This is a genomic window from Allobosea sp. GW822-FHT05A11, assembly GCF_058800455.1.
The window spans coordinates 1-55,863 of sequence record NZ_JBXAMI010000009.1; the positions used below are offsets into that span (position 1 = coordinate 1).

General features: G+C 64.7%; 54 protein-coding genes, 1 tRNA gene and 3 pseudogenes. 20 read left to right on the plus strand and 38 right to left on the minus strand.

The window, feature by feature from the left end; genetic code table 11:
* A pseudogene (locus tag AC1RLU_RS25040) lies at positions 1–90 on the plus strand (ABC transporter permease); the annotation flags it as partial.
* A 389-nt stretch (positions 91–479) separates the two neighbouring features.
* On the opposite strand, the gene AC1RLU_RS25045 reads toward AC1RLU_RS25040, so the two are convergent.
* Genes AC1RLU_RS25045 through AC1RLU_RS25080 form a run of 8 tightly spaced genes read right to left on the minus strand, consistent with a single transcriptional unit; the run spans position 480 to position 8,427 of the window.
* The gene (locus tag AC1RLU_RS25045; protein ID WP_492798799.1) at positions 480–1,622 is read right to left on the minus strand and encodes an extracellular solute-binding protein; all 1,143 of its coding nucleotides are present in this window, start codon (positions 1,620–1,622) and stop codon (positions 480–482) included.
* Between the two features lie 17 nt (positions 1,623–1,639).
* Positions 1,640–2,800 carry an ABC transporter substrate-binding protein gene (locus AC1RLU_RS25050; RefSeq protein WP_492798800.1) on the minus strand — a complete coding sequence of 387 codons (1,161 nt, stop codon included), beginning with the start codon at positions 2,798–2,800 and terminating at the stop codon, positions 1,640–1,642.
* A complete protein-coding gene (locus tag AC1RLU_RS25055) occupies positions 2,797–3,579 on the minus strand; it encodes an enoyl-CoA hydratase/isomerase family protein (RefSeq protein ID WP_492798801.1) in 783 nt (260 codons plus the stop codon). The genes AC1RLU_RS25050 and AC1RLU_RS25055 overlap by 4 nt, the downstream gene beginning before the upstream one ends.
* The gene (locus AC1RLU_RS25060; protein ID WP_492798802.1) at positions 3,576–4,799 is read right to left on the minus strand and encodes a CaiB/BaiF CoA transferase family protein; all 1,224 of its coding nucleotides are present in this window, start codon (positions 4,797–4,799) and stop codon (positions 3,576–3,578) included. The genes AC1RLU_RS25055 and AC1RLU_RS25060 overlap by 4 nt, the downstream gene beginning before the upstream one ends.
* Positions 4,796–5,602, minus strand: a complete 807-nt coding sequence (locus AC1RLU_RS25065; protein WP_492798803.1) for an IclR family transcriptional regulator — start codon at positions 5,600–5,602, stop codon at positions 4,796–4,798. The genes AC1RLU_RS25060 and AC1RLU_RS25065 overlap by 4 nt, the downstream gene beginning before the upstream one ends.
* Positions 5,603–5,654: 52 nt before the next feature.
* A complete protein-coding gene (locus tag AC1RLU_RS25070) occupies positions 5,655–6,647 on the minus strand; it encodes a TRAP transporter substrate-binding protein (protein ID WP_492798804.1) in 993 nt (330 codons plus the stop codon).
* 41 nt (positions 6,648–6,688) lie between these two features.
* A complete protein-coding gene (locus AC1RLU_RS25075) occupies positions 6,689–7,960 on the minus strand; it encodes a TRAP transporter large permease (protein ID WP_492798805.1) in 1,272 nt (423 codons plus the stop codon).
* Positions 7,957–8,427: a TRAP transporter small permease gene (locus AC1RLU_RS25080; RefSeq protein ID WP_492798806.1), complete on the minus strand. Its 471-nt coding sequence runs from the start codon at positions 8,425–8,427 to the stop codon at positions 7,957–7,959. The genes AC1RLU_RS25075 and AC1RLU_RS25080 overlap by 4 nt, the downstream gene beginning before the upstream one ends.
* 469 nt (positions 8,428–8,896) lie before the next feature.
* Between AC1RLU_RS25080 and AC1RLU_RS25085 the strand changes: the two genes are divergently transcribed.
* From AC1RLU_RS25085 to AC1RLU_RS25110, 6 genes and pseudogenes are all read left to right on the plus strand, one after another.
* Complete coding sequence (locus AC1RLU_RS25085) at positions 8,897–9,988, plus strand: alpha/beta hydrolase (RefSeq protein ID WP_492798807.1); 1,092 nt, start codon at positions 8,897–8,899, stop codon at positions 9,986–9,988.
* A gap of 170 nt (positions 9,989–10,158) precedes the next feature.
* Complete coding sequence (locus AC1RLU_RS25090; protein ID WP_492798808.1) at positions 10,159–11,169, plus strand: alpha/beta hydrolase; 1,011 nt, start codon at positions 10,159–10,161, stop codon at positions 11,167–11,169.
* A 115-nt stretch (positions 11,170–11,284) separates the two neighbouring features.
* A complete protein-coding gene (locus tag AC1RLU_RS25095) occupies positions 11,285–11,716 on the plus strand; it encodes a carboxymuconolactone decarboxylase family protein (RefSeq protein WP_492798809.1) in 432 nt (143 codons plus the stop codon).
* Between the two features lie 38 nt (positions 11,717–11,754).
* Positions 11,755–12,195: a (R)-mandelonitrile lyase gene (locus AC1RLU_RS25100; protein WP_492798939.1), complete on the plus strand. Its 441-nt coding sequence runs from the start codon at positions 11,755–11,757 to the stop codon at positions 12,193–12,195.
* A 13-nt stretch (positions 12,196–12,208) separates the two neighbouring features.
* Entirely contained in the window at positions 12,209–12,691 is a 483-nt protein-coding gene (locus AC1RLU_RS25105; RefSeq protein ID WP_492798810.1) for a cytochrome P460 family protein, read from the plus strand.
* Positions 12,692–12,823: 132 nt separating this feature from the next.
* Positions 12,824–13,084, plus strand: a pseudogene (locus AC1RLU_RS25110) (DUF4405 domain-containing protein); the annotation flags it as partial.
* 265 nt (positions 13,085–13,349) lie between these two features.
* Here the strand turns inward: AC1RLU_RS25110 and AC1RLU_RS25115 are convergent.
* The 3 genes from AC1RLU_RS25115 to dapB form a co-directional block, all read right to left on the minus strand.
* Positions 13,350–14,243: a LysR family transcriptional regulator gene (locus tag AC1RLU_RS25115; protein ID WP_492798811.1), complete on the minus strand. Its 894-nt coding sequence runs from the start codon at positions 14,241–14,243 to the stop codon at positions 13,350–13,352.
* Between the two features lie 110 nt (positions 14,244–14,353).
* The gene (locus AC1RLU_RS25120; RefSeq protein WP_492798812.1) at positions 14,354–14,575 is read right to left on the minus strand and encodes a hypothetical protein; all 222 of its coding nucleotides are present in this window, start codon (positions 14,573–14,575) and stop codon (positions 14,354–14,356) included.
* A 341-nt stretch (positions 14,576–14,916) separates the two neighbouring features.
* A complete protein-coding gene (gene dapB / locus AC1RLU_RS25125) occupies positions 14,917–15,720 on the minus strand; it encodes a 4-hydroxy-tetrahydrodipicolinate reductase (RefSeq protein WP_492798813.1) in 804 nt (267 codons plus the stop codon).
* Between the two features lie 453 nt (positions 15,721–16,173).
* On the opposite strand from dapB, the gene AC1RLU_RS25130 reads away from it, so the two are divergent.
* The 6 genes from AC1RLU_RS25130 (at position 16,174) to AC1RLU_RS25155 (ending at position 23,241) form a co-directional block, all read left to right on the plus strand.
* On the plus strand, positions 16,174–17,127 hold the full coding sequence (locus AC1RLU_RS25130) for a membrane dipeptidase (RefSeq protein ID WP_492798814.1): 954 nt from the start codon (positions 16,174–16,176) through the stop codon (positions 17,125–17,127).
* A 39-nt stretch (positions 17,128–17,166) separates the two neighbouring features.
* Positions 17,167–18,411, plus strand: coding sequence for an ABC transporter substrate-binding protein (locus tag AC1RLU_RS25135; protein ID WP_492798815.1), 1,245 nt, complete (start codon positions 17,167–17,169; stop codon positions 18,409–18,411).
* Between the two features lie 73 nt (positions 18,412–18,484).
* The gene (locus tag AC1RLU_RS25140; protein ID WP_492798816.1) at positions 18,485–19,429 is read left to right on the plus strand and encodes a branched-chain amino acid ABC transporter permease; all 945 of its coding nucleotides are present in this window, start codon (positions 18,485–18,487) and stop codon (positions 19,427–19,429) included.
* A 29-nt stretch (positions 19,430–19,458) separates the two neighbouring features.
* Positions 19,459–21,195 carry a branched-chain amino acid ABC transporter ATP-binding protein/permease gene (locus AC1RLU_RS25145; protein ID WP_492798817.1) on the plus strand — a complete coding sequence of 579 codons (1,737 nt, stop codon included), beginning with the start codon at positions 19,459–19,461 and terminating at the stop codon, positions 21,193–21,195.
* Positions 21,125–21,889 carry an ABC transporter ATP-binding protein gene (locus AC1RLU_RS25150; RefSeq protein ID WP_492798818.1) on the plus strand — a complete coding sequence of 255 codons (765 nt, stop codon included), beginning with the start codon at positions 21,125–21,127 and terminating at the stop codon, positions 21,887–21,889. The genes AC1RLU_RS25145 and AC1RLU_RS25150 overlap by 71 nt, the downstream gene beginning before the upstream one ends.
* 80 nt (positions 21,890–21,969) lie before the next feature.
* Entirely contained in the window at positions 21,970–23,241 is a 1,272-nt protein-coding gene (locus tag AC1RLU_RS25155; protein WP_492798819.1) for an NAD(P)/FAD-dependent oxidoreductase, read from the plus strand.
* Between the two features lie 127 nt (positions 23,242–23,368).
* Here the strand turns inward: AC1RLU_RS25155 and AC1RLU_RS25160 are convergent, their stop codons facing one another.
* A complete protein-coding gene (locus AC1RLU_RS25160) occupies positions 23,369–24,022 on the minus strand; it encodes a helix-turn-helix domain-containing protein (protein ID WP_492798820.1) in 654 nt (217 codons plus the stop codon).
* Positions 24,023–24,348: 326 nt separating this feature from the next.
* Here AC1RLU_RS25160 and AC1RLU_RS25165 point away from each other — a divergent pair, with 326 nt between their 5' ends.
* Positions 24,349–25,092 carry an aspartate/glutamate racemase family protein gene (locus tag AC1RLU_RS25165; RefSeq protein ID WP_492798821.1) on the plus strand — a complete coding sequence of 248 codons (744 nt, stop codon included), beginning with the start codon at positions 24,349–24,351 and terminating at the stop codon, positions 25,090–25,092.
* 457 nt (positions 25,093–25,549) lie between these two features.
* Here the strand turns inward: AC1RLU_RS25165 and AC1RLU_RS25170 are convergent, their stop codons facing one another.
* The 6 genes from AC1RLU_RS25170 to AC1RLU_RS25195 all read right to left on the minus strand — a co-directional run bounded on the left by AC1RLU_RS25170 (position 25,550) and on the right by AC1RLU_RS25195 (position 30,830).
* Positions 25,550–26,737, minus strand: a complete 1,188-nt coding sequence (locus AC1RLU_RS25170) for a patatin-like phospholipase family protein (RefSeq protein ID WP_492798822.1) — start codon at positions 26,735–26,737, stop codon at positions 25,550–25,552.
* 292 nt (positions 26,738–27,029) lie between these two features.
* Complete coding sequence (locus AC1RLU_RS25175) at positions 27,030–27,983, minus strand: zinc-binding dehydrogenase (RefSeq protein WP_492798823.1); 954 nt, start codon at positions 27,981–27,983, stop codon at positions 27,030–27,032.
* Positions 27,984–27,997: 14 nt separating this feature from the next.
* The gene (locus AC1RLU_RS25180) at positions 27,998–28,297 is read right to left on the minus strand and encodes an ester cyclase (RefSeq protein WP_492798824.1); all 300 of its coding nucleotides are present in this window, start codon (positions 28,295–28,297) and stop codon (positions 27,998–28,000) included.
* Positions 28,298–28,460: 163 nt separating this feature from the next.
* A complete protein-coding gene (locus AC1RLU_RS25185) occupies positions 28,461–29,234 on the minus strand; it encodes an SDR family NAD(P)-dependent oxidoreductase (RefSeq protein WP_492798825.1) in 774 nt (257 codons plus the stop codon).
* Positions 29,235–29,329: 95 nt separating this feature from the next.
* Positions 29,330–29,929: an NAD(P)H:quinone oxidoreductase gene (gene wrbA, locus AC1RLU_RS25190; RefSeq protein WP_492798826.1), complete on the minus strand. Its 600-nt coding sequence runs from the start codon at positions 29,927–29,929 to the stop codon at positions 29,330–29,332.
* Between the two features lie 130 nt (positions 29,930–30,059).
* Positions 30,060–30,830 (minus strand): SDR family oxidoreductase, encoded by a 771-nt coding sequence (locus tag AC1RLU_RS25195; RefSeq protein WP_492798827.1) that lies wholly within the window; start codon positions 30,828–30,830, stop codon positions 30,060–30,062.
* Positions 30,831–31,063: 233 nt separating this feature from the next.
* On the opposite strand from AC1RLU_RS25195, the gene AC1RLU_RS25200 reads away from it, so the two are divergent.
* Positions 31,064–31,987 carry a LysR family transcriptional regulator gene (locus tag AC1RLU_RS25200; protein WP_492798940.1) on the plus strand — a complete coding sequence of 308 codons (924 nt, stop codon included), beginning with the start codon at positions 31,064–31,066 and terminating at the stop codon, positions 31,985–31,987.
* Between the two features lie 54 nt (positions 31,988–32,041).
* On the opposite strand, the gene AC1RLU_RS25205 is transcribed toward AC1RLU_RS25200, so the two are convergent.
* From AC1RLU_RS25205 to AC1RLU_RS25240, 8 genes and pseudogenes are all read right to left on the minus strand, one after another.
* Positions 32,042–32,593, minus strand: coding sequence for a flavin reductase family protein (locus AC1RLU_RS25205; protein ID WP_492798828.1), 552 nt, complete (start codon positions 32,591–32,593; stop codon positions 32,042–32,044).
* Positions 32,594–32,785: 192 nt separating this feature from the next.
* Complete coding sequence (locus tag AC1RLU_RS25210) at positions 32,786–33,715, minus strand: helix-turn-helix domain-containing protein (protein WP_492798829.1); 930 nt, start codon at positions 33,713–33,715, stop codon at positions 32,786–32,788.
* A gap of 23 nt (positions 33,716–33,738) precedes the next feature.
* Positions 33,739–34,029: an Atu4866 domain-containing protein gene (locus tag AC1RLU_RS25215; protein WP_492798830.1), complete on the minus strand. Its 291-nt coding sequence runs from the start codon at positions 34,027–34,029 to the stop codon at positions 33,739–33,741.
* Between the two features lie 89 nt (positions 34,030–34,118).
* Positions 34,119–34,547, minus strand: coding sequence for a carboxymuconolactone decarboxylase family protein (locus AC1RLU_RS25220; protein ID WP_492798941.1), 429 nt, complete (start codon positions 34,545–34,547; stop codon positions 34,119–34,121).
* A gap of 57 nt (positions 34,548–34,604) precedes the next feature.
* Positions 34,605–35,333 carry an SDR family oxidoreductase gene (locus AC1RLU_RS25225; RefSeq protein ID WP_492798831.1) on the minus strand — a complete coding sequence of 243 codons (729 nt, stop codon included), beginning with the start codon at positions 35,331–35,333 and terminating at the stop codon, positions 34,605–34,607.
* An 86-nt stretch (positions 35,334–35,419) separates the two neighbouring features.
* Complete coding sequence (locus tag AC1RLU_RS25230) at positions 35,420–36,256, minus strand: oxidoreductase (protein WP_492798832.1); 837 nt, start codon at positions 36,254–36,256, stop codon at positions 35,420–35,422.
* Positions 36,257–36,460: 204 nt separating this feature from the next.
* Positions 36,461–38,002: pseudogene (locus AC1RLU_RS25235) on the minus strand (cation:proton antiporter).
* Between the two features lie 205 nt (positions 38,003–38,207).
* On the minus strand, positions 38,208–38,534 hold the full coding sequence (locus tag AC1RLU_RS25240; RefSeq protein ID WP_492798833.1) for a putative quinol monooxygenase: 327 nt from the start codon (positions 38,532–38,534) through the stop codon (positions 38,208–38,210).
* A 190-nt stretch (positions 38,535–38,724) separates the two neighbouring features.
* Here AC1RLU_RS25240 and AC1RLU_RS25245 point away from each other — a divergent pair, with 190 nt between their 5' ends.
* From AC1RLU_RS25245 to AC1RLU_RS25255, 3 genes are all read left to right on the plus strand, one after another.
* Positions 38,725–39,336 (plus strand): TetR/AcrR family transcriptional regulator, encoded by a 612-nt coding sequence (locus tag AC1RLU_RS25245; protein ID WP_492798942.1) that lies wholly within the window; start codon positions 38,725–38,727, stop codon positions 39,334–39,336.
* A 179-nt stretch (positions 39,337–39,515) separates the two neighbouring features.
* Entirely contained in the window at positions 39,516–40,277 is a 762-nt protein-coding gene (locus AC1RLU_RS25250; RefSeq protein ID WP_492798834.1) for an SDR family NAD(P)-dependent oxidoreductase, read from the plus strand.
* A gap of 201 nt (positions 40,278–40,478) precedes the next feature.
* Positions 40,479–40,949 carry an ester cyclase gene (locus tag AC1RLU_RS25255; protein ID WP_492798835.1) on the plus strand — a complete coding sequence of 157 codons (471 nt, stop codon included), beginning with the start codon at positions 40,479–40,481 and terminating at the stop codon, positions 40,947–40,949.
* 34 nt (positions 40,950–40,983) lie between these two features.
* Here the strand turns inward: AC1RLU_RS25255 and AC1RLU_RS25260 are convergent, their stop codons facing one another.
* The 12 genes from AC1RLU_RS25260 to AC1RLU_RS25315 all read right to left on the minus strand — a co-directional run bounded on the left by AC1RLU_RS25260 (position 40,984) and on the right by AC1RLU_RS25315 (position 54,539).
* Positions 40,984–41,916 carry a LysR family transcriptional regulator gene (locus AC1RLU_RS25260; protein WP_492798836.1) on the minus strand — a complete coding sequence of 311 codons (933 nt, stop codon included), beginning with the start codon at positions 41,914–41,916 and terminating at the stop codon, positions 40,984–40,986.
* Positions 41,913–42,878, minus strand: coding sequence for a LysR family transcriptional regulator (locus AC1RLU_RS25265; RefSeq protein WP_492798837.1), 966 nt, complete (start codon positions 42,876–42,878; stop codon positions 41,913–41,915). The genes AC1RLU_RS25260 and AC1RLU_RS25265 overlap by 4 nt, the downstream gene beginning before the upstream one ends.
* 476 nt (positions 42,879–43,354) lie before the next feature.
* Entirely contained in the window at positions 43,355–44,470 is a 1,116-nt protein-coding gene (locus AC1RLU_RS25270) for an acetate/propionate family kinase (RefSeq protein ID WP_492798838.1), read from the minus strand.
* Entirely contained in the window at positions 44,467–45,414 is a 948-nt protein-coding gene (locus AC1RLU_RS25275) for a bifunctional enoyl-CoA hydratase/phosphate acetyltransferase (protein ID WP_492798839.1), read from the minus strand. Before AC1RLU_RS25275 ends, AC1RLU_RS25270 begins: the two co-directional genes overlap by 4 nt.
* 9 nt (positions 45,415–45,423) lie before the next feature.
* The gene (locus AC1RLU_RS25280; RefSeq protein WP_492798840.1) at positions 45,424–46,545 is read right to left on the minus strand and encodes an alpha/beta fold hydrolase; all 1,122 of its coding nucleotides are present in this window, start codon (positions 46,543–46,545) and stop codon (positions 45,424–45,426) included.
* A gap of 82 nt (positions 46,546–46,627) precedes the next feature.
* Positions 46,628–48,520: a heavy metal translocating P-type ATPase gene (locus tag AC1RLU_RS25285; protein ID WP_492798841.1), complete on the minus strand. Its 1,893-nt coding sequence runs from the start codon at positions 48,518–48,520 to the stop codon at positions 46,628–46,630.
* Positions 48,521–48,556: 36 nt separating this feature from the next.
* Positions 48,557–49,690 carry an ABC transporter permease gene (locus tag AC1RLU_RS25290; RefSeq protein ID WP_091862365.1) on the minus strand — a complete coding sequence of 378 codons (1,134 nt, stop codon included), beginning with the start codon at positions 49,688–49,690 and terminating at the stop codon, positions 48,557–48,559.
* A 1-nt stretch (position 49,691) separates the two neighbouring features.
* Positions 49,692–52,424 carry a ribosome-associated ATPase/putative transporter RbbA gene (rbbA, locus tag AC1RLU_RS25295; RefSeq protein ID WP_492798842.1) on the minus strand — a complete coding sequence of 911 codons (2,733 nt, stop codon included), beginning with the start codon at positions 52,422–52,424 and terminating at the stop codon, positions 49,692–49,694.
* Complete coding sequence (locus AC1RLU_RS25300; protein ID WP_492798843.1) at positions 52,421–53,425, minus strand: HlyD family secretion protein; 1,005 nt, start codon at positions 53,423–53,425, stop codon at positions 52,421–52,423. The genes rbbA and AC1RLU_RS25300 overlap by 4 nt, the downstream gene beginning before the upstream one ends.
* A gap of 100 nt (positions 53,426–53,525) precedes the next feature.
* Positions 53,526–53,921 carry a DUF6538 domain-containing protein gene (locus AC1RLU_RS25305; RefSeq protein ID WP_492798844.1) on the minus strand — a complete coding sequence of 132 codons (396 nt, stop codon included), beginning with the start codon at positions 53,919–53,921 and terminating at the stop codon, positions 53,526–53,528.
* A gap of 70 nt (positions 53,922–53,991) precedes the next feature.
* Positions 53,992–54,068: transfer RNA gene (locus AC1RLU_RS25310), tRNA-Arg, on the minus strand.
* 261 nt (positions 54,069–54,329) lie between these two features.
* The gene (locus AC1RLU_RS25315) at positions 54,330–54,539 is read right to left on the minus strand and encodes a hypothetical protein (protein WP_091860376.1); all 210 of its coding nucleotides are present in this window, start codon (positions 54,537–54,539) and stop codon (positions 54,330–54,332) included.
* Between the two features lie 244 nt (positions 54,540–54,783).
* Between AC1RLU_RS25315 and ykgO the strand changes: the two genes are divergently transcribed.
* On the plus strand, positions 54,784–54,909 hold the full coding sequence (ykgO, locus tag AC1RLU_RS25320; protein WP_038363015.1) for a type B 50S ribosomal protein L36: 126 nt from the start codon (positions 54,784–54,786) through the stop codon (positions 54,907–54,909).
* A gap of 140 nt (positions 54,910–55,049) precedes the next feature.
* On the plus strand, positions 55,050–55,703 hold the full coding sequence (locus AC1RLU_RS25325; protein ID WP_492798845.1) for a tetratricopeptide repeat protein: 654 nt from the start codon (positions 55,050–55,052) through the stop codon (positions 55,701–55,703).
* Positions 55,704–55,863 lie beyond the last annotated feature (160 nt).

A 55,863-nucleotide genomic window follows, 5' to 3' on the forward strand; every position in this document is an offset into this window, starting at 1 on the left:
GTGATCTACATGGTCACCACCCTGATCTGGCTCGTCATCGCCCTGCGTTTCGTCAATCCCACGCAGATCGTCGCCAGAGCGAAACGATGAACGGGAGGATTTGAATATTCATAATTCTAGGCCGACAGTCTTCTTGCGATCGCAATCTGATCAAGCAATCGTGCCGAGCTCGCATAGGGAGCGGCTGCTACCAGGGCTTCAGCTCCAAGCTCTGCACCATAATCGGCTCTGAGAACATCCGTATCGCCGTGGTGCACATTCTGCCAAACATGTTGAGATGACCCTGAATTGCCCGTGAAGAATAGTCCTTCGTGAAGTGAGCTGCGTCGCGCCAATAGCGGAATCCGGCTCGCTAGCTGAAAACGGACATTTGCGTTCTATGAGATGCTAGACCAACTGCGACAGATTTACTGGCGCGCCATCGCATCGGCGATGATGCGTCTTGTCATCCGGGCTAACGCGACGTGGACGCACGGTAATCAAGGCTTCCTCTTCAAAATCGTCTCGCGCGCCACGCGATTGATGTCTTCGACAAGACCCTTCGCGGGTGCTTTGGCGAGAAGTCCTTCCGTGATGAGTTGCGCGACCTTGACTTGAAAGGCGATGTAGCCATCGTGCCGCGGCCTCAAAATCGCGCCTTCGAGCGTCGCACGCGTCCGGTTGTAGAAGCCGTTGGCGGCCTGATCGACTGCAGTGTCCAACCAGGCCGCTCCATGCCCCGGCTGGCCGCCGGCGGCGGCATAGGGCCCACGCTGGACCTCGCCCGATGTGACCCAGTAGGCGAATTTCAGAGCCGCCTCGTGCTGCGCGGAACGGGCGGAGACCGCAAGGCCCGTCCCGCCGAGAACCGAGCCCAACGGCCCGCTCGACCCAAGGCAGGGGATGTCGGCGAAGGCGAGCCGGTTTGCCCGGAAGCCGACATGCGCGTAGCTGACGTATCCGTAAACCAGCGGGCAGCAAGCGAGATCGTCACGATCTGCCATCAGGTCAAGGGCTGCGATCGGATCGAACGAGAAACAGCGCTTGTCGAGATGGCCGGCAAGCTCGGTAAGCTGCCCGATCGCGGCTTCTCCGACGGCTCGCGGCATGAAGTCTTCGCCATTGTCTCCGGGCTGCCAACCAAGATTGGCCGCGAGCGTCATCACACACATCAACGAATGGGGCGCGCGCAGGGGCAGGACCACCTTGCCGGCGCGGGCCAATGCGATGACGTCCCCCCATGTTTCGGGCGCGCTGTCGAGCATGTCGGGCCGCCAGGCCTGTACCTGCGTCGCCGCGTCCAGCGGCAGCGCCCAAAGCCGGCCGTCGAAGACATAGCTCCGGTAGGACAGACCGACCGAACCAGCGAGCATGGCGCGCCGCTCGGCCGAGAAGCCCGGCTGGTCGAGCGGATAGAGGCAGCCTTCACGGGCCACCTGTCCGGCATGGGGATGGTCAATGACGATCAGATCGTAGCGCCGCGCCAGTTCCTCGACCGGGAAGGACTCGAAGTCCTGGAGCGAACGCTTCTCCCAGGTGATCTCGACGCCGTTGCGATCCTTGTAGAGGGCTGAGCAGGCAACGAGAGGGTCGTAGCCGCGTGGGTGGTCCCAGGTCATTCCGCGCAGGCGGATACCAGTCATTCTTTTCGGTCCTCTTGTCAGGCGTTCTTGAGGGCGTCGGCAAAGGCGGCATTGAACCAGTTGACGAGGCTTTCGGCGCTGCCTTCGCCGCGCAGGAAAGCGTTGGTCTTTATGCCGCCTTCCTCGAAGAACGGAACGTAGCCGGCAAATCGGGGTCGCAGATAGGCTGATCCGAGCGTGCGCAGCGTGCCGGAGAAAAAGCCGAGGCTCTGCGCATCGCAGTTCGGGTCGGTCCAGGCCTGGATCATGCCGGGCTGGCCGCCATCGGCGAAGTAATGCGTGCGCTGATAATCCGGCGCGCAGAGCCAGAGCCCGTAGCGCACCGCCTCGGCGACATCGCGGCAGCGGCTGGTGACGCCGAAGCCGGCGCCGCCGAGCAATGTGCCCTGACAGGCGCGATCTCCCGCCGCCACGATGTCAGTGAAACGCAGCGGCTTCTCGGCTTCCTCGCGACAGTAATTGGTGTAGCCGAAGGTGTATGGAATATAGGCGACCTCATCGCTGCCGGCTGCCAGATCCAACATCTGGATCGGGTTCATACGCACCGATTCCGGATGGCTCAGCCCGACCAGGGCCTTAAGCCGCTCCAGCATGCCAATGCCGAACCCCTGTTCGAGGAAGATTAAATTCTCCGTCGTTACCGGGCGCCCCAGATTGGCGGCAAGTGTCAGCACCATGCAAACCGCGTCGATCGGACAGGCCGGCACGCCGACCCAACGCCCGTGCTCGCGCAGCTCCCGCGCCAGCCGCAGCAACTGGTCGAAGGTCGCCGGCGGATGGCGGCCGGCCTTGGCCATCAGGTCGGGCCGATAGGCGGCAACCTGCGCGGCGGCATCAATAGGCAGGCCGTAGATCGCGCCCTGCCAGTGATAGGAGCGCCAGGACGGGCCTACCGCGCCGGCATCGAGCCACGCCATCGCCTCCGCCGGAATATGCGGCGTCAGGTCGACGAGCAGACCCCGCTTTGCGGCCTGGCCGACGAAGGGGTGATCGAACACGATGAGGTCGAAACGCTCGGCCAGCTCTTCCAGCGGCAATTCGCCGAAGTCGCGCAGGCTGCGCGCGCGCCAGGAGATCGCGACGCCAGGCCGCTCGGCGCGATAGCGGGCAATGCTCTTTTCGAGGGGCACGCGTCCGCGCGGGTGGTCCCAGGTGATGCCTTCGAGAGTGGTGCTCACGCCTTGGCTCCTTCGGCCTTCTTGCGTTCGGAGCGGGCGACGAAATCGCGGATGCGCTGCATGCCGTCGCCGGTGAGGAAAAGCGCGCAGACCGCGTCGCGCTCGGCATCGAGCCCGGCATCGAGTCCGGTCTGCCAGGCTGCGAGGTTCAGCCGCTTCAGATCGGCGAGCGCGCCGGCGGGATGGCGCGCCATCTGCTCAGCCAGCGTCAGCGCCTCGCCGAGTGCGTCCTCGGCAATGCGGTTGACGACGCCCCAATCCGCCATCTCCTGCGCGCTGGCGAAACGGCCGGTCATCAGCAGTTCGGCGGCCCGATTGGGACCGAGTTTGCGGGCGAGGCGCTGCGTGCCGCCGCCGCCCGGGACCAGACCGAGCTTGACCTCGGGCAGGCCCAGCTTGGCCTCGGCATGCGCGACGATCAGATCGGCCGAAAGCGCGATCTCGAAGCCGCCGCCGAGCGCATAGCCTTCGACCGCCGCGATCACGGGCTTCGGCAGCGCTTCGAGCGCGCCATAGATGCGCCCGGCGCTCTCCTGGAAATCGCGGAAGGCCTCGGCCGACTGCGTCGCATAGGCCTTGACGTCCGCGCCGGCCATGAAGTTGCCGCCGGCGCCGCGCAGCACGAGCGCGCGGACAGCGGGGTGACCCGCCGCTTGGGCGATCGCGGCCAGGATCCCCTCGACCATAGCGCCGCTCATAGCGTTGAGTTGGTCGGGGCGCGAGAAGGTCAGCAGCGCGACCGGGCCGCGCCGCTCAAACGCGATGAGAGCGTTCGTCATGCCGCGACCGTATCCGCTTTCGGATGAACCCAGACGGCGCCGGAGCTCCGCAGCACCGCGATGCGCTCGTCATCGAAGCCGAGCTCGGCGAGAATCTCGACCGTATGCTCGCCGACCATCGGCGCGTGCCGCTCGATCTTGCCGGGCGTTTCAGAGAGCGTTATCGGCACGTTGACCGTCTGCACCTCGCCGATCACCGGATGCTGGTAGGAGGTGAAGGCGTTCATGTGCTTCACCTGCGGGTCCTCCGGCACCTCCTCCTGACGCAGCACCTCGCCGCACCAGAGATCGAAGGAGAGCAGTCGTTCCATCCAGGCTGCGGTCGTGCGCGTCTGTGTCACCGCCTCGATCGCGGCATGGGCCTCGTCGCGTCGATCGAACAGCGCCTCGGCGTCGTCGAAACGAGCGAGTTCCGGCGCCTCCAGCGCCTCGACCAGCTTGGCGAAGGGATTCATCGCGATGTTCAGGAAGCCGTCCTTCGTGCGGTAGACGCCGAAGGGCGCCGGCATGCCGGGATGGGCGATGCCCGAATCCGGGCGCTCGAAGACGCGGCCGGTGTTGAGCGTCGTCACGAACTCCTGGGTCTGGTGTGCGATCAGCGCGCGGAACAGATCGACCTCGATCTTCTGGCCGCGGCCGGTCTTCTCGCGATGATAGAGCGCCGCGAGGATGCCGTAGACCATGTGGTAGGAGCCGAGCTGGTCGGCGATGGCGACCCCGAGCGGTGTCGGCGACACGCCGGAGCGTCCGGTGACGGACATGATGCCGGACAATCCCTGCAACAGCAGATCCTGACCGGGTCTTTCCAGATAGGGGCCGCTTTCGCCGTAGCCGGAGCCGGAGCAGTAGATCAGGCGCGGGTTGAGGCGCGAGAGCTCCTCGTAACCGAAGCCGAGCCGGTCGAGCACGCCCGGCCGGAAGTTCTGGACGAAGACGTCGGCTGTGGCGGCGATGTCCAGCAGCAGCTTCTTGCCTTCGGGGTTCTTCAAATCGACTGCGAGCGAACGCTTGTTGCGGTTCCAGGCGAGGAAGCTCGGATTCTCGAAATCGCCGACCTTGCGGTTGAAGAAGGGCGGCAGGTCCCGGTAGAGGTCGCCGCTGACCGGTCGCTCGACCTTGATCACGTCGGCGCCGAGATCGCCCAGCATCTGCGTGGCGAAGGGGCCGAACAGCAGGTGGCTGAAATCGAGCACGCGCAGCCCTGAGAGCGCTCCGCTCATGCGGCTTCTCCTTCATTGTCGGCGGCCTGGCGCGGATCGCGCCAGCCGAGCGCGGCCGAGATTCCGGCCGCCGTGGCGATGACGGCCCGCTCCGCCGCGTCGACATCGACGTCGAGGCCCTTCTGGGCGAGGAACGGGATGGTGAGGCAGGCGGCAATCACGCCGCGATGGTCGAAGACAGGCTGGCTGAGATTGGTCACGCCGGAGACGACGAGGCTTTCGCGGCGCTCGCCGCCTTCGGCGAGCACCTTCTCGGCGCGCTCCGGCAAGGTCTCGGCCAGTTCGGGGAAAGAAGCGACGCTGGCATCGAGCAGCGCCTGCCGGTGGTGCTCCGGCTGATAGGCGAAGAGCACCGCGCCGGAGCTCGTCTCAGCCAGCGGGAATTGCGCGCCCAGGCGGACCGCATAATGCATCGCGCGCGGCGCATCGACCTGGGCGACGATCAGGACGCGCGCGCCGCTGAGGACCGCGAGGTGGCAGGATTGCTGGGCGTCGGCGGCCAGCTTCTCCATCTGGGGCAACGCGACCGAGAGCAGCCGATTGGTCGGCGGATTTTCATGCGACAGCTCGAAGAGCTTGAGCGTCAGCGCGTATTGGTCGGAATCGACCTCGCGCCGGATATAGCCGCGCGCTTCGAGCGCAAGCGCGATCCGGTAGATCTCGCCCATCGAGCGGCCGAGCGTGCCGGCGATCGTGGTCAGCGACATGCCGCTCGCCGAGCTCGCGAGGAGTTCGATGATATCGAGCCCCTTTTCCAGCGCGGGCGCGCGATAGCGATTGGAAGCGTCGTTCTCGTCACTCACGGTTCCGACTCCCTGCGGAGCCGGGTGAAACCCGGCTCCAACTGCATTCTCATCAACGGCCGAGCTGCTTGCGGACATCCGCGACCAGATTCGGCGACCAGTCCGGGAACGCCTTCTGGATCGAGTCCGCCGCCTTCTCGAAGGCCGCGCGGTCGACATCAGAGACGATCGTCATGCCATGCTTCTGAAGCTCGGCGACCGAGCTGTCATAGACCTTGTCGGATTCGGCCGTCATCCAGTCGCAGGCCTCGTTCGCGGAGGCTTCTAGGGCCGTCTTCTGGTCGGCGTTGAGCGCGTTGAACGCCTTCAGGCTCATCACGACCATGGCGGCGTCGAGGATGTGGTTGGTCTTCATGTAGAACTTCGCTGCCTCGAAATGCTTCTGGTCGACGATCGCGTTCGGCGGCGCCTCGGCGGCATCGATGACGCCCTGCGAGAGCGCGCTATAGACCTCGGGCCAGGGCATAGGGGTCGCCTGGCCGCCCATCGACTTGACGAGCTCCGTATAGATCGCCACCGGCTGCACGCGGATCTTCAGCCCGGCGGCGTCGGCCGGCGTCCTGACCGCCTTGTTGCGCGTGTAGAGATCGCGCGTGCCGAAATTGAAGAAGCACAGCGGCTTGATGTTGTATTTGACGAGGTCTTTCTCCCAGCCCTTCACCAGCGGGGAATTCGCGACCTTCTTCACTTCGTCCCAGTTCTTGAACAGGAACGGATGCACCATCACCGAATAGTTCGGGACGTATTGGGCGATGGTGCCCGGGCCGACCTGGGTGATGATGTTGGAGCCGAGCGTGAGCTGCTCCAGAACCGCCGAGTTCTCGCCGAGCTGCGCGCTCGGGAACATGTCGATCTGGACTGGTCCTCCCGATGCTTTCTCCATCGCCGCCTTCAGGCGCTGCCCGCCGAGATTGACGATATGCGTCGGCGAATTCATGTGGCCGAAGCGCAGGACGGGGGTCTTCTGCTGTGCCTGTGCGGCCGGTGCCGTCGCCAGCAGCGCCAGAGCGAGTCCCGCCGAAGCGGAAAAAGTTCTGATCATCATGTTTCTTCTCCCAGTTGTGCCGTTCTTGTCGTCGGTTGCCGTCAGAGATAGCCGAGCCAAGTCGCGGTGCCCGGGACGGCCGCGATCAGCGCCGCGATGCCGAGGAGCATGGCGAGCCAGGGCAGCGATTCCCGGATGAAGTCCTGGAGCGGCACACGCGCGATGGTGCAGGTCGTGAACATGACCGTGCCGACGGGCGGGGTGATGCCGCCGAGATGGATCATGTAGACGAAGAAGATGCCGAAATGGATCGGATCGACGCCGAGCTTTACCGCCGCGGGGGCGAACATCGGCGCGAGGATCAGGATCAGAGCGGTGCCTTCGACGAACATGCCGGCGATCAGCAGCAGCACTGCGACGATCAGGAAGAGCATGAACTTGTTGGCCGCCGTGTCGACGAGCATCTCTGCCACCTTCTGCGGCAATTGCTCGAAGGACAGGGCCCAGCTCAGCGCAGTCGAAGCGGCCAGGATGATCATGATCACGCTGGTCGTCGTGGCCGTGGAGGCGAGCGACTCGGCGATGTCGCGCCAGCTGCACTCGCGATAGACGGCGCAGAAGAGCAGCGCATAGATGACGGCGACGGCACCGGCTTCGGAAGCGGTGAAGATGCCGATGCGGATGCCGATCACGATGATCGCCGGCATCAGCATCGCCGGGACAGCGCCCCAGAAGGTCTGGAGCAGGCGCGCAGGGCTCGCCCGCTCCGTGCTGCGCTCGTAGCTGCGCCGCTTGGCCACCCAATGCGACATGACCATCATGCCCGCGGTCATGATCAGTCCAGGCACGATGCCGGCCATGAACAGCTTGCCGATCGAGAGGTCGGTGACGAAGCCGTAGAGGATGAGACCGATGCCCGGCGGGATCATCGGGGCGATCAGTGCCGAGGCTGCGGTGACGATCGCAGCATAGGCCGGGCTGTAGCCGCGGCGGACCATCTCGGGGTTGAGGGTCTTTGCATGCATCGCGGCTTCGGCATTGGCGGAGCCGGTCATGCCGGCCTGCAACATCGACAGCACGATGTTCACCTGCGCGAGGCCGCCGATCATGTGCGCCGTCAGTGCCGAGGCGAAATCCATCAGCCGGCGCGTGATCCCGGAGATGTTCATCAATTCGCCCGCCAGGATGAACAGCGGGATCGCGATCAGCGGGAAGGACTGCGTCCCGACGATGATGTTCTGGATATAGGCGACATCGAGGATGTCCGGGTCCGACAGTGTCACGGCGATGCCGGTGCCTAGCAGGACGAACGCGATCGGCAGGCCGATGACGGTGAGCGACAGGAAGACCCCGAACAGGGCGGCGGGGCTCATTGTACATGCCTCCCGATCGGCCGGCCCATGGCGCTGCAGGCCAGCGACCAGATTTCATAGGCGGCGAAGACAGCGAAGCCGACCGGCATCGCCATGTAGACCCAGATCATCGAGATGCGCATGGAGGCGATTTCCATCCGCGTCCGCATCGCGAGGTCCCAAGAATGGCGGATGAGGAAAAGCGCTATCGCTATCATCAGCAGCCGCACGAGCATGGCGAGGGCCTTGGCGACCCCCGTTGGCAGCATGCTGGTGAACAGGTCCACCGCCATGTGCGAGCCCTCATGGGCCGCAGGCGCCAGACCGAGGAAGACGAGCCAAACGAAGAGGATGGTGGCGAGGTCGAAGCTGAAGATCAGCGGCGTGTTGAGGACGTAGCGAAAGACGACGGCGATCGCGACGATCGCGACGATCAGCACCACGAGCGCGATGAGCAGCCCACGATAGGCGGCAGCGAGGATATGCAAGGGCGCCTCCCATTGGGGCGCCATTCTCGTCGGGCGCCTCTCGCAAATATGAAATCAGTTTTCATATGCGAAATCAAGATGCCGTTTCCTCGATTCGAGATGACTTTGTTACCCATCAGTGGCATCAGGCGCCTGCCTTGCGCCAACCGGCTGCGAACAGGGGCAAGGCAGGCTCTGTCATGGGAGTAGGAGCGGACAAGGCTCTCGATATAGGCTTGCTCGAACAGAGGGCTGGGCATAGTCGCCTCCGATCGCGGGGATCCGCCGTGCGCCACGATCGCCTGGCGCGTGTCCGGGAAAATGCGTCAATAACTGACCTTGGCGCTTTGCCAGGAAGCGGACATTCAGCATCAAGGTCGTGGTCGTATTAATTAGCAAGGCTTATCAGACCTATTGAATCCAGATGGCTAATCGAAGAGTGGGTCTGTGACTAGGTTCCTCGCAAGCTGATGCAGCGAACGAGGGGCAAATGCCTTCCATCGACACCAAATTCCTTATTCCGCCCTTCCTTCTGGCGGCCGGCCTGATCGGCTCGACACCCGCGCTCGCTCAACAGCAGGCAGCCAACCCCGTGCCTCTGACGATCCAGGAGCAGGGCAGCTTCGCCGTCGGTGGGGCGGTGGCGAAGACCGCAGGCACCTACGATAACAACAAGCCGACGGCTGCAGGCCAAAGCCTGCACGGCGACCATCTCTACGCCTTCTATCAGGTTCCGCAGAACCCGAAGGCGTTGCCGATCGTGATGCTGCACGGCGCTTTCCAGTCGGCGCGGAGCTGGGAGACGACCTCCGACGGGCGCGAAGGCTTCCAGACCCTGTTCCTGCGCCGCGGTTTCCCCGTTTATCTGGTGGATCAGCCGCGGCGCGGGCGGGCTGGCAACAGCACCGTCGCGACGACGATCGAGCCCACCCCTTACGATCAACTCTTCTTCGATCAGTTCCGGCTCGGCAAATGGCCGGACTACTTCGACAATGTCCAGTTCGACCGCAAGCCCGAGACGCTGGACCAGTTCTTCCGTTCGGTGACGCCGAACACTGGACCCTACGATGCCGGCGTGATCTCCAACGCGATGGCGGCGCTGTTCGCCAAGACCGGCCCTGCAATCCTGTTCACGCATTCCCAGGGCGGGGCCCCGGGCTGGCTGACGGCGATCAGGAGCGCGAACGTTAAAGGCATCGTCGCCTTCGAACCGGGCAGCGGCTTCATCTTTCCAGAGGGCGAACTGCCCCCGGTTATGCCGAGTGCGGCCGGGGCCTTGTCGCCCGAGGCTGTGCCGACGGCGGATTTCCAGAAGCTCACCCGCATCCCGATCGTCATCTATTATGGCGACAATTTTCCGGTCGAGCCGACCGCGGAGCGGGGGCAGGACAACTGGCGCGTGCGGCTCGCCATGGCCAAGCTCTGGGTCGCAGCCGTCAACAAGCATGGTGGTGACGCGCGCCTCGTGCATCTCCCCGAGATCGGCATCAAGGGCAACACGCATTTCCCGATGTCCGACCTCAACAATGTCGCGATCGCCGATCTGGTCTCGAAATTCCTGGCCGAGAAGAAGCTCGACTGAACCGCTTGCGCGACAGCCGGCGCGACAACCGGCGCGACGCGGGCAGCGCTCTCCCTTCGGATCACGGATCGGAGGTCGAAATGACCACGACAGCCATCAACACGAGCAGACGCGAATTCCTGGGGACCTCCGCGCTTGTGCTCTCCGCTACAGTTCCAGGAGTTTCAGCAATGGCCAATCCCACCACCGGCGCAGCCGACCACAAGCAGAATCCGTTCGGCTTGGTCTATGGCGGCGCGATCACGAGTAACGAGCCGGGCAAGGTCAACATCCACCCGGCCACCTACACGTTCAACGGGCTGGACATCGTCGCCAATGTCTACACCCCGGCGAACTACGATCAGAGCCGGAAATATCCCGCCATCGTCGTCGCGCACCCGAATGGCGGCATCAAGGAACAGGTCGCTGGCCTCTATGCCCAGCGCCTGGCGGAACAGGGTTACATCACGATCACGATGGACGCGGCCTATCAGGGCGGCAGCGGCGGCCAGCCGCGCAGCGTGGACAAGCCCCAGTTCCGCATCGAGGACATCCATGGCGCAGCGGACTTCATCACCCGCTATGCGGGCGTCGATGCCGAGCGTCTCGGCCTGCTCGGCATCTGCGGTGGTGGCGGCTACGCATTATCGGCGGCGAAGGCCGACAAGCGGTTCAAGACCATCGCGACGCTGAGCATGTTCAACTCGGGACGGGTTCGTCGCAACGGCTTCGCGGATTCGCAACTGAACACGATTCAGGACCGCCTGAAGCAGGTTTCGCAGGCTCGTGCCCAGGAGATGGCCCGGGGAGAAATCCTCTATGCGGGCGACGCCAACCTGACCGACGCGCAGATCGCCAAGCTTCCCTTCGAAATGTACCGGCAGGGTTACGAGTACTACTGGAAGACGCACGCGCATCCGAATTCGACCTTCAAGTACACGATGAGCAGCCTGCTCGACCTGATGCGCTGGGATGCCACCGACCAGATCGAACTGATCGACCAGCCGCTGCTGATGATCGCCGGCAGCAAGGCCGACAGCCTCTACATGACCGAGGACGCGTTCCCGAAGGCTGTCGGCACCAAGGACAAGGAACTGTTCAAGATCGAGGGCGCGACGCATATCGAGACCTATTGGGTCCCCAAATATGTCGACGCCGCGCTGGGCAAGCTGACGCCGTTCTTCGCCCGGACCCTCGTCTGACCGTTCAGAACCCGCAGACCCATCGCTTGGGCCATCCCGAGAAAGCTTTCAGCAGCGTGACGTCCCGGTTCCATTCCGGGCCGTCATGGTCTTGCCCCCGAGGAGCCGTGCACCCGTGAAGAAGCTCACCCGAAATCTGTTCGTCGCAGCCGGCCTGCTGCTCTCCGGAGGACTGTCCACCATGGTGATCGCCCAGAGCCAGCCACCCGCCGCATCCAGTACGACTCCCGCCAAGCCGCCCTCCCGGGCCCAGCAACTGATGGGCGACATCGCGCCCAAGATGGCGGAGCTCACCGACAATGTGCTGTTCGGCGACATCTGGGAGCGCCCGGGCCTCGCCAAGCGCGACCGTAGCCTGGTCACCGTCAGCGCGCTGATCGCACTGAACCGTCCCGATCAGCTCCGCTCGCATCTCGCGCTCGCGCGGCAGAACGGTGTCAAGGAGGAGGAGCTCGTCGAGGCGATCACCCAACTCGCCTTCTACACCGGTTGGCCCAACGCCATCACGGCGATCGGGGTCGCCCGCGACGTCTTCAAGCCGAAATGATGGCCGGGATGTTCGCGCCAGGACTCGCACTCATCGCGATGCTGCTGCCCATCGTCTCTGCCCTGGCCCAAACCAGTCAGGAGATCGTCGTCCAGCGCGCCGGCTCCCTGAAACCGAGCGTCGGCCCCGCCCAGAACTTCACCGGAGCTGTCCGTGTCGACGGCCGCTTCCAGGGCAGCGCGCCGGCGCGGGTCAGCGGCGGCACGGTGACCTTCGAACCGGGAGCGCGCACCGCCTGGCATACGCACCCGCTCGGCCAGACGCTCATCGTCGCGGCCGGCACGGGACTGGTGCAGCACTGGGGCGGCGCGATCCAGGAGATCCGTCCCGGCGACGTCGTCTGGATCCCGCCGGGCGTGAAGCATTGGCACGGCGCAGCTCCGGCCACCGGCATGACGCATATCGCCATCTCCGAGGCACAGGACGGCAAGACCGTCGACTGGCTGGAGCACGTCACCGACGAGCAGTACCGGCGCTAGAAACGAGACGAAGATGAAAATCCCTGCATTCCAGATCGCTCTGGCGGGCTTGTCCATGGCGGCCGTTCTCGCCGTCGGCTGGCAAGTCCATGCCGAGGCCAACAAGGTCACCTTCCCGCAGCTCGACAAACTCGTGCACTACACCACCGTGCGCCGCGGCAACGTCATGGAGCACATCATGACGACGCCCGAGGCGATCCAGGCGATCAAGGATCGCCAGCCCGTGCCCGCTGGCACGCATTTCGTGCTCGTCGACCATCGCGACGGCAAGCTCTTCCGCTATTTCGTCATGGAAAAGGGCCAGGGCTGGGGCGCGGATTACGACGAGCGCCGCCGTACCGGCGACTGGCAGTTCCAGTGGTTCTGGCCGGACAAGACCATCAACAACGCGGAGAACACTGCGCGCTGCCAGTCCTGCCACAGCAGCCAGTCGGGGGCGGAATATCTGTTCACCGGTTCCCGGATTCCCCGCTTCAACGGCACGCCGATCGAATAGTCGGGAAATCGCGAGGTGAACCGTCTTTTTCTCACCCGTTTGTGGCTCGATGGCCTGACCGCGGCGCTGCTGCTGCTCGGCTTCGCCTATTGGTGGCTGGGCAACGCTGTCCATGAGCTGGCGGGAACGGCGATGTTCCTGCTCCTCATCACCCATAACGTCTTCAACCGGCGCTGGTGGGGTGGGATTGCGCGGACACGGCGCGAGCCCCGCAGGCTGTTCAATGTCGCGGTGACTTTCGCGCTGCTGATCGCCATGCTGGCGTTGCTCCTCACCAGCGTGCTGATTTCGAACGCGCTGGCGCCATACCTGCCGCCCTGGGGTGGCTTCACCGTGCGGCAGATCCACACGCTCGCCGCCTATTGGATCCTGCTTATCGTCGCGATCCATCTCGGCCTGCGCTGGCCGATGCTGATGGGGGTGGCGCGCAACCTGTTCGGGACCAAACGAACGAACCCGCTGCGAACACTCATGCTGCGAGCGGTCGCGGGGACGATCGCGATCCACGGCGTCTGGAGCTTCGTCCAGCTCGGTCTGGGTACGAAACTCTCCATGCGGATGACGCTGGATTGGTGGAACTTCGAGGAAGCGGTCGCGGGCTTCTTCATCCATTGCACGGCCGTTGCCGGGCTGGTGATGGTCATCACCTATTACGGGTTCAACCGCGATAGCGCAGGACGTCGACGAGCACCGACAGGGCCGGCGAGAAATGCCGCCGGCTCGGATAGTAGAGATGGTAGCCGGGGAAGGGCGGGCACCAATCCTCAAGCACCCGTATGAGTTTGCCGGCGCGAATATGCGGGATCGTCTGATCCTCGGGGAGGTAGGCCAGCCCGAGGCCGTCGAGTGCCGAATTCAGGCGCAGCGCGAGGCTATTGAACACGAGTTGCCCATCGCCCCGCACCTTGACCTCGCGGCCATCCTTTTCGAGGCCCCAGGGAAACAGCCCGCCATAGGTGGGAAGGCGTGATGCGATGCAGTTATGGGAGGTCAGGTCCTGCGGCGTCTCCGGAATACCGAAGTGCTTGAAATAATCCGGCGATCCAACCACGGCCATGCGCATCTCGGGGCCGATCCGGACGGCGATCATGTCCTTCGCGACCTGTTCGCCCAATCGCACCCCCGCATCGTAGCCCGCCGCCACGATATCGACGAGGCCATAGTCGACGATGATCTCGACCTTGATGTCGGGATGATCCGGCAGGAAGCGCTTCAGGGCGGGCTGCAGGGCGGAGATCGCGGCATGTTCGCCGGCCGTGATGCGGATCGTCCCGGCTGGCTTGCCCCGCAATTCGCCGAGTGCCGCGATCTCCGCCTCGATCTCGTCGAAGCGCGGCGCGACGCTTTCGAGAAGGCGCATGCCGGCTTCGGTCGGAGCGACGCTTCGGGTCGTGCGCGTCAGAAGCCGTAGCTTCAGGCGTTCCTCAAGAGCTTTGATGGTCTGGCTCAGCGCCGACTGCGAGACGCCCAGCTTGGCACCCGCCTTGGTGAAGCTGCGCTCCTTCGCCACCATGGCGAAGGCGGCGAGATCGTTGAAGTTCGGCTGCGCCATTGATTAGGGTGCCTTATGAGACCAGCCGAATTATTGCACCTAATCCTCTTGGTCGGCGTCAGCAAGGTTCAGGCTTCCAATGGGCGAGGCTCCACCAAAGGTCGCGTCCTTCAAGCAACAGCAGCCCGCCGGTATCGTTCGATGGCCCGCCTTGCCAGGTCATCTTCATCTTCGGCGATCGCCACCAGCGCGGCGACGATGTAGGCCAGCTTGGTTCGCTCTCGCTCATCAAACGCATCAGGAATGGTCGATCTGACTTCGTTCCACGCGGCCTCTAAGGCCGCCTGCGCCCGAGCGAGATCGACTGGGTCACTCAACGATGAGAACGGCATGCTCCTTCCTCCGAGGGCTTTCCTTCAGCGCGGATTTTATGAAGGCGGAGCTCGCCGACAATATCAAAAATTAAGTCGATCCCATCGCCGAGAGCGATGGGACGCTTCTCCTCAACCTCAAATCTGGTCGGAACCGCCCTAGATATCTTGAGGTTGCTCGCGCCATGAGCGGACCTTGGGGTAGTGCCCAGAGCAGACATTGAGCGCTTGGCGAGAAGCTGACATTCGCAGCGGCTAGCCTACTGTGGTGGTGGCCGTCGGAGCATTGCTCAAGCAGGGCTCACCGGTCCGCAAGCTTGTCAGAATTTCTCGCGAGCGAAACGGCCTAAGATACCGACCGCTTAATTCATCGATGAGTCGAGACCACGTCTTAGCCCTGGCCGGTCGCCAACCCGGCGCGCTGTCAGGAGCGTTCCCGCAACATAAGGCGCTGCCGAGGTCCCGGCGTCGTGGCGAATGATCAGCGTTTCGTCCGACAGGCCGAACACTGCCTCGCAGGACAGGACGAAACCCGGCATTCGCAATGAGTGGACCTGAACCGCTTGTGGGGAGCCAATCGCGCCGCCCCGCGTCTCACGCACGCCTTCGAGCTCCGCTACCAGCTTGGAGGTGGCCGCCAGGCGCTCCGCCCCTAGGGTCTCAGCCAATTCCCGAGCCGTACCGGAGGGGGTGTCGGGCTTGGACGGCGAGGCATAGTCGATGATCTCAACATCCGGAACGTATCTGATCGTCTCGCGCGCGAAGCGGCGGAGCAGCGTCGCAGTGATGGAGAAATCGCCGGCGGCGAGCACTCCGACACCACACGCCTTGGCGGCCAGGTCGATTTCATCATAATCACTCGCGCTCATGCCTGAAGTGCCGACCACCACATGGCGACCGGCGGCTATTGCGGCAAGCGTATTCAGCTTGACGCTGCCGGGCAGAGTGTAATCGATCAAGACGTCAGACGGGACGGCGAGCGCATCCGTCACCGTCGCGAAAATCGGAAGCCCATTCGCTGGGACATCTGCAGCGGCTCCAAGGTCCAACCCCGCGGGTTTGCGCGAAACACCGGCCACGAGTTCAAGGTCGGGAGCCGCTGAAACAGCCGGGATGAGCGCTTTGCCAACCCAGCCGGTGCACCCAGCGAGCGTAATCCGGATCATCAGGAATCTCCTCGTGCGGCGGGCCGATCTGCGCCGACTAACGAGGCCGGCGATATCGGCGCGGATGTCCATAGGATACGAAATTTCCTTTACGCGGAAATTCTGTCTCTCCGCTCGCATAATCTTCCGGTTCAGCAAGCTCCGCGCCGCCCGGTTCGAGGGCCTCCGCTCGCAAGGCGCGGGCGGGGATGCACAGGCCAAAGATCGACGCCGGAACAGCATCCCGCTCGCAGCTACACCTCACACGAGCGGCGGCAACGCTTCCGACCGTCACCAGCACGATCGTTGCAGCGAAAACCGGCGTCTCGCAAAAGTTTCCGATCGTAGCATATTGACTTCTATGAAACTCTAAAGTCCACTCTTTCGGGGCAGATCTGGACATTGTCCGGCAGTGGGGCCGCGAGCAGCGAGGGGCTGATCGCGACACACGACATGATTACGGGTGGACGAAGCATGATGATCATCGACGGCCTGGTCGTATCCAATCTGGATCGCGAACTGCTTCTTCAGATGCAGAAGGGCGGCCTGACGGCAGCGAACTGCACGACGTGCGTCTGGGACGACTTTCCGTCGACGATGAAGAACGTGGCGGACCTGAAGAAGCTGATCCGCGACAATTCCGACATTGCGATGCAGATCTACACAGTAGCGGATATCGACGCGGCCAAGGCCTCGGGCAAGGTCGGCATTATCGTCGGCTGGCAGAACAGCACCGGCTTCGGGGACTACCTTCCGCATGTGAACACCTTCGCCGAGCTTGGGCTCCGGATCGTTCAGCTGACCTATAACACTGCGAACACGGCGGGCTGCGGATGCTACGAGTCGACTGATCGGGGCTTGACCGATTTCGGCCATGACCTCGTCGACGCCCTGCACGAGAACCGCATCGTGGTCGATCTCAGCCATGTCGGCTCTGTGACCGCCCGCGACGTGATCGACTATTCCTCGCGGCCGGTCGCCTATTCCCATTGCTGCCCGAGGGCGCTGAAGGATCATCCTCGCAATAAGACCGATGCGGAAATCCGCTACATCATCGACAAGGGAGGCTTCTGCGGTGTTGCCAGCGTGCCGCATTTCCTGGCGCGCGGCATTGAGTCGGATGTTCATGATTTCGCTGCCGCCGTCGCGCATGTCGTGAACATCGCCGGCGACGAGCGCATCGGCATCGGCACCGACATCGCGCAGGGCTGGGGGCCGGACTGGTTCGAGATGATCGCGGTCGATAAGGGCTATGGCCGCCGCCTGACCAGCTTCGCCGATGTTCCGGTGTTGAAAGGGCTTGAGCGCCTGGATTGCTACCCGAACATGCTCGATGCACTGGCGAAGGTCGGCTTGAATTCGCGCGTCATCGAGAACGTCGTCGGAAGGAACTGGCACGAATTCCTGAGGTCGACCTGGGCTCAGTAAGCATCTCAAAAGCATCATAAAATAAACGAGGGGTAAGCCATGCTTAAATTCGACCGCAGAGACTTCCTGTCCGGCTCCATCGCATTCAACACCGCTCTCGGCCTTGGCATGGTGCCTGCGCTGGCTCAGGGACAGCCGATCAAGTTCCTGCTGCTTACGCCCCTGTCCGGGCCCAATGCCCGCTCCGGGGCCCTGATGCGCAAGGGCGCCGAACTCGCCGTAGCTGATGTCAATGCAGCCGGCGGCATCGCGGCGCTGGGCGGCGCGAAGCTGGAAGTCGTCGTGGCAGATGCCGGCGACAGCCCCGAGCGCGCCAAGAGTGCCGCTCAGCGCGTCCTGTCCGAGGAGCCGAACCTCGTCGCCGGCCTCGGCGCCTGGCTGAGCTCCTTCACGCTTGCCGCCACGGAGATTTCCGAGCGCGCCGGGCTGCCGTGGATGACCTACTCCTATTCGGATCTGCTGACCGCGCGCGATTTCAAGCACATCTACCAGACCGCGCCGGTGTCCAGTGCGCTGGCCAACGATGCCATTCCGGCGGTAATGAACCTTGCCCAGCAGGCCACTGGCGCGCGGCCCAAGCGACTGGCGGCGATCGCCGACAGCTCGCTGCCGGCCCAGTCCGTGATGAAGGCCATCCGCGAGAAGGTGGTCGCGGCGAACGCGCTGGAGCTGGTCGTCGACGAGACTTACACGCCCCCTCTCACCGATGCGACCTCCATTGCACAGAAGGTACGCCGCGCCCGGCCGGATATTCTGCTGGTTTACGCCACGACGATTCCGGACCTCAAGGTCATCATCGAAAAGCTGCAGGAGTTCCAGCTCGGTGGCGCGCAGATCCCGATCGTGACCGTCGCGCCGCAGAACGGCTCGCCGGAGGTGGTCGCAAACATCAAGCCTAATCTCGTCGAGGGCATGGTTGTCGTCGTCGGCAACTGGGAAGGTGTGCAGATCAAGGAAATGACCGAGGGCCTGCGTAAGCGCGCCGGCGAGCCCTGGCTGACCGAGGATTTTATCTCCACCTATGGCCAAGTCTGGCTGCTCAAGGATGCCCTGGAGCGCGCCAAGGTCGCAGAGAAGGCTGCGGTGTCCACGGCGCTGCGTCAGACCGATCTGAGCGGTAGCGCCTCGGCGGCGCGTTACTTCGTAGGTGGAACGATGAAGTTCGATGCAGCAGGCCGTCGCGCTGGCTCGCCGATGGTCGTCCTGCAGTGGCAGAACGGCGTTCCGGTTGTGATCGGGCCGAGCTCGGACGCGGTCGCCAAGGCGATCTGGAAGAAGGCGTGATCGATCCACTGCCGGACACGCCGGGCAGGCGCGTCCGGCTGTTGCTTTTCGGACCCTCGGCAGACCTATCAAAATGGCTGATCTCGAAGCTTTCCTGCAGCAGCTGGTACCGGCCATCGCAATGGGCTGCGTCTACGGCGCGCTATGCGCGGCACTGAGCCTGGTGTTCGGCATCATGCGCGTCGTGAACTTCGCCCAGGGGGAGTTCATCACCGCCGGCATGTATTTCGGCGTGATACTGGTTCTCTTTCTCGCGTCGTTCCTGCAGTTCAATTCATTTGCACTGGCGCTGGTCGCCGCCATTCTGGCGTTTCCAGTGTTCTTTTGCTTCGGCGTCTTCCTGCACAAGGCGCTGTTGAGCCATGTCAGCGGCATGAAGGTGATCGAGACGACGCGTGACGGCGGCCACCAGGCGCAGCTGATCGTCACGCTCGGCATTTCGCTGCTGCTCCAGAACGTCTTTCTGATGATGTTCGGCTCGCGCCCGCAATCGATCACGTCCGACATCTTGTCGCAGGCCTGGGCGCTCGGGACGAACGACCTGATGATCTTCGTCAACAAGGGCCGCGTGATCGTCACCATCATAGTCGTGGCCGTCGTGTTCTCGATGTACCAGTTCCTGCGCAAGACCGATCTCGGCGCGCGCATGCGCGGCGCGGCCGACAAGCCCACGGCCGCGACCTATGTCGGCATCGATGTCGATCGACATTACGGCATTGCTTTCGGACTGAGCTGCGGGATCACCGCGCTTGTCGGCGTGCTGATGGCCACCTTCTATCCCGTCGGTCCCTTTGTCGGCTTCGAATTCATCATCGTCCTCTATGCCGGGGTCGTGCTCGGTGGGATGGGATCGTTCATCGGCGCCTTCTGGGGCGGGCTCACCATCGGCGTGATCCAGCAGATGGCGTCCCTCATCGTGCCACTGCAACTGCAGAATGTGCTGGTCTTCCTGATCTTCCTGGCCCTGCTCGTGCTGCGTCCGCAGGGCTTCTTCGGCAACAACGCGGCGAGGCTCTGACGATGTTCAGCTGGTCTCGCAACGATGTCGTGGCGCTCTGCGTCGCGGCGGTCGCGCTCTTCCTGGCGGCGTTCTTCGTCAGCAGCGCCTATTATCAGCTGATCGTCTCGCTGGTCGCCATCTGGGCGCTGTTCGCCGTCGGCTGGAATGTCTTCAGCGGGCTGTCGGGCATGGTGTCGTTCGGCCATGCGATCTTCTTCGGCCTCGGCGCCTATACGACGGCGCTGATGGCGACGAAGCTCAACGTGACCCCGCTCGTTGGAATTCCGGTTGGCTGCCTGGTCGCGATAGCCGCCTCGCTCGTCATCGGCAGGATCACGTTCGGCCTGCGCGGCCACTATTTCGCGCTCGCCATGCTGACTTTTCCGATTTCGGCGATGTACTGCGCCGAATGGCTCGGCCTTCAGGAAGTAGCCCTCCCGCTGCGACGGGAGAATGCAGGCTTCCACCTGCAGTTCGGCGATCCGCGCGTCCTCACGCTCGTGAACATCAGCATGCTGCTCCTCGCGGTGGTCCTGGCGCTGTGCCTGCAGAAGAGTCGGTTCGGATTGGCTTTGCAGGCTCTGCGCCAAAACGAGGCGGCAGCCGAGGCCTCCGGCCTTTCCGCCTTCCGGCTGCGGATGGTCGCCATCGCCGTCAGCGCCGGGCTGGCCGGCCTCGCCGGCGGACTCTACTGCCTCGTCATGCTTGTCGTGACGCCCCACAGCGTCTTGGGCATGCATGTCTCCGCTCAGGCCCTGATCATCTCGATGTTCGGCGGCGTCGGTACCGTCTGGGGGCCGCTACTGGGTGCAGCCGTGCTCGTTCCGTTGACCGAGATCCTCTATGCTGAGTTTGGCGCGGCGCTGCCCGGCGTCCAGGGCGTCATGCTCGGTGCCGCGATCATCGCGGTGATGCTGTTCATGCCGTCCGGGCTGGTGCGAAGCTTCAAGTCGCGCGGCACCGACAGGATCGTCTCCAAAATCCCCACGGCCCAGCAGGCAGGAGCCAGCGGTTCGCTCTGGCAGGGCGGCTCGCATCAGGTCTCTCAGCAGGTCCTGTTCGAATGCTCGGACATCGCGGTCCGGTTCGGCGGGAACTATGCCCTGCGCGGCGTCTCGTTCGATGCGAAGAAAGGCGAGATCGTCGGGGTCGTCGGACCCAACGGAGCCGGCAAGACGACACTGTTCAACGTGCTGAGCGGCTTTGTGAAACCGAGCGGTGGACGCGCCGTGTTCGACGGACGGCAACTGATCGGGCAGAAGCCCGACGCCATCGCCCGGCTCGGCATTGGGCGAACCTTCCAGGTCGCTCGACCTTTTCCCGAGATGACAGTCTTCGAAAATGTTCTGGTCGGCTGCCTGGCTTCGAAACTCGGGCTCGAGGAGGCGTTCCAGATCACCACGCGCGTGGCGGGCGAGTTGCAGCTCGGCTCTAAACTCGGCGCGGAGACAGAAAAGCTAAGCAATTTCGAACTTCGCCTGGTCGAGCTTGCGCGCGCTCTGGCGGCCAGCCCCCGCCTTATCCTGTTGGACGAGCCATTCGCGGGCGTAGCGAGCAGTGAGATCAGCGTCATATCCGACCTGCTGGCCGAGTTGGGCAAAGCCGGGTTCACGGTCATCATCATCGACCATACCGTCCCCGCGCTGAGAAAATTCGTCGATCGGATCATCGTTCTGGACCACGGCGAGATTATCGCCAACGGGCTGCCGGACGATGTCCTTGCCGATCCGGAGGTCAAGGCCGCTTATCTGGGAACGGACACGCTCGCCCATGCTGACATGTGACAATCTTTCAGCGGGCTACGGCGGTGCAGATGCGATCCGCGACGTTTCCCTGCGCGTCGATGCGGGAGACATTCTCGGTGTCGTCGGCCCCAACGGCGCCGGCAAGACGACGCTGCTGCGCGCCATATCCGGATCCCTCCAGATCGCGAAGGGCAAGGTGGTTTTCGATGGCACCGACATCACCACCATGGCGCCGCACCGGCGTCCCGGCCTCGGCCTCGCGCATGTGCCTGAGGGGCGGCAGGTGTTCGGCGAGTTGACCGTCGCGGAAAACCTGGCGCTTGGAGCGACCACGCTGGCGGCCGAAAAGTCGCGCGAGGAGCGCCTCGCATTCGTCTACGACCTCTTCCCGCGCCTGGCGGAGCGTCGCGGACAGCTCGCAGGCACCATGTCTGGCGGAGAGCAGCAGATGGTGGCGATCGGGCGTGGCCTGATGATGGACCCGAAGCTGCTGCTGCTGGACGAGCCGTCGATGGGGCTGGCCCCGAAGATCGTCACCGAGATCTTCGCCAGCATCGTCAAGCTGGGCAGGACCTTTGGCCTGACCGTGCTCATCGCCGAGCAGCGCCTCTCTGAGACGCTGGCCTCATGCAACAAATGCGTCGTCATTGCCTCCGGGCAGATCACCGCCTCGGGCGAGCGAGAGGCGATCGTCAGGAGCGGCGCCATCGAGGAAGCCTATTTCGGCACATGAGGCGAGGTCGATCTCGGCGGGAATAGCCCCTCTCCTGAATTCGTCATCGGTCGCGAAGCGGCTTGCATCGGTATGAGCTCATGACTTCGGAAGATCAGACAATCCTGTGGCGCAACAGCTCGCAGGAACAGGTCGACGCTCCCCCGCTCTCGCAGGATCTCGTAGTCGATCTCCTGATCGTGGGAGGCGGCTTCACAGGTTGCGCAGCCGCTCTGGAGGCCGCGCGCAGGGGAGCGTCGGTTTGCTTACTTGAGGCCGAGGCCATCGCGCATGGTGGATCGGGCCGCAATGTCGGCCTCGTCAATGCAGGCCTCTGGCTTCCACCTGACGAGGTAACCGAGACGATGGGGCTCGAGGCCGGCCGCCGCCTGATCCAGATCCTAGGCGACGGTCCGCAGCGCGTGTTCGCCATCATCGAGGCGGAAGGGATCGCGTGCGAAGCCGTTCGCAATGGGACGTTGCATCTGGCGCACTCCAAAGCGGCGGTCGGCGAACTTCAGGAGCGTCATCGGCAAGGTGTCTTGTATGGAGCGCCGCTGAAGCTCTTCGGCGAGGCCGAAACGGCGCAACGGACAGGTACGTCAGCATATTTCGGCAGCCTTTGGGATGCGCGAGCCGGCACCATCCAACCCTTGAGCTATTGCCGCGGGCTCGCGCGCGCGGCCAGGGCATCGGGCGCCGCCATCCATGCCAGGACCGCCGTCGCCTCTCTCCATCACGGTGATGGGCAGTGGATGGCCGCAGCGAATGGTCATACGGTGCGCGCGAAAGCGGTCCTGCTAGCCACGAACGCCTATCAGCGCCAGTTCGACGGGCCCTTCGCTCCCCAGTTCACTCCTGTCAGCTATTGCCAGTTCGCCACGGAACCGCTGCCCGAGCGGCTGCGCGAGTCGATCCTTTCCGGTGGCGAGGGCTGCTGGGACACGGCGATCGTGATGTCGTCGTTCCGGACCGACAAGGCCGGCCGCCTGATCGTCGGAGGCGTCGGGAACAGCGATGGACCTGGATCGGGGATCCACCACGCCTGGGCCAGGCGCAAGCTCGCCTCTCTGTTTCCAGCGCTGCAGGGGACCGGGTTCTCGCATGCCTGGCGCGGTCGCATCGCGATGACGAAGGATCACATCCCCAAGGTCGTAGCCTTTGGTCCCAATGCCTATGCCTGCTTCGGATATTCCGGGCGTGGGATCGCTCCCGGGACCGTGTTCGGTACGAGCGCGGCCGCCGCGCTGCTGACCGGCGACGACGCCGGGCTTCCGATCGAGCCGATCGGCTCATATGCTGAGCAATTCACAGTCGCCAAAGCCGCCTACTACGAAACCGGTGCGATCCTGACGCACGCGGTTCTCTCGTGATCGCCCATAGGATCGAGCGATGCTGACGGGCCGAGGAAACGCCTGGCATCTCGAAAGCGCGTCCTGATCGGTCGACGTGCTGATCCGGCCGCGCGCTGGAGGGAGCGCCAGCTCGTGCGATATGGCCTCAGACGTCGATGTCGTTCTGTCCTGACCAGTTGTCGCAAACCCAAAGTACTTCGGCATCGCTCTGCGATATGGAGACCAGCGCGTGCTCCATCTGTCCGTCGAAATAGATACTTTGCCCGGACGACATCTTCACCGGCGAGTAGTATTCTGAATAGAACTCGATCTCGCCGTTAACGACATAAAGGAAGACATCGCCTTGATGGCGATTCATCTCGGAAAAATCGCCTAAAGAGCGGGCCTTGATGCGGGACAAAAACGGAAGCATGCGCTTCTTGGACAGGTCCGCGGCCAGCAGCGCGTGCGAATAGGTCGAGCTTTCGAGCACGGGGCCGTTGTTGTGCAGCATCAGGCTACGACGCCCCGGCGCCCCGCCGACAGCTCCTCCGCCGAAAAGCTGGACGAGATCGACCAACAGCCCCTGAGCCAGCTTCTGGATCAGATCGAAGGTCGGCGACATGGCGCCGTTCTCGATCTTCGACAGCGTCGAGCGCGCAACGCCCGTCGCTCCGCTCGCCTGGTCCAGCGTCCACCCCCGCTTCCGGCGGATATTTCGCAATCTGTCGCCCAGTTCGCCACGGCTTCCAGAAGATGCGCGATCGTCGTTCCGACTCGCGTCTTCCGCGTCCGCTTGTTTCCTCTTGGCTATGGCCATGATCGCAGAGATCCCTAGGCGATTGTTACACTGCAGCCGAATTGGGCATCTCAGCCATCCGAGATGCATATCGGCAAGTTCAGTCTCGTTCTTATAATCGCCTGTGTCCACTATATGAAAGTGGCATGCACCGCCAATTTCTGGCGGAGTTTTCCTGCTGCCCTTGGTGAACGACCGGGTGGGTTCGCATGCCAAATGTATGGTCGTCCGGCAAAGCGACATAGGCAAAGCCGCCCCCACGTTAACGGCAGCGGCACTCTTCGCAGCTATTGTTTCCGATTGACTAATAAGTGGCTCAATACGAAACTAAATTAATTGATAGGGAGATGACGATCGTGACGGCCTACAGCGTTCGTACGAAGAGCCAATCCTGGTACGGGCAGCCGATCGGCATCCTCATTCTCGATGCCGCATACCCTTGCGTCCCCGGCAATGTCGGTAACGCAACGACCTACGACTTTCCTGTTTGCTATCAGGAGGTGCAGGGGGCATCGATCGATCGTCTGCTCACCCAGCGCGATCCAGCTCTTGCGCAGCCCTTCGTCGAAGCGGCTAGAGAGCTGGAGCGCCGGGGCGTGCGCGCGATAACCGGTGCATGCGGCTTCATGGCGCTGTTTCAGCGCCAGGTGGCGGCAGCCGTCCGCATCCCGGTTTTTCTGTCCAGCCTGATGCAGGTGCCGTTCATTTATGCAACGACCGGCAAGCCGGTGGGCATCATCACGGCGAATGCGTCATTGCTGCGGGACGAACATTTCGACCTGCTCGGGATCTCGCCGTCGATACCGAAATCGGTCGCGGGGATGGAGACGCAGCCGGAATTCCGAAGCGCGATCCTCGAGGAAAAAGGCACTTTGGACAGCGCCGCGATCGAAGCGGAGGTCGTTGCCGTCGCCCGGGACCTGATCGTTCGAGCGCCGGAGACCGGCGCGATTCTGCTCGAATGCAGTGACTTGCCTCCCTATGCGCGCGCTGTTCAGGAAGCCGTAGACAGACCCGTCTTTGATTTCAACACGATGATTAACTACATGCACGGAGCGATCGTCCGGCGCCGATATTCTGGACACTTGTAGGATTTCAGTTGTTTTCGGTATTGATGACGACACTGGGGGCTTCCAGCGTGCTCATGATGATCCATTACCCGATCGAGACGGATGGATAACGTTCACCACGACGAAATAAAGCTGGCTGGTTGATCGGGCCCCGACGTTTCTTCAAGAGCGCCGAAGCTAGGGTTGTCCTGCGCCAGGAGCTGACATTGGCAGGTAGCCCGGAAGCGGACATTGGCCTGCCGTAGCCTGTTGCCATCGAAAGGTGGGCACGTATCCGCCCCACACAGGCCGCCCGGATGTCATGTGATAGTGCGCGTCAACGTTTTGGCGACGAACGATCGCTCGTTTGCGACCAGACGCAAGCTACACTCGACACTGTATAGAGAGGGGACATGGCCCTGATCGCGGAAGCTGACCGTATCGTCCAGGCATGGGACTTCAGTAGAAGCCGGACGCCGCGTTTTCCCGCGCCGGATGTCTATCGCCGTAATGCGAGCATCGGCGAGGCCGGTGGAACCTTGCGCCAGGCCCGTCCTTCCAGGGCGTCCTGATAGCCGGCCTTGAACAGCGCCTGCATGTAGAGCGGGTCGAACTCGGAGCGCTGCTGCGCTGTGAAACTCTCGGGCACGGCGGCGAAGGCGAATTCGGCCCTGAGCTGGCGCGCGACCTCCGACAGCGTCGTGATGTTCGCGAGCGACTGGTACTTGACCAGCGTCGTGATCGAGCGGGAGGCCAGCGCCATCACGCTGCGTTCACTGGCCTTGTATTCCGGGCCGAGCTTGCCGTTGCGGATCACGTAGAGCTTCAGGCGCCGCTCATGCCCGAAATGGTGGCGGGCGGCGCCGTTCAGGTCAAGGCCGGGCGGGGCGAAGAAGATCTGGGCGGAGACACCGCCATCGACATGCAATTCGTCATAGGTCCGGCCCTCGCTGGTCACATTGATGGCGACAGGAGGGAAGACGCCCGGAATGGCCGCGGAGGCCAGGAGCGCGTCGACGAAGAGCTTGCGGCGGTCCGGATTGCCGCTGGCGGCGATGGCGCCGAGATCCCAGACGACCGGCCGCTGGGCATCGAGATTCGTGGTCTGGACGAGCAGGCGCCGCCCCTTGCGATGCTCGGTTGCGATGATGTCCAGCAGAGTGTCGTCGGCATGACGCTCGATCAGGCGGCGCAGCGGGTCCGTATCGTAGAGCGAGTCGCCGAGCAGCCCGACGATGCCTCTGTTGCGAAACAATTCGCTGTCGCCATAGCGCGTATAGACCTCTTCGAGCGCGGCATCATAGGCCGGGCCCGCGAAGACGAAGGGCGCCGCCAGAGAGCCGGTGCTGACGCCTGTGACGACCTCGAAGCGTGGCCGGTCGCCGCGCTCGCTCCAGGCCTTCAGAAGGCCGGCTCCATAGGCGCCGTCACCACCTCCGCCGGAGATCGCGAGGAAGCTCGCCTCGTTGCGGCAGGCGCGGCAGCCTGAGGCCGCGATCTGCCGATATTGATTGTCGAGATAGGCTGGAACGCGGCTGTCGATGCCGTCGGCCCAGAATCGGATCTGGCCGTAGCCGGCGACCTCCGCTCCCTCCTGCCGGTCGAAGGGCAGAGCCTGCGGACGCCCCTGGAAGGTGCAGGCCGGTAGCAACATCAGCGCAAGGCATAGAGCAGCGCGAACGATCATCATTCGCCTCCATGAACGGCGCTCGGAACCACTATGCCCCCGCGACCGAGGTATTCAAGTCCGATTGCAGGAATTGCCGAGGTGCGGACGAGGGGGCATGGAACGCCGCGGCCTCGTTGCCGACGTCATCGACCGCAGCAGACCGGCGAACCGGACGACCTTGCCGAGCGAGCCAGGACGACCGCAAAGCGGCAAGGCCGACAAGTGGCTGGCTCATGAAGGTTGGAGGCGAAAAGCGCCCATGGCGCTCTCATCACGGAAACGCCATGGACGCCAGCCGGCACATGCACCCTCAAGGAACCAAGACCGGGTTCGGGCCGATGGCACGATCGGCGATGTCGCGATGGGCCTGCGCGGCATCGAGCAGGCGATAGCGCTGCAGCACGATGTCGCCGAAAATGCCTTCCCGCCAGCGGTCGAACAGCTCGTTCGAGGCCTGTTCCAGCATGGCACCTTGGACGGTTCCCGCCGCGCTGGCATGCGCGACCTTGATCGACCTTGCCTTGAGCTCGGCCTGGTCGATCTCCGGTGCGCCGGAAGCCGCGCCGATCGTGAAGATTTCGCCGCCGTCACGCACCGCCTTCAGTGAGGCGGGGAATGTCGCCTTGCCGACGAACTCGTAGACGACGTCGACACCCTGCGGTGCGACGGCACGGATCCGAGACCCGAGGTCGGGTTCGTCGGAGGCCAGCGCATAGTCGACTTCGCGTGCAATTCCGCTGAGCTTGGCGGCCGAGCCGACCGCGATGACGGTCGCGCCGAGGGCCTTGGCCCAGCGCGTCACCAGCGAGCCGACGCCACCGGTCGCGCCCTGGACCAGCACCTTGTCGCCCGGCTTGACCTTGTGGAGGTGGCGTACCGCAAGCCAGGCGGTGACGCCCTTGGTTAGGAAGCCGGCCGCGATGTCGGTCGGGACATCGTCGGGCAGCTTGATGAGGGCGGTCTCGTCGACCAGACGTTCTGCTGCATAGGCGCCCGGTGCGAAGAAATAGGCGACGCGGTCCCCGACGTTGAACTGGTGGGCGCTCGGGCCGGTTTCGGTGATGACGCCGGCCGCTTCCACGCCGGTCACGAAGGGCAGGGTCGCCCCGAAAGCGCCGGAGCGGAACATCGTGTCGATGAAGTTCACGCCGATGGCCTCGTGGTGCAGCTTGACCTGGCCGGCGCCGGGGTGTCCGACGGTCTCGTCTTCGGCGACGAGGACGGACGGGGCGCCGGTTTCATGCATGCGGATGACGGTGCTCATGACACGCTCTCCCTTCACTTCGATAGCGGCGCGATCACGCCGAGCTGCTGGAGGACCGAATAGAGGTTCGCCACGCCCCAGTGATCGGTGATCTTGCCCTCGACCACGCGCATCGCGTCGACGGTCTCGAAGTTCAGCGTCTTGCCGGTGGCAGGGATGCCGAGGAAGTCGCCCCGATGCGTGCCGTGATAGGTCTTGAAGGTGGTGACGACGTCGCCGTCGGCGCGCTGCCAGTGGATCTCAGGCCTGAAGTCGGGGAAGGCGACGCGCAGGCGCTGATAGAGGCCGAGCACGCTCGCCTTGTCGCTCTTCATGCCCGGCTGGGGCGTGTGTCGTGAAAGTCGTCGGAGAAAGCGTATCGAAGAGCGCCCAATCTCCGCCGCCCTGAACCTCCAGGGTATTGCGGCGGATGACGGCTTTCGCCTGTTCGCTGATGTCCTGTGTCATGGGATTGTCTTTCCTGAATTGGAGTTGAAGTCAGAGTTCGAAGCCGCCGATGGTCATCCCGCCGTCGACCACCAGCATCTGGCCGAAGAGGTAGCTCGCGGCGTCGGAGCTGAGCCAAAGTGCGGCTTCCGCCAGTTCCTGCGGTCGCCCGCCGCGCTTGGCCGGGATCGCCGTCCGGGCCAGTTCCGCGAAGGCCGGGTTCTGGGCGCTGTTGGCGACCACCATCGGCGTCTGCGTCCAGCCGGGCGCCAGCGCGTTGATCCGGATGCCGCGGGCGGCATTCTCCATGGCCGCGACCCGGGTGAGGCCGTGAACGCCATGTTTCGAGGCGGCATAGGCGCTCATGCCGCCCGGGCCGGTTAGCGCCGCGACCGAGGCGGTGTTGACGATCGCGCCGCCACCCGCCCGGAGCATGGCCGGAATCTCGTGCTTCATGCCGAGGAAGACGCTGCGCAGGTTGACGGCGACAACCTTGTCGAAATCCTCGACCGGATAATCCTCGATCCGATGGGTGCCGCCGGTGATGCCGGCATTGTTGAAGGCGATGTCGAGCCGCCCGGCGCTCTGTTCGACATGGTCGATCAGCGCCTTCACGTCGGCTTCGCGGGAGACGTCGGTCTTGCGCGTCTCGATGGCCTGGCCCGCCGAGCGGATGAGGGCCTCGGTCTCGGCGAGGCCGGCTTCGTTCAGATCGGCGCCGAAGACACGGGCGCCTCTGGCCGCGTAGAGCCGGGCCGCTTCTCGCCCGATCCCGGAACCTGCGCCGGTCACGAGCACGACTTTGTCTTTGAAGTCTGCGGACATGAGTTCCTCCTTTGCGAAAGGAGGCTGTCCCTTCGCATCAGGTGGTGCGTCGATTTTGGGGAAGGTGGCCGGGCTCTAGGGCCCGGCCGATCGGATCAGCCGAACAGCTTGGCGGCCGTCTTCGCGACGAGCTCGCCCTGGTGGCGAGCGCCGGCGAGTTCGAGAGCCGAGGGCTGGCGCGAGCCGTCGCCGCCGGCGATCGTGGTCGCGCCGTAGGGAGCGCCGCCGACGATCTCCTCGATCGTCATCTGGCCGGCATGGCTGTAGGGCAGGCCGACGATCGTCATGCCGAAATGCAGCAGGTTGGCGATGATCGAGAACAGGGTCGTCTCGTTGCCGCCATGCTGCGTCGCCGAGGAGGTGAAGGCGGCGCCGACCTTGCCGTTCAGGGCGCCGCGCGCCCAAAGCCCGCCGGCCTGGTCGAGGAAGGCTGCCATCTGGCTCGACATGCGGCCGAAGCGAGTGCCGGTGCCGACGATGACCGCGTCGTAATGTTCGAGATCGGCGACGCTGGCGACCGGAGCGGCCTGGTCGAGCTTGAAATGGGCCTTCCTGGCGATCTCTTCGGGCACCGTTTCCGGCACGCGCTTGATGTCGACGGTCGCGCCGGCGGCGCGGGCGCCCTCGGCCATGGCGTTCGCCATGGTCTCGATATGCCCGTAGGAGGAGTAATACAGCACCAGAACCTTGGCCATGATGGAAGTTTCCTTTTGGTGAGGGAGCAAGTCTTGAACTGGGGCTTACCGGGGTATTTCTGCCGCCCGCCAGCCTTGTTGGAAATCCGAATACGATCGAGCGTTAGGTTCGATAAATCCGGCAAGCAGCTCAGATCACGGCGAGCAGGCCGCCATCGACCTGAAGCGCGATGCCCGTGACGTAGCTCGACAGATCCGAACCCAGGAAGGCGGCGGCATCGCCGATCTCCGACGGCTGCCCGAGGCGCCGCAGCGGCGTGCGCTGGCGAAAGCCCTCGCTGGCGGCCGCGATATCCGGTGTCTTGCGCAGCAGTTCCGTATCGATGGGGCCGGGCGCGATGGCGTTCACCCGGATGCCGTCCGGGCCGAGCGCATCGGCCAAGGCCTTGGCCATCAGCACGACGCCGCCCTTGCTCGTCGAATAGGCGACGGTGATGCCGGCGCCGACGATGCCGCCCATGCTGGCCATTAGGATGATGCTGCCGCCCTTGCCGCGTGCCTTCATCCGCTGGCTGGCGGCCTGGGCTCCGAAGAGCGTGCCGTCGAGATTGATCGACATCAGCCGGCGATAATCCTGCTCGCTGACATCGGCGCCGTCGGAGCGGAGCGAGATGCCGGCATTCAGCACCATGACGTCGACGCCGCCGAATTCGTCAGCAGCGGCCACCAGCGCATCGTTGTCGGCGCGGCTTGACACATCGGCCTTGAAGAAGCGCGCGGCGACGCCGAGGGCCTCGATCTCGGAAGTGGTGGGGGCGCCGCCTTCGCGCGGGGTCTCGGTGATGTCCGAGACGATCACGGCCTTGGCGCCGTGACGCGCTGCTGCGATGGCGATCGCCCGGCCGATGCCGCTCGATGCGCCGGTCACGACGACGGTCTTGTCCTTCAGGATATCGCTCATGGTCTGTCTCCTGGACGTGCGGCCGCATTCCGCGGCGACGCGGTTCCCTGGGTTGCGAAGGGATGATTTCGAGCCGAGCGCCGGCCTCAGTACGGCTTGATCGAGTTGCTCATGCGCTTGTCCTCGTCTCGCCGCGAAGGCCTGTGCTCTTTTCGATGAGGAGAAGCTGTGCTCGCTAGGCGAACGAAAAAACCGGCATAAGATAGACGATCACGTTCGAGGAAATCGATATGATCTCGGAACCGGGCACGCCCACCCTGGACCAGCTCAAGGTGCTGCTGACGGTTGTCGATGTCGGCAGCTTCGCCGGCGCGGCGCGCAAGCTGAACCGCGCCACCTCCGTCGTCAGCTATGCGATCGCCAACCTTGAGGCACAGCTCGGCCTGACGCTGTTCGATCGCGAGACCACCCGCAAGCCGCAACTGACGGAGGCCGGGCGCATGGTCCTCGCAGAGGCCCGTCGGGTCGCCAACAGCATCGACAATTTGCGGGCCAAGTCGAAAGGCATGCTGCAGGGACTGGAATCGGAGCTGCATGTCGTTCTCGATACGCTGCTGCCCGAGCATCGCGTGGTCGATGCCCTGACCAGCTTTCGCGAGCGGTTCCCAACCGTCAACCTGCACCTCTATATCGAATCCCTCGGGGCCGTGACGCGGCTGGTCCTCGATCGCGTCGCGACCGTTGGTGTCGCAGGTCCGCTGGTGACGGTCGATGCCATCGAGAAGGTCGGCGTCGGCAGCGTCCGCATGATCCCGGTCGCGGCGCCCGGACATCCCCTGGCCAGCGCTGCGAACATCCCATCCGGCGCAGGGCGCGAGCATGTCCAGCTCGTCCTGACCGACCGCTCGGATCTCACCAGAGGCCGGGATATCGCGGTCGTAGGCACGAGCACCTGGCGGCTGGCCGATCTCAGCTCCAAGCACATGCTGCTCAAGGCGGGGATCGGCTGGGGCAACATGCCCGAGCCGATGATCCGGGAGGATCTCGCCGCCGGCCGCCTGATCCATCTCGACATGCCGGACAGCATCGGTGGCGACTACGTCATGGATGCGATCTATCGCACGGGTACGCCGCCGGGGCCGGCGGGCCGGTGGCTGATCGAGCGCTTTCGCGGGCAGGTGCCGCGTGTCGACGGCGAGGCCCGCACGGAAGGATGAGGATGGCCCGGAAGGGCGCGCGAGGCCCCTTCCGCCCTCAATCCATCGCCGTTCTCAGCGCGGGAGATGGCGCCACTTCACCATGCGTTCGCGCAGGTCGATCACATCGCCGTCGACCGCAAAGCTGCCGTCGCCGCGATGATGCAGGGTCCGCCGCTCCTTCCGGCCCTTATCGATCCAGATCCGCGAGGCTTCGAGGATGAAGAGGTTGTAGCCGTCGGTCAGGGCGATGTCCGCGACCTTGCATTCAATGTTCGCGAGGCACTCCGCGATCAGCGGTGCTGCGACGTCGTGAGCCGGCTGGGGCGTCAGGCCGAAGCGCTCGAACTTGTCGAGATCGGCGCCGGAGCAATTGCCGATATCGACGACGGTTTCTGCCAGATCGACCGTGGGGATGGCGATGACGCATTCGCCGGTCGCCTTCAGCGCATCGTAGCTGTGATCCCATGGGCCGATGATGCAGCCGATCAGGGGCGGATCGTGCTGGATCATCATATGGAAGCCCATCGTCATGACGTTGGGCGTCCCGTTCCGGCTCGTGGTCACCAGCACGATCGGGCCGGGTTCGAGCAGGCGATAGGCCTGCGAGGCTGGCAGTTCCTTCATGATCGTACTCCCTGTTCGCGCACCTCCCGTCGAGAACGAGAGGATGGAGGTTTCGTTGCGTCGGGCCGGCGCTGGTCAAGGCCGCTCGGTCGACAGGACGGAACCTAGGAAAGCTTGATGCGCTGTTCTCCTGGCGCCTTGCTGGGGCTGGCGGGATCTTGCTCAATTCGTGGACTGGCCAGGGCACCGGCGCTAACCCTTGCGGTAATCGCTTGGCGACAAGCCGGTCTCGCGGCGGAAGATCTGGGCGAAATGGCTGGGGCTGGAGTAGCCGACGGCCATGCCGATCTCGATGATGCTGGTGTCGGTCTCTTGCAGCATCCGCTGAGCCCTGGCCACCCGCTGCCGAATGAAATAGCGCGAGGGCGGCAGGCCCGTCGCCTGCTTGAACAGCCGGCTGAAATGGAATTCGCTCAGCCCCGTCGTCTGCGCCAACTGGCCGAGATCGAAAGGGTCTTCCAGGCGCGCTTCCATCATGGCCATCACCCGCCGGAGCTTCGCGCCGGGCAAGGCATTTTGGCCGCGGGTGCCGATGTCCGCGACCGCATAATGGCGCAGGAGATGCACAGTGAGGCTCTGCGCCAGCCCTTCGACGAATAGTGCGCTGCCACCGCCTTCCGCGACCAGTTCTCGATGGAGCAGGCCGAGAATATGCGAGAGCGTTTCGTCGCGGGCGCCGGAGACGTCCTTCAGCGTGATGTTGCCGGCGGCCTTGCCCAGCATCTCGTGCGCGATCCGCTCGAACAGCGGGACGGATAGATAGAGATGCATCACCTGAAAGGGCTGGTCGCTCTGCGTCTGCCAGCGCATTTCATAGGGAACCGGCGAGCGCGTCAGGAAGAAGTCGCCGACATTGACCTGGTTGGCCGTCCATTCGCCGCCGAGATCACGCTCCTCGACGATGGCGCTGCCCGCCATGATCCAGACGACGAGCGGCTCCGCCACGGCCGGAACCAGGAACGGCGCCTGAACGCGGTCCCGGGACAGGATCTGGACGAAGAGATCCTGCCAGGCCGGGCCGTCGCCGCTCATCAGCGTGGTCCCGCTGATATAGCTCTCGAGCCCGGCCGGGGAGGTCCGGTCGGGGACGGATGGCGGCGAAGATGGTTCGATTGGGGCCAATATCCTCGTCCCGGCTTCTGCGGTCAGCGTGGAAGCTTGCCGTCGCGATAGAGGATCATGCCGGCATGGTGGAGCACGCCGTCGATGAACTCGCCATCGGCGGTGAAGCCGGTGTCGTCCCAATAGTCGATGTGATTGCCGCGGACTTCGTAGCGCCCCTGATAGGCGCTCTCGCGGCGGCCGCGCGCTTCGTCATACCGCCCATTGGGCAGCAGGTTGTGGCGGATATGGCCGTCCGTCGTGATCCACATGCCGGCATAGGGGTGGTTCGTGTCGGGCGCGGAGGAGGCCCTCGCTTCGGATGCCTTGCTCATTTTCGGAACTGCCTTCTCATGGGGGACGGAAACCGCGATGGATGCGAGCACGAGGGCCGCGATGACGCCGTAGGTCATGGCGAGCGCGCCTATTGCCGCGTGTTCTGCGCGGCCCGGCGTTCGGCGAACAGCGCGGACAGGCTTTGCGAGGCGGCGATCGCGCGCGGGAAGCCCGCGGGCACCGTCACCAGATAGATGATCTCCTTGAGTTCATCCTCGCTGACGCCGATATTGAGGGCATAGCCGGCGTGGATTTTCATGAAGCCGGTCTCGCCCATGGCCGCGAAGGCTGCGACGGCGGCAAGCTGGCGCGTCCGATCATCGAGGCCCGGCCGGGACCAGACATCGCCGAGCGCATAGGCGTGGGTCGCCTGCGCGAGAAACGGAAATTCCTGCTTCATCCGCTCCAGGGTGGGCTGCGAAGGCCCACCATTGAGGTGGCGGACGACGACGTCGCCACGGCGAAGCCGTTCTTCCGTCGTCTGGGCCAATGACGGCTCCGGCGCGGCAGCGAGCATGAGCGTCGCGGCGACAGCCTGGAGATGGGCGCGTGTCTGGGGCACGACAGTTTCCTTTCAGGCTGCGGTGGGGCGGATGACGATGTCGCTGGTGTCGACATCGGCAGGCTGGCCGATCACATGCACGATGGCATCGGCGATCGCCTGGGGCTTCAGGGCGATGCTGCGATAGGCGACCATCGCTTCCGCCGCGACGGGGTCGGTGATCGTGTTGGCGAGCTCCGATTCCACGACGCCCGGATAGACGCAGGTCACCCGGATCTTGTCGTTCTCCTGCCGCAGCCCGTCGGAGATCGCTCGCACCGCATACTTGGTGGCGCAGTAGACCGCGGCGGTCGGCGACACGCTGAGGCCGCCGATCGAGGAGACGTTGATGACCTGGCCGGCGCCCTGGCGGTTCATCGCTGGCAGCACGGCGGCGATGCCGTAGAGCACGCCCTTGATGTTGACGTCGACCATCCGGTCCCATTCGTCGACCTTCAGGGAGGCCATCGGCGAGAGCGGCATGATGCCGGCATTGTTGACGATGACGTCGATGCGCCCGAAGGCGGCGAGCGCGGCGTCGGAAAAGGCCTGGACATCGTCGCGCGAGGTGACGTCGACGCTGCGATAGAGCGCCTTGCCGCCGGCCGCCTCGATCTCGGCGGCCAGGGTTTCGAGGCGGTCCGTGCGCCGGGCGCCGAGCACGACGGTGGCTCCGGCCTTGGCGAGGGCGCGAGCGGTGGCCTCGCCGATGCCGCTGCTGGCACCGGTGATCAGAACGATCTTGTTCGCGAGATGGCTCATGGGATGTTCCTTTGTTCGGGATGGGTTGGGATAGGTGGGATGGTGCCGCGCGGCGGCGTTCGACTGCGACCTGATGGGAAGGGTGGTCAGGCGGTTTCCGGGAAATCCGTGCTGCGGGTGACGTCCTCCCAGCGCCGACGATCGTCGTCGAAGCGGTCGAGACGGATCTGGGCGCGCTGGAGGGCGTCGCTGCCGAGCAGCAGGTCGAGCGGCGGCTCGTCGGCATCGACGGCTGCGAGGATGGCCAATGCGGCCCGGCGGGGATCGCCGATCTGCTTGCCGTCCTTGTCGAGCAGCGCGCCGACCGCCCGGCCGCTGCTCGCGGCATAGTCGTCGATATGGGACGCGGTCCGCAGCATCGAGCGGCCCGACAGGAAATCGGTCCGGAACGAACCGGGCTCGACCGACGTCACCCAGAGTCCGAATGGAGCAAGCTCCTGCGAGAGAGCGCTCGAAATCGCCCAGAGCGCCGCCTTTGTTCCTGCATAGATGCCCGAGCCGGCGCCGGGCGCGATGCCGGCGATCGACGAGATGTTGATGATATGGCCGCGCCCCTGCGCCCGCATCCGGGGGAGCGCGTGGCGGAGGATCGCGAGCGGCCCGAAGACGTTGATCTCGAAATTCTGCCGCGCCTCTTCATCTGAGGCGGCCTCGACCGGGCCGATCAGCCCGTATCCGGCGTTGTTGACCAGGACGTCGATCCGGCCATGGAGTGCGAAAGCTGCGGTCATCGCCCGTTCGATCGAGGCGGCATCGCCCGCTTCCAGCGACAGGACGTCGAGCTTCTCCGTTGAAAGGCCTGCCGGGGCGATACCCTCGCGCGTCGTGCCGATGACGCAATCGCCGCGTTCCAGCGCGGCCTGCGTGAGGGCGTGTCCCAAGCCCCGCGATATCCCGGTGATGAACCAGACCTTGTCGCTCATGATCGTCTCCTGTCTTCCGCGGTGCGGGCCTGACTGGCTCGCCGGCTCTGAAAGGGAGATTAGATTGTGATGTGTGCTCCAATAATCGGCTATGTCTCAAATTGACTCGTTAGCCAGATCGACATAATTGCCTGCGGCCGACCATGCTCGCGCAAGGTTCCCCGAGTGCGCGACGACCGTGGATCGTACGGGGACCGGGCCGGCTCATGCTTCTTCCAGTTGATGCCAATGCGGCGGTGAGGCCGCCAATTCCGCCCAATCGAGCTCTTCCTCCAATGCGTGGAACACGTCGTCTTCGATCTCTCCCGCGCGGCGTGTCGCGGCGAGCCGAGCCCGCATGCTGTCGAGCGCCAGGCGCCGCAGATGCTCCACTTTGCCGAGCGCGCGGGGATGGTGCCCCTCCGCCGCCATGACCCTGTCGGCGAGATAGATCTCCCTGAGATCGGCCGCCTCTTCGCCCGCCTCCCTGCCGAGCTCCGCAATGGCGGCGTCGAGCAGCGTCACGCGTGCGGCAGCGAGTTCGTCGTCGAAGGAGTCGTCCGGTTCGAGGCCGAGCAGTCGGATCAACGGGCCGAGCGTCAGGCCCTGTCCGATGAGCGTTCCCATCACCACCGCGAGTGCGCTGAGCACGATCAGGTCCCGCCCCGGGAATGCGGCCGGCAGCGAGAGTGCGGCGGCGAGCGTGACGCCGCCGCGCATGCCGCACCATGAGACGACGAGCCCCTGTGCGAGGCTGGGCGCATCCTCATCGCCGCGTCGGCGTACCCTCACATAGCCGGCTCGATTGAAGAACAGTACCCAGGCGATCCGGGCGACGATGACCGTGGCCAGCACGGCTCCCGCGAAGCTGAAGGCCTGCCAGATTTCGCCGGGCGCAAGGCGCAGGACGATGGCCCGGGCCTGCAAACCCATCAGCAGGAAGGCCAGGACGTTCAGGACGAAGACCGCCGCTTCCCAGACCGCGTAGGAATGGACGCGATCGCGCGCCGGTTGCCGCTCGGGCACATAGCGAGCCACCGTCATGGCGAAGGCGACAACGGACAGGATCGCGGACAGATGCAGCCGCTCGGCAATGATCCAGGCCCCGAACGTCGTCACGAACTCGAACAGTCGGCCTCCGAGCGTGCCGGCAAAGCCCGGCGCCAGCTTCAGATAGACAAAGCCCAGCCCGATGCCGACCGCGATACCGCCGGGCGCGGCGATGGCCAGTCGGGGGATTTGCGACTCCAGTCCGCTTGGTGCGGAGATCGCGGCCACTGCGGCGCTGAAGATCAGCAGCGCGATCGCGTCATTGAAAAGGCTCTCGCCCTTGAGAACCGTGATCGTTTGGCGCGGCAGGGCGAAACGCCAGAGGACGGCCGTGGTGGCGGCGGCATCCGGCGGGGCGACGATGGCGCCGAGCGCGATCGCGGCGGCGATCGGCAATCCGGCGAACGCAATCCCGATCCAGGCGACCGCCGCCGTCGTCAGGATCACGGCCAGCGCCGCCAGGGCTAGCAGCGGCAGCCAGTTGCTGCGGGCCGCGCGCGGCGAGAAGTCATAGGCGGCGTCGAGCAGCGCCGGCGCGATGAAGAGCGCCAGAGCAAGCTGCGGATCGATGGCCACCTCCGGCGCCTAGGGCAGGGCGGCGACCAGCACGCCGGCCAGAGCCAGCATCGTCGGATAGGGAATGCCGAGCCGCCGCGACAACTGAAGCAAGGCTACCGCCAGCAGCACCAGGATCAGCATGGTCTCGAACAGCGCCATCCGAGCGCCTTTCCTTGTGCCGTGGCCTTCTCTGGGGACAGGAGGAGGGCCGCAACAGCGCCTTGCGAGCCGCCGCCGACGGCGCGGATCGCTGCTCCGTTCAAGCCTCCGGATTTATCCGCTGCATCAGCTGCCTGCTCGCCGATGCGGATCGAGGTTCCGGTCGGGGATCACACCGCGGCCATGCCGGACTTGCCGGCTTGGTTCAGGCTGCGGCCTGAAGCCGCCATGGCGCCGGCTCCGACATCATCAGGAAGCTGCGCAGATCGAGGGCGCCGTCGACGAGCGTGGGCAGGCCGGCAACGAAAGCCTGCATGTGCGGGAGGTCGAAATGGGCTGCGAGATCATCGGCAGAGCGCCAGTTCTCGTAGACGCACCAGAGGTCGGGATCGTCGGCCGATCGATGGACATCGTAATTGATGCAGCCGGGTTCCAGCCGCGAGGGCGCGACGAGATCGAGAAGCCTCTGGCCCAGCGCTTCGGAGCGCCCACTCTGCGCCCGGATGAAGACGGTGTTGGTGACCTGTGACACTTCGCTCCTCCCGATGGGATGTTCGGTGGCTGTCTGGTCGGATCCGAGACGACGCTTCCTGCTCCGGGACCGGAACCATCGCGTCGATCTCGCGTTGTCACGATACGCTACGTAGCGTATTATTGTCAAGCATGGCCGATCTGCTGCCCACTCACCGGCCTTGCCGCTTAGGGACAATCGGAGCGATATGATGGTGGCCAGATCCACGACAGCGATTGCCAAGACGCCAGATGCTCGCCGCGGAGATACCACCGCGATCATCCTGCGGGCCGCGCTCGAACTCGGGGAGGCCGTGGGCTTCGACGCCCTGACGGTCGAAGGCATCGCCAGCCGAACCGGTGTCGCGAAGACGACGATCTATCGCCGATGGCCGAACGTTGCGGCCATCGTGATGGACGCGTTTCTTGGCGAGATCACCGAGGCGGCCCCGATCCAGGCGCATGCCACGGCGCGCGAGAGCTTTCGCGTATCGATGAAGCTGCTCGTGCGCGCCTATAACGGCCAGCAAGGCCGGATCATGCGCTCACTGCTCGGGCGGGCGCAGATCAACCCTCGTTTGCTCGACGCGATGCGGCTGCGCTGGGTCGAGCCACGTCGTGAAATCGCTCGGGAGATCGTACGAGATGGGATCGCAACGGGAGAACTGAGGCCGAGGCTCGATCCGGACATCGTCCTCGACCTCCTCTATGGCCCGGTCTACCACCGCCTTTTCATCCCCTATATCGGCTCCGACCTCACGGACGTGTTCATCGACACGCTGATCGAGACCGTGTTCGGCGGGTTGGCTTCGCCTCCGTCCTGAGCGGGTTCATCGCCTGCCGCCCAGTCGATTTGCGCAAGATCCCGACAGGCTCGGCAAGGGCCCGAGAGAAGGCGATGCCTGTCGGGAACATATCGGTTCCACGCCAGCAAGGCGGGCCGAATTCGCTGCGGGATGGGCGATTGGGCCGTTCTCAACCGCATCCCGCAAGGAGAGCTACCATGACCACCATCGTAGCGAAGGTGAACGAGGTCGAGGGCAAGGTCGCCCTGGTGACCGGCGCGGCCAGCGGCATCGGCCGCGCGATCGCAGAATTGCTGCATGCGCGCGGCGCGAAGGTGATCGCAGAGGATATCGACCCGGCCGTGAAGGAGCTGGAGCGCGACGGGCTCGTCGCCTTCGTGGCCGACATCACCGCGGACGGCTCGGCCGAGAAGGCCGTGGCACTTGCGGTCAACAGCTTCGGCAAGCTCGACATCCTCGTGAACAATGCCGGCCGCATCATCTACAAGAACCTCGTGGATATGAGCCGCGAGGAATGGAACTGGCAGATGGAGACGAACGTCACCGGCGCCTTCCTCCATTCCCGGGAAGCGGCCAAGGCGATGATGCCGAACCATTCGGGCGCGATCGTCAACATCGCGTCCTATGCCTCCTACTTCGCCTTCCCGGGCATTTCGGCCTACACGGCGTCGAAGGGCGCGCTGGCTCAGCTGACCCGCACGCAGGCGCTCGAAGCCATCGAGCACGGCATCCGGGTGAATGCGATCGGCGTCGGCGACGTCGTCACCAACCTGCTGAACCATTTCAGGGATGACGGGCGCGAGTTTCTCGCCGAACACGGCAAGAGCGCGCCGATCGGGCGGGCTGCTGATCCCGTCGAAATCGCCGAGATCGTCGCCTTTCTGGCCTCTGATCGCGCGAGCTTCATGGTCGGCTCGGTCGTCATGGCCGATGGCGGCATGAGCGTTCCGATCGGCTGATCGATCGCACCGGGGCGGCCGCGGAACGGCGGCTGCCTCGGAGTTCGAAAATCTCGAACCTAAAGCTCTATTTTATTCGGCTGTTTCTCAAAGCTGCGCTTGCCCACATTCGATGTGTCAAAGCCCATCCGCACCGCGCGGCCAGAGCTGCCGGCAGTGGTGCGGCCTTGTCGAACGACACCGCCAAACTGGACAAGTCACATGAAAACGCTTCTGACGCTGACGATAGCCGCCCTGCTGGCAACGCCCGCCATCGCGCGCGATCCCGGCATATACAAGCAAGATGTGCGTCTTTGGTACGATGCCTTCAGTCGCAAAGAGCCTGCGCTGCTTGACCGGATACTGGCGCCGACTTGGGTCGACATCCCGTCCCCCCCGGGGCTGCCTCCCGGTCCCGAGGCGGCGAAGATGCTGCTTACTCGGCTCACGGAAGCGTTCCCGGACCTGAACCTCGTCGTCCACGACGTCATCCAGGAGGGCAGCAAGGTTGTCGTTCGCGCCACGATGACCGGAACGCAGAAGCGCGACTTCGCCGGCATTCCGGCGCGTGACCGGCGCATGAGCATCCAGGTCGTCGACATCCATGAGTTCGAAGGCGGCAAGATCGCCCGCACCTGGCACACGGAAGACTGGATGACGGGCCTGCGCGAGCTGGGCGCATTCGAACGCTGAATCTAGGGCAGGGGCCTTCGGATGCCGAGCGCCCTCACAACGGCTCGACATCGGTATCGGCCGGCGCCCATTCCGGCACCTGGCTCGCGAAGCGCTCAATGAGGAATGCAGCGGCGGGCCCTGGTGGCCTGTTCGTGCGGTGTATGGCGAAGAAGCGATAAGCCCCGCCCTTGAAATCGGGCAGGTCGAGCTTCACCAGGCGCCCGGCATTGAGATCGTCGCGGATCATCGGCACGGGCATCGCCCCCCAACCGATGCCTTCGAGCAGGAGCATGTGCTTGGTGGAAAGGTCCGTTACCCGCCAGGTATGTGTGGCCATGACTCCGAGATCCTGGCCCTTCGTTCTCTCGGAACGGTCGGTGAGCACGATCTGAACATGCTCGCGACTGGCACCGACGTGGTTGTGGCTGGCGAGCGCGAGCGGGTGATCCGGTGCCGCAACGGGCACGAGTGGCACGCTCCCGATCCCCAGGCGTTCCAAGCCATCGATCTCGGTATCGGGCGGGCCGCGGACACCGATCGACACCGTGCCATCCAGAACGAGCTGGGTCACCGCCCCAAGCCCTTCGACCCGGATATGCAGCGGCACCATGGGAAATGTGTCGCGGAAGCTCTTCAAGGCTCCCATGACGCGCGATGCTGGCAACATGACGTCGAGCGCGACGGTCACGCCGGCTTCGAGCCCTTGCAACAGGCCCTGCGCCTTGGCGCGCAACCGGTTCACGCCATTGGTGACGGCGCGAGCTTCCGCCAAGACAGTCCGCCCCGCTTCCGTCAGCATCGGCTTCCTGGTCGAATCCCGGTCGAACAGGGGAAATCCCAACTGGGCTTCGAGATTAGCGATCGAATAGCTGATCACCGACGTCGCGCGTCCGAGCGTCCGCGCCGCACCGACGAAGCTGCCCATGTCGACGACCGTCAAGAACACCCTCAACTGGTCGAGCGTCGGCGTGCCAGGTCCGTTCATGCTGAATCCCGCGAACGATTCTTCCGATCATATTCATGACGCGCTGCGGAGCCTTGATGAGCCGTGCTCCTCACGGCGTCGATGAAAGCGCGTAGCGCCGGCGCCATCTGCCTTTGCTGGGGGTAGCAAAGGAAGAACCCCGGATACGGCTCGCAATAGGCATCGAGCATTCTAACGAGCCGGCCGGCCGCGATCAGGTGATCGGTTTCCCGGTTCGTCGCAAAGGCGATACCCGCATCATCCAGGCAAGCAGCCAGCATCATGGGGCGGTCGTTCGCGATGATCGAGCCCTTCACGACAAGCTCGAACCAACTGCCGTTGCGATAGAATTCCCAGGCATACGGGAGGCTGTGACCCGACCAGCGCCACAGAATGCAATTGTGGTCCAGAAGCTGTTCCGGTGTTTCCGGCACGCCGTGTTCCGCGACGTATGCGGGCGTCGCCACCGGATGCTGGCAAAGCGCACCGCCGATCTCGACCGCGATCATATCGCGTTCGACCACCTCGCCGGGGCGGATGGCGACATCCCACCCTCCTGAGACGATGTCGACGACGGCGTCATCGACGGTCACATCGACGACGATCTCGGGATAGGACCGGGTGAAAGCACCCAGCATAGGTGTGATGAAGGTCTGCGCCGCCTGGCGCGCGGCATGGACACGGACCGTCCCGGACGGTGTGTCGCGAAAACGGACCGCGCTCTCCAGCGCGGCGCCGATTTCATCCATTGCCGGGCGCAGGCGAAGCAGCAGGGCCTCTCCGGCCGGGGTCAAGGCAACGCTACGCGTCGTGCGATTGAGCAGGCGGATTCCCAGGCGTTCTTCGAGATTGCGGATCGTTTGGCTGAGGGACGATGGCGTGATGCCGAGCCGCTCGGCAGCGCGCGTAAAGCTCAACTGCTCGGCAACGGTCACGAAGGTGCGCAGTTGCGCGAATTCGCTGCCCTGGACGGTCTGAGCCATCATCTCCTCGCAGGCGACCTGCTGCGCTATTATGCATCGCTACCGAAAAATATGCGGGCTTTCAGCCTTATTTTTTACTGGAGGTAATAGCCCCCGAACGGTTGGCCATTCGGTTATCTGCGTCGGTAGCGTTAAGAACCCTTTGGCCGTAGTCGTGAAAATCCGGCGGGCACGCCGCAATTGCATGACCAGCAGCCCAGGTCGGGCTTTGGCAGCGTTGCGCCAGTTGCGGACGTTGGGCGGCCTTCGAGAAACAGACATTGGCGCGCCTGGGAGGTCACCTGTCTCTCTCGATATGAGCCAAGTTCAGTTTTGCAATGACCACAGCCGGCAATGGACGTTTTCGATGACACGCCCCGCTGTCGATCAGTCTGTGTAGTCGCCATTGCTCAAGAAGCGACGTATTGCGATCTGCATGTCGACTGAGCGGGTGAAATTCGCTCGCTTCAGCTCGATGCTCTTTACAGCGACAGTCCCTACTCCTCTCCGGCGAGACATGCGCGCGCTTGCAGCGCCATCACACGCTCTTCGTTCGCCTTGATCACGATGACCTCGAATGTGCCGAGAAAGCGTAGGCGTTCGACGATCGCATCGCGTAGGGGAGCGGCGTGCTCGCCGATGCCGCCAGTGAAGACGAGCGCGTCGATCCCACCGATGGCGGCAGCCATGGCTGCCGTGAACTGCGCGACCTTGAGCGCGAAATAGTCGAGCGCGAAGCGCGCGCGCGGATCGTCGCTTTTCAGCAGCGTCTCGACGTCGTTGGAAAGGCCCGACAACCCGAGCAGACCCGAGCGTTCATAGAGCGCGTCCGAGACCTCCTGCGCGTTCATCCCCAGGCTCTGGAACATGTAGAGCACCGCCCCGGCATCAAGCGCGCCGCAGCGCGTCCCCATCGGCAGGCCATCGAGCGCCGTCATTCCCATGGTCGTGTCGATGCTGCGCCCGCTCCGGATGGCGCACAGGCTCGCGCCATTACCGAGATGGGCCGCCACGACACGGCCCGCATGGAGATGCGGATACTGCTCCGCCAGCACCATCTCCAGCCATTGATAGGACAGGCCGTGGAAGCCATAGCGGCGGATGCCCCTGTCGCGCAGATCCTGCCCGAGTGCGAAGTTATGGGTCAGCGCATCGTGCCGGGCGTGAAAGGCTGTGTCGAAACAGGCGATGTTCGGGACGTTGCCCATCAGGTGCCGGGCAGCGGTCACCGCGGCCAGGTTATGGGGCTGGTGCAGCGGCGCGAGCGGCGAAAGCGCCTCCAGCGCCGCAAAAATCTCGGGCGTGACCACGACAGCGTCGACAAAGCGTTCGCCGCCATGGACGATGCGATGAACCACCGCCTTCATCCGCCAGGCATCGTCGTGGCGGTCGACGAAGGCGAGGACGGCCGCGAGAGCGGTATCGTGGTCGCAGGCACCCGGCAGCGCGATGCGCTCCCGGGTGCCGTCCGCGAGGCTCGCGTCCATAACGGGTTCCGGCTCGCCAAGGCGCACGGCCTTGCCGCGCGCGAGAACGTCGAGATCTTCGACACGAAACACCTGGAACTTGAGGCTGGACGAGCCGGCGTTGAGAACGAGAACGGTATCGATCACTTGATACGCCCCGTGCGGCGCGCTTCCGCCAGCAGGACGGCCAGCGCGCAGGAGAGCTGGCGCGCGCGCAGATTGTCGGCGCGGCTCGTCAGGATGATCGGCACGCGCGCGCCGAGCACGATGCCGGCAGCGTCGGCGCCGCTCAGGAAGGTGAGTTGCTTCGCCAGCATGTTGCCGGCCTCGATCTCGGGAACGAGCAGGATATCGGCATGGCCGGCTACGGCCGAGGCGATACCCTTCTCCTTCGCTGCTGCGGCGCTGATCGCATTGTCGAAGGCAAGCGGCCCATCGACGATGGCGCCGGTGATCTGGCCGCGATCGGCCATCTTCGAGAGAGCAGCGGCGTCGAGCGTTGCCGCCATATGAGGATTGACGGTTTCGACGGCAGCCAGCACCGCGACCTTCGGCAATTCGTCGATGCCGTTCAGTGCGACATGCCAGAGATTGACGGCGTTCTGGACGATATCGGCCTTCGTCATGAGATCGGGGGCGATGTTGACCGCAGCGTCGGTGATGATGAAGGGCTTGGGATAGCTCTCGATATGCATCACGAAGGCGTGCGAGATACGCCGCTCGGTCCGCAATCCGGAATCGGCCCGGACGACCGCACCCAGAAGCTCGTCGGAATGGAGCGAGCCCTTCATCAACGCATCAAGCTCGCCGGTGGCGGCCAGCGAGACCGCTTTCGCCGCGGCTTCGTGACTGTGCTCGGTATCGACGATCTCCCAGGGCGAGATGTCGATGCCGGCCTCCTGCGCGGCAGCGTGAATGCGGCGGGCCGGGCCGATCAGCACAGGCGCGATCAATTGCTCGCTGACGGCATCGGCCACCGCCTCGATCACATTGGCCTTGACGGGATGTACCACCCCGGTCCGCACCGCCGGAAGAGCCTCGCAACGGCCGAGCGCGAGCCGAAAATACTCGGAGGAGGTCAGCGTCGTCATGGCGACTCTCTAGCTTTGCGCGGCGAGCCAACGGGCGATGCCGGGCCAGGTCTCGCTGAGGGTCTTGCGGCCCATGAACAGGCCGATATGGCCGCCGGGCACCAGCTTCTTCTCGATCTTTCTCTTCGGCGTGCCGAGGAGGTCCTCCGCTGCGAAGACCTGCTCGCTGGTGGTGATATCGTCCTCGGCACCAGCCAGCAGATAGACGGGGCAAGTCACCTCCTTCAGGCTGAGGCGCCGGCCGAGACCAACGAACTCGCCCTTGGCGAAGCGGTTCTCCTTGAAGATCTGCTCGATGGCCTGGAGATAGTAGACGCCGGGCAGGTCGAGCGGGTTCTCGTACCAGGCGGCGAAGGTCTCGGTCCGGTCGAGATAGTTGCGGTCGGCGAGGTTCTGGTAGAGCCGGACGAACTTGTCGACGTAGTGCTCCTCGGGATGCATGTTCTTCCAGCCGGCAAGCATGAAGCGCCCCGGCATCAGGCCGCGCCCGAGCTTGACCATGTCGCGATAGCTCTTCAGCGGCATGGTCTGCGCCATCTGCTTGATCGGGCCGTTGCCCGCGTCGGCATCGATCGGCGAGCCCGCCAGCACCAGCGACTTGACCTTGTGCGGGAAGCGCGCGGCCAGCATCGCACTCAGCCAGCCGCCCTGACAGAGCCCGACCAGGTGCACCTCGCCGCCGAGATCGTCGATCGCAGCGTTCAGTTCAGCCAGATAGGTGTCGATGCTGAAATACCGCATCTCCTGCGTCGCCGGCTTCCAGTCGGTAACGAGGACATGGTCGCCGCCGTTCGCCAGCAGCACCTCGACGAGGCTCTGTCCCTTGTCGTAATCGGCAATGGTGGCGCCGTGGCCGGCATAGGGTGCGTCGACCAGGACGGGAATGCTGCCGGCGACGACCTTGCCGAATTCGCGCAGGCGCATGGTCGGCAGGTCGAGCCGCACCGTGTTGGGCGTCGCCCAGTCCGGCGGCGGCGGGCGGGTGATCTTCACGGCCTCGGATAGGAAATCGAGATTGCGCTCGGTCAGGCGCAGCGCGGCATCGACGGGCCAGAACCAGGGTAGGCTGAGCGCGGCGGAGCCGCTCTTCGGCTGGCTCGCTGCCTTCGTCGCGTTGCGGCTGGTCGCCATGGTCGAAACACTCGCTCATCGATTGGCCCCGAAGGGTAGACAGGCAACCTGATAGAGGCAAACGCGACAGCCTTGCGACAGGTCAAACCTCGCCAGCGATGCGCGGCGCCCGGGCGGCCGCACCGGGGCGGCCCGGCTGCAACGGCCCGACCAATGTACGCAAGGCGTTGATGATGACGGCGATGTCGATGCCCTGTTGCAGGAAGGCGCCGGCGACAGGCGGGATGTAGCCGAAGGCGGCGAAGACCATCGCGATCCCGGACAGGCCGAGGCCGACGACGATGCTCTGCAGTGCGATCGCCCGCGTCCGCTGCGCGATCGAGACCGCTTCCGCAACGCGGTCGATCCGGTCGACGAGGATCACCACATCGGCGGCTTCGGAGGAGGCGGTCGCGCCTCTCGCGCCCATCGCCACGCCGACATTGGCAGCCGCCAGCGCCGGAGCGTCGTTGAGGCCGTCCCCGATCATAACGGTCGGCTGCCGCGCCTGTTCGGCCGCGACGGCGGCGACCTTGTCCGCCGGGCTGCAATCAGCCCGGACTTCGTTTATGGCGAGCTGGGCGGCGACCGCCTTCGCCGTGCCGGCATCGTCCCCTGTCACCATCAGGATGCGGCTCACCCCTGCCGCGTGTAGGCGCTGCAAGGTTGCGGCGGCGTCAGGGCGCACTGCGTCCGCCATGGCCAGGAAGGCGACCGGTTGGCCCTCGAGCGCGATGAAGACGGCGAGCGCCGCCGCTATGTCTCCGCTCGTCCCGGCCGATGTCGCCCAGGGAGGAAGCGGCCCATCGCCCAGCACGAGGCGGCGCGATCCCGCGCGGACATGCCGCCCCTCCACGACGCCTTCCAGGCCGGAGCCGCGGTACTCCCGAACGGCAGCGGGTGCCGACAGGGGCAGGGCCTTCTGGCGCGCCAGCGCGACCAGCGTCTCGGCGAGAACATGGTGCGAGGCCTGCTCGAGCGAGGCGACGAGGCGCAGGATATCGTCCGCCTCGACGCCCGGTGCCGTGTCGAGCGCGATCAGCCGGGCGCCGCCCTCGGTCAAGGTGCCGGTCTTGTCGAAGATCGCCGTGCGGACCTGGCCCAGCGCCTCGATGGCCGAGCTGCCCTTCATCAGGATGCCGGAGCGCGCAGCACGCGAGACACCGCCGATGAAGGCGACTGGCGCGGCGAGGATCAATGGGCATGGCGTGGCGACGACGAGCACCGCGAGCGCGCGGATCGGATCGCCCGACAGCCACCATGCCAGGCCGGCGACGATCAGCGTCGCCGGTAGCAGCAGAAGCGCGAAGCGGTCAGCCATGCGGATGAAGGGAGCCTTGGCGGTCTGCGCCGCTTCCACCATCCGGATGATGCCGGCATAGGTGCTCTCATGCGCCGCGGCCGATGCACAGTAACGGAACGCTTCACCGGCATTGACCGTACCGCTGCGCAGCGCGGCGCCCCGCGTCTTCGTCTCCGGCAGAGGCTCGCCGGTGACGGCGGATTCGTCGAGCTGGGCCCGGACATCGAGCAGCTCGCCATCGACCGGCAGCAATTCGCCGGCGCGGACCAGCAGTTCGTCGCCGGCCGCCACGTCCCCGGCGGCGACGTCGACGAGGCCGCCGGCCTCCTGGCGGTGAGCGATGCGCGGCGTCCGGTCCCGCAGCGAGCGGAGCTCGCGTTCAGCCTTGCCGCGCGCATAGTCCTCCAGCAGGTTGCCACCGGAATACATCATCGCGACGACCACGCCGGCGAGCGGTTCTCCCATGGCGATCGACGCGAGCATCGCCACGAGCGCGATCGCATCGACGCCAAATCGCCCCGCCAGCATGTCCCGCAGCATCGAGGCGGCGAGCGCCACCGCAACCGGGATGGTGGCTGCCGCCCAGATCTGATCCGGCGTCCAGAGTCCTCCGAAGCGGCTAGCGAAAAATCCGGCGATGGCGCCGGCTAACGCGATGGCGAACAGGCTCAGATGGATGACCATCTCACGCATCGGTACCGCTCCGGCCTCGCCTCTTTCCAATCCCCTTCAAGCGAAGATCACCTTTCGGAAGCGGGCGAGCGCGAAGGCGAAATAGGCTGCGCCGATCGCGATGATCTTGGCGATCTCGGGCCAGACGACGTCAAGGCCTGCGCCGCGATAGAGCACGCCTTGCGAGAAGGCGACGAAATGCGGCGTCGGCGAGAAGATCCGCATGATCCATTGCAGCCAGATCGGCATACTTTCCATCGGGGTCGTTGCACCGGACAGGAGCTGCGTCACCACGAAGACCGGGATCGCGAGCAGGCCGAATTGCCCCATCGTGGTCGCCAGCGTGCCGAGCAGGATGCCGAGCGCGGCGACGGCAAAAGCATAGATCGCCGTCCCGAGCACGAAGAGCAGGAGCGAGCCGGTGATCGGCACACCGAGAGCCCACTCGACAACGAGCACGAGCGAGGCCACCGCAGCGACCAGGATGACCAGCGCGTTCGCCACCATCTTGGCGAGCATGATCTCGACCGGCGTGACCGGCATCACGAGTAGGTGCTCGACCGTACCCTGCTCGCGCTCCCGGATCAGGGCCGCACCGGTCAGGATTATTGTCAGCAGGGTGACATTGTTGAGCACCTGCATGACCGAGCTGAACCAGCCGGAATCGAGATTGGGGTTGAAGCGCGCCCGCACCACAAGATTGATCGGCAGCGCCGTCGCCGTCTCGCGCCCGGCCTGCCTGTTCGCGATCTCCTGCGCGATGATCTGCTGGATATAGACCGCGCCATTGCCGGCCTGGGTCATCGCGGTGGCGTCGATATTGAGCTGCAGCGCCGTCTGCCGCCTGGCCAACAGGTCCGCCTGGAACTTGGGCGGGATCTCGAGCACAAAGACGAGCCGGCCGGAGTTCATCTCGGCGTCGATCTCCGAGGCGGCGATGCGCTTTGAGACCTTGAACAGCGGCGGGTTGAAAGCACCGAGCAGCGAGCGCGAGAACTCCGACTGGTCCTCGTCGACGATCCCGATGGTGAGGTCGCGCGCCTCCAGCTTCACGCCGGTCGCAACCGTGTAGACGGCGATGCTGAAGGTATAGGCCACCAGCACCAGCATGATCGGATCGGCACGCAGGCTGCGCAGCTCCTTCACGACGAGGCGCAGGATATTCTGGAGATGGATGACGAGCGCGGCCATCTCACACCTCCTGCTTGCGTAGCGCCAGCTGCGCGACGACGAGGAAGAGCAGGAAGAAGAAGCCCAGCATCACCAGATTGGGCCAGAGCTCGGCCGCCCCCAGCCCCTTGGTGAAGACGCCAACACTGACCGGCTGGTACCAGGCCGGCGGCAAGCTCATGCCGATGATCCGGCCGCCGCCAGAGAGCGAGGCAACCGGCACCATCAGGCCGGAGAAATTGACTGCGGGAATGATCGACAGGATCGCGGTCGCGAAGACGGCCGAGACCTGCGTGCGGGTGAAGCTAGAGATAAGCTGGCCGAAGCCGGTCGTGGCGGAGACATAGAGCAGGGTCGCCAGCACCAGCACCCAGGTCGGCCCCTTGATCGGCACCGCAAAGACGGTGAGCGAGATCAGTGCCAGCATGAAGAAGCTGGCCATCGCCACAGCGATATAGGGCAATTGCTTGCCGAACAGGAACTCAAAGCGGCTGATCGGCGTCGAGCGGAAATTGGCGATCGAGCCGGTCTCCTTCTCGCGGACGACGCCGATCGCCGACATGATGGCCGGGATGAGGATCAGCATCAGCATGATCACGCTCGGCACCATCGCATTGGCGCTCTTGAAGTCTTGATTGTAGCGGAAGCGGGTCTCGATCGTGACGGGCGACGGCGCATGGCTCGACGCGGCCTGCGCTGCCGCGAAACCTTGCGCATATTGCGTCGCCAGGCCCGTGACATAGCCGCGGGTGGTCTCGGCCCGGAACGGCATGGCGCCATCGAGCCAGACCGAGAGCTCTGGCGCTCGCGCCGCCATAAGGTCGCGGCCGAAGGAGGGCGGGATCTCGATCGCAAGCTGAATCTCGCCGCTTCGCAGGCGCTGGTCGAGTTCGGCAGCGGAGCGAATCGGCGCCTGCTCGTCGAAATAGCGCGAGCTGGAGAAGGCCTCGACCAATTGCCGGCTCTCCATCGAGTTATCCTGGTCGAAGGCCACGAATTTCAGGTTCTCGACATCGAAGGAAATGCCGAAGCCGAAGGCCAGCATCAGCAGGAGCGGCCCGAGGAAGGAGAAGCTCAAGCGGATCGGGTCACGCAGCAGCTCCATGGTTTCGCGGCGGGTGCAGGCCCAGAGCCGGCGCGGATCGAAGCGGCGGGCCGGGGGCGCCGGCCGGGTTTCGCCGGCAGACGCCGCAGCCGCCTCCGCTGGCGTATCCTCAATGCCGGCGGCTTCCTTGAGGTAGGCGATGAAGGCCTCTTCGAGCGTATCGACCCCGCGTTTCTGCACCAGCTCCGGCGGGGTGCCGACCGCTAGCACCTTGCCTGCATGCATGAAGGAGATGCGATCGCAGCGCTCCGCCTCGTTCATGAAATGCGTCGACAGGAAGATCGTCACGCCGTCGTCGCGCGAGAGGCCGATCAGCGTGCGCCAGAAGGCGTCGCGCGCGATCGGGTCGACGCCCGATGTCGGCTCGTCGAGGATCAGCATGGCCGGCTTGTGCAGGACGGCGACGGCGAGCTGCAGGCGCTGGCGGATGCCGAGTGGCAGACTCTCTGGCCGCTCGTCGGCGACATCAGCCAGATCGAAACGGGTCAGCAGCTCCGCGATCCGGCCGGGAATCTCGGCCGGTGGCAAATGATAGAGTTCGGCATGGAGCACGAGATTCTGGCGGACCGTAAGCTCGCTGTAGAGCGAAAACGCCTGCGACATGTAGCCGACATTGCGGCGCGTTTCCATGTCGTCGGCCGCGAGCGGCTGGCCGAAAAGCCTGGCCGTGCCTTCGGTCGCGGTCAGCAGGCCGGTCAGCATCTTCATCGTCGTCGACTTGCCGCAGCCATTCGAGCCGAGGAAGCCGAAGATCTCGCCGCGGCCGATGCGGAAGCTGACATGGTCGACCGCAACGAAATCGCCGAAGCGGCGGGTCAGGCCCTCCGCCTCGATCGCAGGCGTCGCATCGTTGCTCACAACCCGCGGCCGCAGCGCGACCTCCCGATGCTGCGCGCGCTTGACTTCCGGCAACAGCGCGACGAAGGCGCCTTCCAGCGTCGTTTGCCCGGCCTTTTCGCGGAGTTCGGCAGGCGTGCCGGTGGCGATCGCCTTGCCGTCATCCATCGCCACGAGCCAGTCGAAGCGCTCGGCCTCCTCCATATAGGCGGTGGCGACGATAACGCTCATGCCCGGGCGGCGGGTGCGGATCGTGTCGATCAGGTCCCAGAACTGGCCGCGCGACAGCGGATCGACGCCCGTCGTCGGCTCGTCGAGGACGAGCAGATCGGGATCATGGATCAGGGCGCAGCAGAGCGAGAGCTTCTGCTTCATGCCGCCGGACAGCTTCGCGGCGGGCCTAGCCTCGAAGGGATCGAGCCCCGTCGCCTTGAGCAATTCGTCGATGCGGCTGCGGCGCTCGGCCGCGTCCTGCCCGAAGAGCCGGGCATGGAAGTCGATATTCTCGAAGACCGAGAGCGTCGGATAGAGATTGCGGCCGAGTCCCTGCGGCATATAGGCGATGCGCCCGCGCCGGGCCTCGCGCTCAGCCTTGATACCGAGATCACCGCCAAGCGCACGGACGTTGCCCTGCTGGATGGCCCGCACCCCGGCGACCAGTGCAAGCAATGTCGATTTGCCGACGCTGTCCGGCCCGATCACGCCGATCATCCGGCCGGCGGGAATATCGAGGGTCAGCGTGTCGAGGGCGATCACCTTGCCGTAGCGATGCGTGACCCCCGCGAGGCTGGCGGCGGGGCCGGCCTCCGTCATGGCAGCTTCACGGCGAGAGAGTCAGGCCATTTCGCGCTGGGGGACGTGCGGACGAAACCGAGGCCGCGCACGCCCGTCTTCACCTGCCGATGGTATTTCGCGAGCAGGTTGCGATCGACCTGTAGCTTGGCGCGGAAGACCAGCTTCTCGCGCTCCTCGGTGGTCTCGACGGCCTTGGGCGTGAACTGTGCATCGGCCGCGACGAAGCTCACCGTCGCCGGGATGACATATTGCGGCACGGGGTCGAGGATGATGCGCGCTTCGTCGCCCAGCGCGAGCTGCCCCGCCTGCGCGGCCGGCAGATAGATCGTCATGTAGACATCCGAGAGGTCGAGGATGGTGACGACGCGGGTGCCCGCCGTGACGACCTCTCCGCTCCGGGCAAGCTGGTACTGGATGCGCCCGCTGCGCGGCGCGAGAAGCACGAGATCGACCAGGATCGCCTTGATCTGCTCGGCATCGGCCTCGGAGGCGTGGATCGCGAACTGGGCCTGATCGCGCTGCGCCTGGGCGGCTCGCAGCGCCGCGTCGGCCGCGTCGGCCTTGGCCGAGCGCTGGTCGTCGACCTGCTTGCTGAGATATCCCTTTGCGACGAGTTCCTTGCCCCGCTCGGCATCGGTGTGAGCGAGGATCTGGTCGCTCTTGCGCTGGGCGATGAGCGCCTCGGCCTCCGCGAGGGCCTGCCGAGCGCGCAGCACCTGCGCCTGTGCGGACCGCAATTGCGCTTCGTATTCGGGCGACGCGATGCGGGCGATGACCTGCCCGGCAGTGACCTCGTCACCTTCCTTCACAGTGACTTCCGCCAGACGACCGGCATATTTCGAGGAAACGTCGACCTGCGTCGCCTCGATCCGGCCGTTGGTCTTGACGATCCCGTCCGGCATCGTGTCGCCTCGCAATCTCTCGATCAATGCCTTGATGCGGGACTGCGCCTGAACACCAGGCGCCGGCAAAACGAGCGCAGCGAGAAGGATTGCTGCAACGGCTCGAAAGCGACGCATCTTGCATCTCCGAAGAAAGTAGGCGGGGCAGGTATAGGCCATCGCCTTAACATGCGGGAAGCAGCGGACCTCGCCAAGCAGCCACTTGGCGTCAGTAAATTTACCCGGCGATGTCGAGTGCTAGACGACGGATCACATCACCTGAAACCAGACGATGCCAAAGTCCGCTAAGGGCCAACTCCGGAAGGGCCGGCCAATCGGACAGTGTCACGGACGGCCCGGCTTCCACGGTCGGCTTCGACGTGGGGCGGAAACTCGAAGCGGCGACAGGTCGCAGGACACCTTCGAGCAGCATCTGCGCCCAGACCGTCTCCAACTGTGATGACAGCGCCCTTGCAGACTTTCCCGCTTGCGGGAGAGCGCGCGTGTGCAAGCAGGTGACTATGCGGGGCTTATCGAAGCGAGCTTGGAACGACTTTGGGACTCGCCGCGTGAAGTAAAAAACGCCGCGCTTCTTGAAGGTATAAATCGCATTTTGGTCTGCCACTTGGTACACTCCAAGTACGGTCAAACGGTGAAAACCGCTTGCCGCTCAAACACTCGGAGGAAGTTTGGCAGAAGAAAAATGGCGCGCCCGAAAGGATTCGAACCTCTGACCCTCAGATTCGTAGTCTGATGCTCTATCCAGCTGAGCTACGGGCGCGTCTCAGAGCGTCATGACGCGTTGCGTCCGGCCTGATGACGGGGGAGATAGCCGGTCCATTTCGTCTTGGCAACCCTCAAAATCGAGAAGTCATCGAATTGTTGTGATCGGCATCCGAACGGGTTCGGGTCGACGCACAGAGGCGGTTCTGGCTCGTGATGACGCCAGAGCGGCGCGGTCGGCCAGGAGCCGGGCCGAGGGCTGGAACGTGCCGGCAGGCGGCGCGCAAACGCCGGCCTGCGGGCGAGAGTCTGCGCCGGATCAGCGTGTCGCGCGGCGCGTGGCGCGCACGACGGAGGGACCGGAGACGGCGCCGGCCGCGCCGCCCACGACGGCGCCGACGGGCCCGGCCACGACCGCGCCGGTGCCGGCACCGACGGCTGCGCCGCCGATGCGCTGTTCGACAGTGTTGCCGCAGGCGCCGAGCATCAGGGTCGTGGTGAGGATCGAGGCGAGAAGGGGCAGGCGCATGGCGGTTCTCCGTGTGAGCGAGGATCGAAACGCAATCTTGTCGTCCAGGTTCCGGAGGAGGAAAAGCGGATTTCCTGCTTGCCGGGCCGCGATCGCACTTGCGATCCACGGAAAAATCCGTATACAGCCGGCATCGCATCAGTCGCACCATTGCATGGGCGGTGAGGATCGTTACGGTCCGCGTCGCAGACTGAAGGTTTTTGACCGGCCCGTCTCGCAAGGGCAGGCCGATGGAGTTGAGACGATGAAGATCCGTAATTCGCTGAAGTCGCTGCGTGCGCGTCATCGCGACAACCAGCTCGTGCGCCGCAAGGGCCGCGTCTACATCATCAACAAGGTCCAGAAGCGCTTCAAGGCGCGTCAGGGCTGAGACCCTGCGCGACTGCGGTCGCGCAACTGTCTCGGTTGGGATTTTAAAGAGCGGGACGCCGATGGCGTGCCCGCTCTTTGCGTTGCGCGCTCGCCCGGCTGTGATTTGACGAGGCGGCGGTGGCGGCTAGAGTTGCGACCATGATCCGTTTTCGCATCGCGCCTGCCGTCTTCGCGCTGCTGCTGGCCTCAGCCGGTCCGTTCGCGATCTGCGCGACCCAGGCCCAGCCCACGCCACCGTCGCGGCCTGGCACCGTTGCGCCCGACGACAAGACGGATAATCCGGTGACGCCGACTGCGCCGCAACGCAGCCCGGCGGCGACGCTGGAGCGGCTGTTCCAGCGCCTGCACGATGCCGAGACGCAGGAGGAGGCCGAGGGCGTCGCCAGGCTGATCCAGCGGCGCTGGGCTCGCTCCGGCTCCGATACCGCGGATCTGCTGATGACCCGGGCCCAGCAGGCGCTGAAGGACAAGCAGAACGAGCTCGCGATCGAATTGCTCGACCGCGTCATCAGCCTGCAGCCGGACTGGGCCGAGGCCTGGAACCAGCGCGCCAATGCGCTTTATCTCCTCGGCGATTCGATCCGGTCCATGCTCGATATCGGCGAGACGCTGAAGCGCGAGCCGCGCCATTACGGCGCCATGATGGGACTGGGCATGATCCTGCGCCAGCAGGGCGACGACAAGGCCGCGATGGCAGCCTTCCGCAAGGCGCTGGAGATCTACCCGCAGTTCGACGCGGTGAAGAAGGCGGTCGATGCGCTGAAGACCGAGGTTGACGGGCGGGACGCGTGACTCTGCCGAGCCGCTGCTGATTTCATCCGGAAACGCGCCGCCATCCCGGGTTTGACCCGGGATCCATCATAAGGCGCGATGCTCCACGATGGATTCCGGAGCGCCGCCGCTTGGCGGCTCGTCCGGAATGACGGTGGTGATTGGCAGGAGAAGGCCGGAA

Excerpts from the sequence above, each read along its gene's own strand:
- AC1RLU_RS25045 (WP_492798799.1), bottom strand. The coding sequence starts at position 1,622 with ATGACTGGTATCCGCCTGCGCGGAATGACCTGGGACCACCCACGCGGC.
- AC1RLU_RS25055 (WP_492798801.1), bottom strand. The coding sequence starts at position 3,579 with ATGACGAACGCTCTCATCGCGTTTGAGCGGCGCGGCCCGGTCGCGCTG.
- AC1RLU_RS25060 (WP_492798802.1), bottom strand. The coding sequence starts at position 4,799 with ATGAGCGGAGCGCTCTCAGGGCTGCGCGTGCTCGATTTCAGCCACCTG.
- AC1RLU_RS25070 (WP_492798804.1), bottom strand. The coding sequence starts at position 6,647 with ATGATGATCAGAACTTTTTCCGCTTCGGCGGGACTCGCTCTGGCGCTG.
- AC1RLU_RS25075 (WP_492798805.1), bottom strand. The coding sequence starts at position 7,960 with ATGAGCCCCGCCGCCCTGTTCGGGGTCTTCCTGTCGCTCACCGTCATC.
- AC1RLU_RS25085 (WP_492798807.1), top strand. The coding sequence starts at position 8,897 with ATGCCTTCCATCGACACCAAATTCCTTATTCCGCCCTTCCTTCTGGCG.
- AC1RLU_RS25090 (WP_492798808.1), top strand. The coding sequence starts at position 10,159 with ATGGCCAATCCCACCACCGGCGCAGCCGACCACAAGCAGAATCCGTTC.
- AC1RLU_RS25100 (WP_492798939.1), top strand. The coding sequence starts at position 11,755 with ATGCTGCTGCCCATCGTCTCTGCCCTGGCCCAAACCAGTCAGGAGATC.
- AC1RLU_RS25105 (WP_492798810.1), top strand. The coding sequence starts at position 12,209 with ATGAAAATCCCTGCATTCCAGATCGCTCTGGCGGGCTTGTCCATGGCG.
- AC1RLU_RS25115 (WP_492798811.1), bottom strand. The coding sequence starts at position 14,243 with ATGGCGCAGCCGAACTTCAACGATCTCGCCGCCTTCGCCATGGTGGCG.
- AC1RLU_RS25120 (WP_492798812.1), bottom strand. The coding sequence starts at position 14,575 with ATGCCGTTCTCATCGTTGAGTGACCCAGTCGATCTCGCTCGGGCGCAG.
- dapB (WP_492798813.1), bottom strand. The coding sequence starts at position 15,720 with ATGATCCGGATTACGCTCGCTGGGTGCACCGGCTGGGTTGGCAAAGCG.
- AC1RLU_RS25130 (WP_492798814.1), top strand. The coding sequence starts at position 16,174 with ATGATGATCATCGACGGCCTGGTCGTATCCAATCTGGATCGCGAACTG.
- AC1RLU_RS25135 (WP_492798815.1), top strand. The coding sequence starts at position 17,167 with ATGCTTAAATTCGACCGCAGAGACTTCCTGTCCGGCTCCATCGCATTC.
- AC1RLU_RS25140 (WP_492798816.1), top strand. The coding sequence starts at position 18,485 with ATGGCTGATCTCGAAGCTTTCCTGCAGCAGCTGGTACCGGCCATCGCA.
- AC1RLU_RS25150 (WP_492798818.1), top strand. The coding sequence starts at position 21,125 with ATGTCCTTGCCGATCCGGAGGTCAAGGCCGCTTATCTGGGAACGGACA.
- AC1RLU_RS25155 (WP_492798819.1), top strand. The coding sequence starts at position 21,970 with ATGACTTCGGAAGATCAGACAATCCTGTGGCGCAACAGCTCGCAGGAA.
- AC1RLU_RS25160 (WP_492798820.1), bottom strand. The coding sequence starts at position 24,022 with ATGGCCATAGCCAAGAGGAAACAAGCGGACGCGGAAGACGCGAGTCGG.
- AC1RLU_RS25165 (WP_492798821.1), top strand. The coding sequence starts at position 24,349 with ATGACGATCGTGACGGCCTACAGCGTTCGTACGAAGAGCCAATCCTGG.
- AC1RLU_RS25170 (WP_492798822.1), bottom strand. The coding sequence starts at position 26,737 with ATGATCGTTCGCGCTGCTCTATGCCTTGCGCTGATGTTGCTACCGGCC.
- AC1RLU_RS25175 (WP_492798823.1), bottom strand. The coding sequence starts at position 27,983 with ATGAGCACCGTCATCCGCATGCATGAAACCGGCGCCCCGTCCGTCCTC.
- AC1RLU_RS25180 (WP_492798824.1), bottom strand. The coding sequence starts at position 28,297 with ATGAAGAGCGACAAGGCGAGCGTGCTCGGCCTCTATCAGCGCCTGCGC.
- AC1RLU_RS25185 (WP_492798825.1), bottom strand. The coding sequence starts at position 29,234 with ATGTCCGCAGACTTCAAAGACAAAGTCGTGCTCGTGACCGGCGCAGGT.
- wrbA (WP_492798826.1), bottom strand. The coding sequence starts at position 29,929 with ATGGCCAAGGTTCTGGTGCTGTATTACTCCTCCTACGGGCATATCGAG.
- AC1RLU_RS25195 (WP_492798827.1), bottom strand. The coding sequence starts at position 30,830 with ATGAGCGATATCCTGAAGGACAAGACCGTCGTCGTGACCGGCGCATCG.
- AC1RLU_RS25205 (WP_492798828.1), bottom strand. The coding sequence starts at position 32,593 with ATGAAGGAACTGCCAGCCTCGCAGGCCTATCGCCTGCTCGAACCCGGC.
- AC1RLU_RS25215 (WP_492798830.1), bottom strand. The coding sequence starts at position 34,029 with ATGAGCAAGGCATCCGAAGCGAGGGCCTCCTCCGCGCCCGACACGAAC.
- AC1RLU_RS25220 (WP_492798941.1), bottom strand. The coding sequence starts at position 34,547 with ATGCTCGCTGCCGCGCCGGAGCCGTCATTGGCCCAGACGACGGAAGAA.
- AC1RLU_RS25225 (WP_492798831.1), bottom strand. The coding sequence starts at position 35,333 with ATGAGCCATCTCGCGAACAAGATCGTTCTGATCACCGGTGCCAGCAGC.
- AC1RLU_RS25230 (WP_492798832.1), bottom strand. The coding sequence starts at position 36,256 with ATGAGCGACAAGGTCTGGTTCATCACCGGGATATCGCGGGGCTTGGGA.
- AC1RLU_RS25245 (WP_492798942.1), top strand. The coding sequence starts at position 38,725 with ATGGTGGCCAGATCCACGACAGCGATTGCCAAGACGCCAGATGCTCGC.
- AC1RLU_RS25250 (WP_492798834.1), top strand. The coding sequence starts at position 39,516 with ATGACCACCATCGTAGCGAAGGTGAACGAGGTCGAGGGCAAGGTCGCC.
- AC1RLU_RS25255 (WP_492798835.1), top strand. The coding sequence starts at position 40,479 with ATGAAAACGCTTCTGACGCTGACGATAGCCGCCCTGCTGGCAACGCCC.
- AC1RLU_RS25260 (WP_492798836.1), bottom strand. The coding sequence starts at position 41,916 with ATGAACGGACCTGGCACGCCGACGCTCGACCAGTTGAGGGTGTTCTTG.
- AC1RLU_RS25265 (WP_492798837.1), bottom strand. The coding sequence starts at position 42,878 with ATGGCTCAGACCGTCCAGGGCAGCGAATTCGCGCAACTGCGCACCTTC.
- AC1RLU_RS25275 (WP_492798839.1), bottom strand. The coding sequence starts at position 45,414 with ATGACGACGCTGACCTCCTCCGAGTATTTTCGGCTCGCGCTCGGCCGT.
- AC1RLU_RS25280 (WP_492798840.1), bottom strand. The coding sequence starts at position 46,545 with ATGGCGACCAGCCGCAACGCGACGAAGGCAGCGAGCCAGCCGAAGAGC.
- AC1RLU_RS25285 (WP_492798841.1), bottom strand. The coding sequence starts at position 48,520 with ATGCGTGAGATGGTCATCCATCTGAGCCTGTTCGCCATCGCGTTAGCC.
- AC1RLU_RS25290 (WP_091862365.1), bottom strand. The coding sequence starts at position 49,690 with ATGGCCGCGCTCGTCATCCATCTCCAGAATATCCTGCGCCTCGTCGTG.
- rbbA (WP_492798842.1), bottom strand. The coding sequence starts at position 52,424 with ATGACGGAGGCCGGCCCCGCCGCCAGCCTCGCGGGGGTCACGCATCGC.
- AC1RLU_RS25300 (WP_492798843.1), bottom strand. The coding sequence starts at position 53,425 with ATGCGTCGCTTTCGAGCCGTTGCAGCAATCCTTCTCGCTGCGCTCGTT.
- AC1RLU_RS25315 (WP_091860376.1), bottom strand. The coding sequence starts at position 54,539 with ATGCGCCTGCCCCTTCTCGCCTCGATCCTCACCACGACCCTGATGCTC.
- ykgO (WP_038363015.1), top strand. The coding sequence starts at position 54,784 with ATGAAGATCCGTAATTCGCTGAAGTCGCTGCGTGCGCGTCATCGCGAC.
- AC1RLU_RS25325 (WP_492798845.1), top strand. The coding sequence starts at position 55,050 with ATGATCCGTTTTCGCATCGCGCCTGCCGTCTTCGCGCTGCTGCTGGCC.